Source organism: Caulobacter sp. GW821-FHT09B11 (assembly GCF_059418205.1).
This window is the reverse complement of record NZ_JBWKPK010000004.1, coordinates 113,519-171,189: the sequence shown is the minus strand read 5'-3', so window position 1 is coordinate 171,189 and position 57,671 is coordinate 113,519. Positions and strand designations below refer to the sequence as shown.

The 57,671-nt window shown below is 69.5% G+C and carries 40 protein-coding genes (2 of these 40 running past the window's edge); 30 read left to right on the top strand and 10 right to left on the bottom strand.

Annotation, left to right across the window (positions count from 1 at the left end; genetic code table 11):
- From AC07N1_RS04290 to AC07N1_RS04265, 6 genes are all read left to right on the top strand, one after another.
- Nucleotides 1-154, top strand: partial view of an RsmB/NOP family class I SAM-dependent RNA methyltransferase gene (locus tag AC07N1_RS04290; RefSeq protein ID WP_494670681.1) — the 3' portion only. 1,124 nt of this gene lie to the left of the window's left edge; the window shows 154 of its 1,278 coding nt (coding positions 1,125-1,278); its start codon lies beyond the left edge, outside the window; the stop codon is at nt 152-154.
- A 31-nt stretch (nt 155-185) separates the two neighbouring features.
- A complete protein-coding gene (gene guaA, locus AC07N1_RS04285) occupies nt 186-1,745 on the top strand; it encodes a glutamine-hydrolyzing GMP synthase (protein WP_494670680.1) in 1,560 nt (519 codons plus the stop codon).
- Nucleotides 1,746-2,297: 552 nt separating this feature from the next.
- Nucleotides 2,298-4,094 carry a non-ribosomal peptide synthetase gene (locus AC07N1_RS04280; RefSeq protein WP_494670679.1) on the top strand — a complete coding sequence of 599 codons (1,797 nt, stop codon included), beginning with the start codon at nt 2,298-2,300 and terminating at the stop codon, nt 4,092-4,094.
- Between the two features lie 43 nt (nt 4,095-4,137).
- Nucleotides 4,138-7,287, top strand: coding sequence for a non-ribosomal peptide synthetase (locus tag AC07N1_RS04275; protein WP_494670678.1), 3,150 nt, complete (start codon nt 4,138-4,140; stop codon nt 7,285-7,287).
- 7 nt (nt 7,288-7,294) lie between these two features.
- Complete coding sequence (locus AC07N1_RS04270; RefSeq protein ID WP_494670677.1) at nt 7,295-12,649, top strand: amino acid adenylation domain-containing protein; 5,355 nt, start codon at nt 7,295-7,297, stop codon at nt 12,647-12,649.
- A gap of 33 nt (nt 12,650-12,682) precedes the next feature.
- On the top strand, nt 12,683-13,354 hold the full coding sequence (locus tag AC07N1_RS04265; RefSeq protein ID WP_494670676.1) for a DUF6875 domain-containing protein: 672 nt from the start codon (nt 12,683-12,685) through the stop codon (nt 13,352-13,354).
- Nucleotides 13,355-13,360: 6 nt separating this feature from the next.
- On the opposite strand, the gene AC07N1_RS04260 is transcribed toward AC07N1_RS04265, so the two are convergent.
- Nucleotides 13,361-14,017 (bottom strand): 4'-phosphopantetheinyl transferase family protein, encoded by a 657-nt coding sequence (locus AC07N1_RS04260; protein WP_494670675.1) that lies wholly within the window; start codon nt 14,015-14,017, stop codon nt 13,361-13,363.
- A gap of 150 nt (nt 14,018-14,167) precedes the next feature.
- Nucleotides 14,168-15,850 (bottom strand): thiamine pyrophosphate-binding protein, encoded by a 1,683-nt coding sequence (locus tag AC07N1_RS04255; RefSeq protein WP_494670674.1) that lies wholly within the window; start codon nt 15,848-15,850, stop codon nt 14,168-14,170.
- Nucleotides 15,851-15,994: 144 nt separating this feature from the next.
- On the opposite strand from AC07N1_RS04255, the gene AC07N1_RS04250 reads away from it, so the two are divergent.
- The 3 genes from AC07N1_RS04250 to AC07N1_RS04240 all read left to right on the top strand — a co-directional run bounded on the left by AC07N1_RS04250 (nt 15,995) and on the right by AC07N1_RS04240 (nt 21,724).
- A complete protein-coding gene (locus AC07N1_RS04250; RefSeq protein WP_494670673.1) occupies nt 15,995-17,278 on the top strand; it encodes an MFS transporter in 1,284 nt (427 codons plus the stop codon).
- 114 nt (nt 17,279-17,392) lie between these two features.
- A complete protein-coding gene (locus AC07N1_RS04245; RefSeq protein ID WP_494670672.1) occupies nt 17,393-19,252 on the top strand; it encodes a hypothetical protein in 1,860 nt (619 codons plus the stop codon).
- A gap of 351 nt (nt 19,253-19,603) precedes the next feature.
- Nucleotides 19,604-21,724 carry a TonB-dependent receptor gene (locus AC07N1_RS04240; RefSeq protein ID WP_494670671.1) on the top strand — a complete coding sequence of 707 codons (2,121 nt, stop codon included), beginning with the start codon at nt 19,604-19,606 and terminating at the stop codon, nt 21,722-21,724.
- A gap of 264 nt (nt 21,725-21,988) precedes the next feature.
- Here AC07N1_RS04240 and AC07N1_RS04235 read toward each other — a convergent pair whose 3' ends face one another.
- From AC07N1_RS04235 to AC07N1_RS04220, 4 genes are all read right to left on the bottom strand, one after another.
- Nucleotides 21,989-22,999 (bottom strand): aldo/keto reductase, encoded by a 1,011-nt coding sequence (locus AC07N1_RS04235; protein ID WP_494670670.1) that lies wholly within the window; start codon nt 22,997-22,999, stop codon nt 21,989-21,991.
- A gap of 26 nt (nt 23,000-23,025) precedes the next feature.
- On the bottom strand, nt 23,026-24,183 hold the full coding sequence (locus AC07N1_RS04230; protein ID WP_494670669.1) for a lactonase family protein: 1,158 nt from the start codon (nt 24,181-24,183) through the stop codon (nt 23,026-23,028).
- A 40-nt stretch (nt 24,184-24,223) separates the two neighbouring features.
- Complete coding sequence (locus AC07N1_RS04225) at nt 24,224-24,673, bottom strand: hypothetical protein (protein WP_494670668.1); 450 nt, start codon at nt 24,671-24,673, stop codon at nt 24,224-24,226.
- Between the two features lie 67 nt (nt 24,674-24,740).
- On the bottom strand, nt 24,741-25,973 hold the full coding sequence (locus AC07N1_RS04220; RefSeq protein ID WP_494670667.1) for a LysR family transcriptional regulator: 1,233 nt from the start codon (nt 25,971-25,973) through the stop codon (nt 24,741-24,743).
- A 480-nt stretch (nt 25,974-26,453) separates the two neighbouring features.
- Here AC07N1_RS04220 and AC07N1_RS04215 point away from each other — a divergent pair, with 480 nt between their 5' ends.
- The 10 genes from AC07N1_RS04215 to AC07N1_RS04170 all read left to right on the top strand — a co-directional run bounded on the left by AC07N1_RS04215 (nt 26,454) and on the right by AC07N1_RS04170 (nt 39,263).
- Nucleotides 26,454-27,425 carry an ABC transporter substrate-binding protein gene (locus AC07N1_RS04215; protein ID WP_494670666.1) on the top strand — a complete coding sequence of 324 codons (972 nt, stop codon included), beginning with the start codon at nt 26,454-26,456 and terminating at the stop codon, nt 27,423-27,425.
- 2 nt (nt 27,426-27,427) lie between these two features.
- Nucleotides 27,428-28,468, top strand: coding sequence for an amidohydrolase family protein (locus AC07N1_RS04210; protein WP_494670665.1), 1,041 nt, complete (start codon nt 27,428-27,430; stop codon nt 28,466-28,468).
- A gap of 189 nt (nt 28,469-28,657) precedes the next feature.
- Complete coding sequence (locus AC07N1_RS04205; RefSeq protein ID WP_494670664.1) at nt 28,658-29,509, top strand: amidohydrolase family protein; 852 nt, start codon at nt 28,658-28,660, stop codon at nt 29,507-29,509.
- A gap of 60 nt (nt 29,510-29,569) precedes the next feature.
- Nucleotides 29,570-30,880: an MFS transporter gene (locus tag AC07N1_RS04200; RefSeq protein WP_494670663.1), complete on the top strand. Its 1,311-nt coding sequence runs from the start codon at nt 29,570-29,572 to the stop codon at nt 30,878-30,880.
- A gap of 39 nt (nt 30,881-30,919) precedes the next feature.
- Nucleotides 30,920-31,918, top strand: a complete 999-nt coding sequence (locus AC07N1_RS04195; RefSeq protein ID WP_494670662.1) for a DODA-type extradiol aromatic ring-opening family dioxygenase — start codon at nt 30,920-30,922, stop codon at nt 31,916-31,918.
- A gap of 337 nt (nt 31,919-32,255) precedes the next feature.
- The gene (locus tag AC07N1_RS04190) at nt 32,256-33,113 is read left to right on the top strand and encodes an HpcH/HpaI aldolase family protein (protein ID WP_494670661.1); all 858 of its coding nucleotides are present in this window, start codon (nt 32,256-32,258) and stop codon (nt 33,111-33,113) included.
- Nucleotides 33,114-33,435: 322 nt separating this feature from the next.
- Nucleotides 33,436-34,977, top strand: a complete 1,542-nt coding sequence (locus AC07N1_RS04185; RefSeq protein ID WP_494670660.1) for an acetolactate synthase large subunit — start codon at nt 33,436-33,438, stop codon at nt 34,975-34,977.
- A gap of 23 nt (nt 34,978-35,000) precedes the next feature.
- Entirely contained in the window at nt 35,001-35,900 is a 900-nt protein-coding gene (locus tag AC07N1_RS04180; protein ID WP_494670659.1) for a substrate-binding domain-containing protein, read from the top strand.
- A gap of 259 nt (nt 35,901-36,159) precedes the next feature.
- Nucleotides 36,160-39,003, top strand: a complete 2,844-nt coding sequence (locus AC07N1_RS04175) for a TonB-dependent receptor domain-containing protein (protein WP_494670658.1) — start codon at nt 36,160-36,162, stop codon at nt 39,001-39,003.
- Nucleotides 39,004-39,113: 110 nt separating this feature from the next.
- A complete protein-coding gene (locus AC07N1_RS04170) occupies nt 39,114-39,263 on the top strand; it encodes a hypothetical protein (RefSeq protein WP_494670657.1) in 150 nt (49 codons plus the stop codon).
- 188 nt (nt 39,264-39,451) lie between these two features.
- On the opposite strand, the gene AC07N1_RS04165 is transcribed toward AC07N1_RS04170, so the two are convergent.
- Nucleotides 39,452-42,340, bottom strand: coding sequence for a TonB-dependent receptor domain-containing protein (locus tag AC07N1_RS04165; protein WP_494670726.1), 2,889 nt, complete (start codon nt 42,338-42,340; stop codon nt 39,452-39,454).
- 139 nt (nt 42,341-42,479) lie between these two features.
- The gene (locus AC07N1_RS04160) at nt 42,480-43,574 is read right to left on the bottom strand and encodes a citrate synthase/methylcitrate synthase (RefSeq protein WP_494670656.1); all 1,095 of its coding nucleotides are present in this window, start codon (nt 43,572-43,574) and stop codon (nt 42,480-42,482) included.
- Between the two features lie 75 nt (nt 43,575-43,649).
- Between AC07N1_RS04160 and AC07N1_RS04155 the strand changes: the two genes are divergently transcribed.
- The gene (locus AC07N1_RS04155) at nt 43,650-44,789 is read left to right on the top strand and encodes a citrate/2-methylcitrate synthase (RefSeq protein ID WP_494670655.1); all 1,140 of its coding nucleotides are present in this window, start codon (nt 43,650-43,652) and stop codon (nt 44,787-44,789) included.
- 53 nt (nt 44,790-44,842) lie between these two features.
- Here the strand turns inward: AC07N1_RS04155 and AC07N1_RS04150 are convergent, their stop codons facing one another.
- Complete coding sequence (locus tag AC07N1_RS04150) at nt 44,843-45,478, bottom strand: glutathione S-transferase family protein (RefSeq protein ID WP_494670654.1); 636 nt, start codon at nt 45,476-45,478, stop codon at nt 44,843-44,845.
- A gap of 357 nt (nt 45,479-45,835) precedes the next feature.
- Between AC07N1_RS04150 and AC07N1_RS04145 the strand changes: the two genes are divergently transcribed.
- A complete protein-coding gene (locus AC07N1_RS04145; protein ID WP_494670653.1) occupies nt 45,836-48,148 on the top strand; it encodes a TonB-dependent receptor in 2,313 nt (770 codons plus the stop codon).
- 69 nt (nt 48,149-48,217) lie between these two features.
- Entirely contained in the window at nt 48,218-48,967 is a 750-nt protein-coding gene (locus tag AC07N1_RS04140) for a tetratricopeptide repeat protein (RefSeq protein WP_494670652.1), read from the top strand.
- An 11-nt stretch (nt 48,968-48,978) separates the two neighbouring features.
- On the opposite strand, the gene AC07N1_RS04135 is transcribed toward AC07N1_RS04140, so the two are convergent.
- The gene (locus tag AC07N1_RS04135) at nt 48,979-49,335 is read right to left on the bottom strand and encodes a hypothetical protein (protein ID WP_494670651.1); all 357 of its coding nucleotides are present in this window, start codon (nt 49,333-49,335) and stop codon (nt 48,979-48,981) included.
- A gap of 323 nt (nt 49,336-49,658) precedes the next feature.
- Here AC07N1_RS04135 and AC07N1_RS04130 point away from each other — a divergent pair, with 323 nt between their 5' ends.
- The 8 genes from AC07N1_RS04130 to AC07N1_RS04095 all read left to right on the top strand — a co-directional run.
- The gene (locus tag AC07N1_RS04130; protein WP_494670650.1) at nt 49,659-50,336 is read left to right on the top strand and encodes a response regulator transcription factor; all 678 of its coding nucleotides are present in this window, start codon (nt 49,659-49,661) and stop codon (nt 50,334-50,336) included.
- Nucleotides 50,329-51,726, top strand: coding sequence for an ATP-binding protein (locus AC07N1_RS04125; RefSeq protein WP_494670649.1), 1,398 nt, complete (start codon nt 50,329-50,331; stop codon nt 51,724-51,726). Before AC07N1_RS04130 ends, AC07N1_RS04125 begins: the two co-directional genes overlap by 8 nt.
- Before the next feature lie 165 nt (nt 51,727-51,891).
- On the top strand, nt 51,892-53,217 hold the full coding sequence (hisD, locus tag AC07N1_RS04120) for a histidinol dehydrogenase (protein ID WP_494670648.1): 1,326 nt from the start codon (nt 51,892-51,894) through the stop codon (nt 53,215-53,217).
- A gap of 9 nt (nt 53,218-53,226) precedes the next feature.
- The gene (locus tag AC07N1_RS04115) at nt 53,227-53,991 is read left to right on the top strand and encodes an SDR family NAD(P)-dependent oxidoreductase (protein WP_494670647.1); all 765 of its coding nucleotides are present in this window, start codon (nt 53,227-53,229) and stop codon (nt 53,989-53,991) included.
- Nucleotides 53,992-54,007: 16 nt separating this feature from the next.
- Nucleotides 54,008-54,991: a fumarylacetoacetate hydrolase family protein gene (locus AC07N1_RS04110; RefSeq protein ID WP_494670646.1), complete on the top strand. Its 984-nt coding sequence runs from the start codon at nt 54,008-54,010 to the stop codon at nt 54,989-54,991.
- A gap of 53 nt (nt 54,992-55,044) precedes the next feature.
- Nucleotides 55,045-56,160 (top strand): FAD-dependent oxidoreductase, encoded by a 1,116-nt coding sequence (locus AC07N1_RS04105; RefSeq protein ID WP_494670645.1) that lies wholly within the window; start codon nt 55,045-55,047, stop codon nt 56,158-56,160.
- Between the two features lie 147 nt (nt 56,161-56,307).
- A complete protein-coding gene (locus AC07N1_RS04100; RefSeq protein WP_494670644.1) occupies nt 56,308-57,366 on the top strand; it encodes a VOC family protein in 1,059 nt (352 codons plus the stop codon).
- A 78-nt stretch (nt 57,367-57,444) separates the two neighbouring features.
- Nucleotides 57,445-57,671: the beginning of an SDR family NAD(P)-dependent oxidoreductase gene (locus tag AC07N1_RS04095; protein WP_494670643.1), read on the top strand. The gene runs 550 nt beyond the window's last position; the window shows 227 of its 777 coding nt (coding positions 1-227); it begins with the start codon at nt 57,445-57,447; its stop codon lies beyond the right edge, outside the window.

Sequence of the window (57,671 nt, the reverse complement as noted above, 5' to 3'; positions counted from 1 at the left end):
CCTCGAGCGCCACCCCGAATTCACCGTCAAGCCGATCGCCCTCGACGGCGTCACCCACGTGACCCCGGAAGGCTATCTGCGCCTGACCCCGCACCGCGCCGGTACGGACGGCTTCTTCGCCGCCGTGCTGCAGCGCTCCACCTACGCCCCCTGATCTGCCGAACGACACGCTGGAGACCCGCCCGATGACCACCGAAACCCACCACCAGCGCGTCCTGATCGTCGACTTCGGCAGCCAGGTGACCCAGCTGATCGCGCGCCGGGTGCGCGAGGCCGGCGTCTATTGCGAGATCCATCCGTTCGACAAGGCCGAAGCGCTGGTCGACGATTACAAGCCTTCGGCGATCATCCTGTCGGGCGGCCCGGCCAGCGTGCTGGAGGCCGACAGCCCCCGCATCGGCCGCAAGCTGTTTGATCTGGGCCTGCCGCTGCTGGCCATCTGCTACGGCCAGCAACTGCTGTGCGACGTTCTGGGCGGCAAGGTCGAGGGCGGCCACGCCGGCGAGTTCGGCCGCGCCGAACTGACCATCGGCAAGACCAGCCCGCTGTTCCAGGGCCTGGCCGGGGTGGGCGAGCTGGAAACCGTCTGGATGAGCCATGGCGACCGCGTCACCGCCATCCCCGAAGGCTTCGAAGTCGTGGGCACTTCGAACGGCGCGCCCTTCGCCGCCATCGCCAACGACGACAAGAAGATCTACGCGCTGCAGTTCCATCCCGAGGTCTACCACACCGTCAACGGTCCCCAGATCTACAAGAACTTCCTGGCCCTGGCCGGCCTGAAGGGCGACTGGACCATGGCGGCCTTCCGCCAAGAGATGGTCCAGAAGATCCGCGACCAGGTCGGCGACGGCAAGGTGATCTGCGGCCTGTCGGGCGGCGTCGACAGCTCGGTGGCCGCCGTGCTGATCCACGAAGCGATCGGCGACCAGCTGACCTGCGTCTTCGTCGACACGGGTCTTCTTCGTAAGAACGAGGCCGACCAGGTCGTCACCCTGTTCCGTGACCACTACAACATCCCGCTGGTCCACGTGGACGCCGGCGACCTGTTCCTGGGCGAACTGGCCGGCGTTTCCGACCCCGAGACCAAGCGCAAGACCATCGGCCGCCTGTTCATCGAGGTCTTCGACAGGGAAGCCGCCAAGATCGACGGCGCTGCGTTCCTGGCCCAGGGCACGCTCTACCCTGACGTCGTCGAGAGCGTTTCGGCCCGCGGCGGCCCGTCGGCCGTGATCAAGAGCCACCACAACGTCGGCGGCCTGCCCGACTACATGAAGCTGAAGCTGGTCGAGCCGCTGCGCGAGCTCTTCAAGGACGAGGTCCGCGCCCTGGGCGTCGAGCTGGGCCTGGCCCCCGCCTTCGTCGGCCGCCACCCGTTCCCGGGCCCGGGCCTGGCCATCCGCATCCCCGGCGAGATTACGCCCGAGAAGGTCAAGGTCCTGCAGGACGCCGACGCCATCTACCTCGAAGAGATCCGCAACGCCGGCCTCTACGACAAGATCTGGCAGGCCTTCGCCGTGCTGCTTCCGGTGAAGACCGTCGGCGTCATGGGCGACGCCCGCACCTACGAGAACGTCCTGGCCCTGCGCGCGGTCACCTCGACCGACGGCATGACCGCCGACTTCTTCGAATTCCCCTGGGAAATCCTCGGCAAGACCGCCACCCGGATCATCAACGAGGTCCGAGGCGTCAACCGCGTCGTCTACGACGTGACCAGCAAGCCCCCCGGCACGATCGAGTGGGAGTGACGGAAGGTCGTTCAGCGACATTCCGAGGTGATTGGGATTTCGCTGTAAGGCTCTGAAATAAAAGTAGTTTCGTTCAACAAAGAGCGCTGGCGATCGCCGGCGCTCTTTTCGTTTGGCGGTGCGGCTGACGGGAAGCTTAAAGGCCTGAAACCAAGGGCAAAAATCTACGAGGCCGCTGACCGTGACGGCATATACGTCAGAGTATCTCGGGCCGGCGGGATTTCCTTCCGTCACGACCCACTGAGCCCAGGAACCTGACCGAGGAGACCACGACGATACCCGAGAGGCTGCGCCAGGGGGCAGCACTTGGCTTGTAGGGGCTCGCCCGCTTCATGGGCGCAGTAGCACGGAGTTTCGTCGTTACGCATGTAGCTTGGAATAGAATCTCAAGAAATACACTTGTCAGTGGTTAAATCTTGGGTTTAGCGTTGACCAGCTTCTAGTTTCCGATCCCGAGAAATGCTGGCCGAAAGGCCCGGTCGCAGCGCCAAGCAGCGCTGCGACGACGATGACGCATGCGTTTCGGGAGCGGGCCGGTGGGTGGCGGTTCGAATGGGCGACAGTGTTCCTGGGCGGTCTTTGGTCGATGCGTATCGTGAAGCGGCGTCCAGGAGCGCCGACAGCCTGGCGATCGTCGATGGCGACCGGGGGCTGACCTATTCGGAGCTCGACCGGCTGTCGGATCTCCATGCCGCGCGACTGGTCGGCGAGGGCGTCGCGCTGGGCGCGCGCGTCGGGGTTCTGATGGATCGCTCGATCGAGGCCGTCGTGGCCATGCTGTCGGTCGTCAAGGCCGGCGCTGCCTATCTGCCGTTCGATCCCTCGGCGCCTCCGTCGCGACGGGAAGCCCAGGCGCGCCACGCCGGCATCGAGATTCTGCTGACTTGTCCCGGGGCCAAGGCCGAGGCGACGCTGGCGCGCGCGACCATCACGGTTGATCTGGAAGCGGCGGGCGAAGCCCAATTCGAACCGGTCTCCGTCGCGCCGGAGGCGGTCGCGATGGTGATCTACACCTCAGGGTCGACCGGCGAACCCAAGGGGGTCGAGATCACACACGCCGGGGTGCTGAACCTGATAGAGGGCGCCGACTATAGCGGCCTTGAGCCTGACGACGTCATCGCACACACCATGTCGATCGCCTTCGACGGCGCGACCTTCGAGATCTGGGGCGCGCTGCTGAACCGGGCCCGGCTGGTCGTCGCGCCGCCGGGCTGGTCGATCGGGCAACTCTGCGACCTTGTGGAAGCGCGGGACGTCACCGTGATGCTGGTCACCACGGGCGTCTTCAACGCCTTTGGCCGCTCGGAACTGGCGCGGCTGGCCGCGCGGCTGCGCGTGCTGCTGGCCGGTGGAGACGTCATTTCGCCCCGGTCGGCGAAGCTCTATCTCGACCTTGGCGGGCGGCGGCTGGTCAACGGCTACGGACCGACCGAGGCCACCACCTTTTCCCACTGCCACGTGATGACCCGACCCCAGGAGGTCGAGGATCCCGTCCCGATCGGCGCGCTGGTGCGGGGCGCCACGGCGCTGATCGTGGACGCCGAGTGGCGTCCCGTGGCCGACGGCGAGGAGGGCGAGATCCTGATCGGCGGCATCGGCCTGGCCCGGTCCTATCTGCACGATCCGTTGCGTACGGCCGATCGCTTCGTCTCGAACCCCGCCGCGCCGGGTGAGCGGTTCTACCGGTCCGGCGACTTCGGCCGGCGCGACGCGGCGGGGGTGTTCCGGTTCGGGGGGCGCATCGACGGCCAGGTCAAGATCAACGGCTTCCGCGTCGAACTGACGGAAATCGAGACCTGCCTTCGCCAGGACGATGCGATCGCCGACGCCTGCGTCGTCTGCGTCCGCACCCCGGAAGCGTCCTATCTCGCCGCCTTCTGCGCCATCGACGCCGACGAGAGCGCCGTGCGCATCGAGGAGGCCGCCAGGCGGCGTCTCGGCCAGGCGCTGCCGGCCTACATGGTCCCGCGCCGACTGGCCTTCCTGCCGATCCTGCCCCTGACCCTCAACGGCAAGGTGGACCGCCGGGCGCTCGAGGCCCTCGCCCTGGCCCAGGCCGGTTCGGGCGCGGCGGACGACGCGGGGACGGATCCGCTGGCGGCCGGGGTGCTGGCGCTGCTTGGGGCCCTGCTGCCGGACGCCGTGCTTTCTTCGACGGCCAACCTCTTCGACCAGGGCGCCGATTCCCTGGTCGCCATGAAGCTGTGCGTCCGGGTGCGCGAGGCCTTCGGCGTCGACCTGCCGCTGGGCGTGGTGTTTCACGCGGAAACGATCGCCGACCTGATCGAGGCCATTCGCAGACTGGCCGCGGGGCATGCGCCCGCCACCGTCCAGGCCGTGAGCCTGTGATCCCGCCATCGCCGCGCCAACCGTTCCGGAGATCGCCGGTCAGATGAGTTCCTCGTCACCGCTTCAACGACCGCTCTCCTTCGCCGAGGAGCGGCTCTGGTTCATCGAGCAACTGGGCGGACCGCCGACGCTGTACAACACGGCCTTGAGGTTTCGTCTCGACGGTCCCGTCGATGAGGCGGTCCTGCGGCGGGCCGTCGCCGAGATCGCGCGGCGCCATGAGGCGTTTCGCACCCGCTACGTCGAGATCGACGATCGGCCGGTCGCCCTGGTCCAGCCGGACGGCGGGCCGGAACTGGTCGTCGAGAGCGTCGAGACAGCCGCCGATCCGGAGGCCGCGGCCCGCGCCCGGCAGCAGGCCTTCGCCGAGGCGCCGTTCGACCTGGCCGTCGCGCCGCTGGCGCGGCTGCTTCTGCTGCGGCTCTCGCCGGTCCGGCGCCAACTGCTGGTCGTCGCCCATCACATCGTCTTCGACGGCGCCTCGATCGACATCCTGACGGCGGATCTGGCGGCGGCGTACGCCGGCCTCGAGCTCGCGCCCGTCGGGCGGATCGCCGATGCGGTCGACGCCGAACGCCGCGCGCTCGCCGATCATCGGCGGGCGGCCATGCTGGACTGGTGGCGCGAGCACCTGGGCGACGCGCCGCCGACCCTGACCCTGCCGTCCGACCGGCCGCGTCCCCTGCGATCGGCCCGTCGCGGCCGAACCCTGGTCCGCCCCGCGCCCGTCGCGGTGCTCGATGGTCTGTCGGCGCTCTGTCGCGGTCGCCGCGCGACCCTGTTCATGGGGTTGCTGGCCGCCTGGAGCGGATGGCTGGGCCGCTATGCCGGCCAGTCGGAGGTGGTGGTCGGCTCGCCGTTCGCGCTGCGCGCCACGGCCGAGGCGCAGGGCCTGATCGGCTATTTCGTCAATACGCTGCCGCTGCATATGGACCTTTCGGGACGTCCTTGCCTGAGCACGCTGCTCGACCGGGCCAAGGCCCTAAGCCTGGCGGCCTATCCCAACGCCGAGCTGCCCTTCGGCGACATCGCCGCGGGAGCAGGCGCCAGCCGGAGCCTGGCCGCCGCGCCGCTGTTCCAGACCATGCTGGCGGCGCAACCGAAGGCGCAGGCGCGTACGCTGGGCCGCGACCAGACGCTGACCTTCGACGGCGAGCTGCCGATTGACCGGGCCCGCTTCGACCTCACCCTGGTGCTTGACCATCCCGCCGTCGGGCCGCGGCTGTCGCTGGAATACGATCTCGAACTGTTCGAGCCGTCCACGGCCGAGCGGATGATGGACCACTTCCTGGCGTTCCTGGCCTCGGCCGCAGCCGCGCCGGAGACGGCGATCGCCGACCTGCCGATGCTGGCGGCGGACGAGGCGGCGGCGTTGCTCGATCAGGGTAGGGGCGCGGTCCGGCCGATCGGCGCCGAGCCCTGCCACGCGCTGGTCTCGGCCCGGGCCGCCCTTGCGCCCGACGCCCCGGCGGTCGCCTGGACGGGCGGGGAGGTCAGCTATGGCGCACTGGAGGCGCGGGCCAACCGGATCGCCCATGGCCTGCGACGGCTGGGCGTCGGGCGCGAGACGCCGGTCGGCCTGCTGATGGCGCGGGGGCCCGATCTCGTGTGCGGCCTGCTGGCGGTGATGAAGGCGGGGGGGACCTATCTGCCGCTGGACCCGACGCTGCCGGACGCACGGCTGGACTACATGATCGGCGACGCCAGGCCCGCGGTGCTGGTCGGCGACGGCGCCCAGGCCGGGCGGCTGGACGCCCTGGCCGAGCCCATCGGCGCCCGAGCCTTCGCCTGGGACGCCCTCGAAGCCGAGACCGCGGACTTTCCGGCGACGCCGCCCGAAGGCGTCTCCGGCCCCGACGATCGGGCCTATGTGATCTACACCTCCGGCTCGACCGGACGGCCCAAGGGCGTCGAGGTCGGCCATCGCGCCCTGCGCAACCTGGTCGACGCCAAGATCGCGGGCTTCGAGGTTCGGCCTGACAGCCGTGTGCTGCAGTTCGTCTCCTTCGGTTTCGACGTCTCGATTTCCGACGTGCTGATGACCTTGGCCACGGGGGCGACGCTGGTGCTGCGGCCGGAAGAGGCGGTCGGCGGCGAGGTCCTGACGAGATTCCTGCGCGACCAGGCGGTCAGCGTGATCGTGCTGCCCGCCTCCGTGCTGGCCGGCATGCCCGCCGAGGACCTGCCGGCCCTGCGCTCGGTGATCGCCGGCGGCGAGGCGTGCTCGGCCGAACTTGTGGACCGCTGGGCCGGGCCCGGCCGGCGCTTCGTCAACGCCTATGGACCGACCGAGGCGACGATCTGCGCGACCATGGCCGTCTGCGCGGCGGGGGGCGGCGCGCCGCCGCTCGGAGACGCGATCGACAATGTCGAGGTCCACGTGCTCGACGCGGCCCTGCGGCCGGTTCCGCCCGGCGTGCTGGGCGAGCTGTGCATCGGCGGCGCCGGGCTCGCCCGCGGCTATCTGGGACGGCCGGACCTGACGGCCGAGCGCTTCGTCCTGAGCCCGTTCGGGCCGCCCGGGGCGCGGCTCTATCGCACCGGCGACCTGGGCCTCCGGCGAGCCGACGGCGCGTTGGCCTATGTGGCCCGCACCGACGACCAGGTGAAGGTGCGCGGCGTGCGCATCGAACTGGGCGAGATCGAGACGGTCCTGCGCGCCCACCCGGCGGTGCGGGACGCGCTGGTCCTGATCGACGGGGAGGGGGCCGCCGGCCGGATCCTTGCCTATGTGCTCTGGGCGCCCGAACAGGCGCCCCCGGACCTTCGCGCCCATCTGCGCGAGCGTCTTTCCGAGGCGATGGTCCCCTCGGCGATCCTGGCGCTGCCGGACTTTCCCCGCACGCCGAACGGCAAGATCGACCGCAAGGCCCTGCCGCGCCCCGACGGCGGGTCCGCCGAGCCGGTCGCGCCGCGCACCCTGACCGAGGAGATCCTGGCCGAAATCTGGACCGAGGTGCTCGGACGCGGCGTGGGGGTGGAGGACGACTTCTTCGCCCTGGGCGGCCAGTCGATCCTCGCCGCCCAGGTCGTCGCCCGCGCCCGCCGCCGGTTCGAGATCGAGCTTTCGGTGCGGGCGCTGTTCGAGGCTCCGACCATCGCCGGCCTCGCCCTGCGGGTCGAGGACGCCATCCTGGCGCAGATCGACGCCGAACTGACCGCCGCGCCGCAACTGGCCCCGACCCCCGCGTGATCCCCGCATGACAGACGCCCTCAGCCCCGCCGACGCCCGCCAGGAGCTGCTGCGCCAGCGCCTCGAACAGGCGCGCGCCGCCCCGACCGCGCCGCCGTCCGCTATTCCCGTCCGTCCCGAGGGCGCGCCGACGCTCCTGACCTCGGCCCAGCGGCGGCTCTGGTTCCTGGACCAGTGGGAGCCGGGCGGCGCGGCCTACAACATTCCCGTGGCCTTCCGCCTGTCTGGACCCCTGTCGGCGGAGACGCTCGACCGGGCGCTGGCGGCGGTCGCCGCGCGGCACGAGATCCTGCGCACGGTCTATGCCGACGACGACGGCGCTCCTCGCGCGATCGTGCAGCCGCCGCCAGCGGCCGTGCTGAAGGTCGAGGCCTGCAGCGAGGCGCAAGCCGAGGCGCGTCTGGCGGAGGAAGCGCGCCGCCCGTTCCATCTCGCCGCCGATCCGCCGCTGCGCGCGCGGCTGTGGCGCGTCGGCGACGACGAGGCCATGCTGCTGCTGACGCTTCACCACATCGCCGCCGACGGCTGGTCGATGGGCGTGCTGCTGAACGAGCTGTCCGCGCTCTATGCCGGCCGCACGCTCCCTGCGCCGCCGATCCAGTTCGCCGACTACGCCGCCTGGCGCGAGGCCGGGGCGGATGCGCCGCACGTGCTGCGAGCGCTGGAAGCCAGGCGGGCGCGACTGGCCGGGGCGCCGGGGCTGCTGGAGCTGCCCACCGAGGCGCTGCGTCCGGCGGTGCGGGGCTCGCGCGGGGCGACCTCGCCATTCGCCTTTTCGGCTGCCGCTTCGGAGGCGGTGCGACGGTTGAGCCGCGAGGCCGGCGTCACGGTGGCGACGACGCTGGTCGCCGCGCTTGCGGCGCTGTGCCAGCGCTATGCGGGCCAGGACGACGTGGTGCTGGGCGCGCCGGTCGCCGGCCGTGATCGTCCGGAGCTCGAGGGCCTGATCGGCTGCTTCGTCAACACCGTCGCCCTGCGCCTGACCGCCGGCCCGGGCATGACCGTGCGCCAGTTTCTGGCCCAGGCCCGCGAGGAGATGCTGGCCGGCGCCGAGCACCAGGACGCGCCGTTCGAGCGACTGGTCGAGGCCCTGGCCCCGGAGCGGCGACCTGATCACTCGCCGATCTTCCAGGTCATGCTGACGGTCAACAACGCCCCGCGCGCCGCGCTCGCGTTTCCGGGCGTGAGCGTCGTCGAGACCTTCGTCGATCCCGGCGCCAGCAAGTTCGATCTCAGCCTGTCGATCGACGAACTCGGGGAGGGAGCGCCGATCGCCGGCGCCCTGACCTATGACGCCGAACTTTTCGACAAGGCCGCCGCCGAGCGGATTCTCGCCCACTTTGAGCGGCTGGTGATCGGCATGGCGTCGGCGCCGGACGCGCCGCTGGCCGCGATTTCGCTGCTGACCCCCGTCGACGAGGCGGCCCGGGCGGCTTTGCGCGCGCCGCCGCGCATCGAACCGGGCGTCGATGTGCTGACCTTGTTCGAGGCTTGGGCCGACCGCGCGCCGGGGGCGCTGGCGGCGGTGTTCGAGGCCGACCGCCTGACCTATGGCGCGCTTGAGGCCCGCGCCAACCGTCTGGCCCACGCCCTGATCGAGCGCGGCATAGGACCGGAAGCCCGCGTCGGCGTCTTCCTGGAGCGCGGACTCGGGCCGCTGGTCGCCATGCTGGCCGTGCTGAAGGCCGGCGCGGCCTATGCGCCGATCGATCCGGCCTATCCGCCGGACCGGGTGCGCTTCATGCTCGAGGACGCCCAGGCCGACGTCCTGATCACCGAGCACGCCCTGGCCGCCGATCTTTCCGCCGACCTGGCCTGCGGCCTGGTCCTCCTGGACGACGAAGAGGCCTTGGCCAGGCGGCCGGCGACGCCGGCGCGGCATCCGCGCCGGCTGATGTATCTGCTCTACACGTCCGGCTCGACCGGGCGGCCCAAGGCCGTTGCCGTCGAGCACGGCGGCTACGCCAACTATCTCGCCGAGATCCTGGCGCGGATGGCGCCGGGCGAGCGGGCGAGCTTCGGCCTGGCGACCACCTTCGCCGCCGACCTCGGCAGCACCATGGTCTATGGGGCGCTGTGCACGGGCGGGACGCTGCACGTGCTGTCGCGCGAGCGCGCCGCCGACCCGATCGCCTTCGCCGACTATGTGCGCCGCCACCGCCTCGACGTGCTCAAGCTGGTGCCCAGCCACGTCGAGAGCCTGGCCTCGATGGGCGACCTGGCCGGGGTCCTGCCCGAGCGGCTGCTGGTCTTCGCCGGCGAGGCGCTGCCCTGGCCGCTGGTCGAGGCCGTGCGCACGGCTCGGCCGGACCTGCGCATCCAGAACCACTATGGCCCGACCGAGACCAGTGTCGCGGCCCTGGCCTGCGAAATCCCGTCCGATCGATGCGGTCGCGTGGTCGCGCTGGGGCGGCCGCTGGCGGGCGTGCAGGCCCACGTGTTGGACGCGTCGGGCCGACCCGCGCCGGTCGGCGTTCCGGGCGAGCTCCATATCGGGGGCGTCGGCGTGGCGCGGGGCTATCACGGCCGTCCCGACCTGACGGCCGAGCGCTTCATCCCCGATCCGTTCGGCGCGCCGGGCGGGCGGCTCTACCGCACTGGCGACCGCGTGCGCCTGGCCGCCGACGGGAGCCTGGAGTTCCTCGGCCGCCTGGACCACCAGGTGAAGATCCGCGGCTACCGCATCGAGACCGGCGAGATCGAAGCCTTGCTGGCGTCGGTGGCCGGCATCCGCGAGGCCCGGGCCGTGGTTCGTGAGGACGCGCCCGGCGATCGCCGGATCGTGGCCTATCTGGTCCTGGAGGCGGGCGGGGACGCCGCGATGGCCATCGCCGAGGGGAGAGAGCTGCTGAAGGCGGCGCTGCCCGACTACATGGCGCCGGCCACCTACGTCGTACTTGAGCGCCTACCGCTGAACGCCAACGGCAAGCTCGACCGCCAGGCCCTGCCGCCGCCGGCCGCCACGGCGATGATTACTCCTTCCGAGGGAGACGCTATCGGCCCGCGCGATGAGATCGAAACCGCCGTGGCGTCCGTCTGGCGCGACGTGCTGGGCTTGGCGGCTTTCGGCGTCACCGACAATTTCTTCGACCTTGGCGGCGACTCCTTCAAGGCCGTGCGCGTGGTCCGGGCCCTGGGCGCCGGGGTCAGCGTCATGGACCTCTTCCAGCATCCGACGGTCGAGGGGCTGGCGGGCCTGCTGCGCGGCGCGCGCGCTCAGGCCGGGACGACGCGCAACCTGCTGCATCGGCTGACGCCGCACGCGGCGAGCGCGGGCGGCGTCTCCTGGGTCTGCGCGCCGTTCGGCGGCGGCGGGGCGATTTCGTACTTGGCCCTGGCCGAGCAGGTTCCGACGGGTCACGCGCTCTACGCCGTGGACCTGCCGGGCCACGACTATGCGCGCCCCGACGAGCCGCTGGAGCCGTTCGACCGGGTGGTCCAGCGCTGCGCCGACGAGGTGCTGGACCGGATCGAGGGGCCGATCCTGCTTTATGGCCACTGCCTGGGCGCGGCCATGGCCGTCGCCATCGGCCAGGAACTTGAGCGGCGCGGCGCCGACCTGGTCGGCGTGATGGTCGGCGGGGCGTTCCCGATGCCCCGGTTGAAGGGCGCTCTGTTCGACCTCCTGGGCAAGGTCATGCCGACCGATACGCTGATGTCGACCCGCTCGATCCTCGACGGCCTGGTGCTGACCGGCGGCGCCCAGGGCGACGAGGACGAGGCGGAGCTGCGCTTCCTGGTCCGCAACATGCGCCACGACGGGCGCGAGGCCGAACGCTTCTACACCAGCGTCTATCGCGATCCGGCCGCCTACCGGCTGGCCGCGCCGCTGGCTTGCGTGGTCGGCGAGAAGGACCGCGCCACGGAATTCCACGCCGAGACCGTCGGCGAGTGGCGGCGCTTCGCGTCGTCGGTCGAGCTGCGCACGATCCCCGGCGCCGGCCACTTCTTCCAGAAGCACCAGGCCAGGGAACTGGCCGCCATCGGGGCCGACCAGATGGCCCGCTGGCGCGCCGCCGAACCCGGGACGCAGGGACGGCCGACCGCCGCCGCGCCCGCCGCCGCCGCCCCCGCCGAGCGCAGCCTGACGACCTTCCTCGTGGTCTCGCTGGGCCAGATCGTCTCCCTGATCGGTTCGGGCCTGACGACCTTCGCGCTGGGGGTCTGGCTCTACCAGCAGACCCATCACGCCGGACAGTTCTCGACCATGGTGGCCGTGGGGCTGGCGCCGGGCATCCTGATGCTGCCCCTGGCCGGGGCGGCGGCCGACCGCTGGGACCGCCGGCGGATCATGATGGCCTGCGACCTCCTGGCCCTGGCCACGGCGGCGGGCGCGGCCATCCTGGCCTGGACCGGACGCCTCGGCGTCGAGGCGATGTACGGCGTGGCGGCGCTCGGCTCGGTGGCGGCGGCGTTCCGGCAGCCGGCCTATGCGGCGGCGATCGCCCAGCTGACGCCCAAACACCACCTGGGTCGCGCCAACGGCTTCGCCCAGCTGGGCGGCGCCTCGGGCCTGATCCTGGCCCAGGTCTGCGGCGGCCTGCTGCTGGCGATGCTGGGCCTGCGGACGATCCTGGTGATCGACGTCGCGACCTACGCCCTGGCCCTGGCGGCGCTCGCCCTGGTGCGCTTCCCCAACGGTCTCTTCAAGCGTCGCGAGGAGCCTTTCGTGCGCGAGGTGACGGAGGGGTGGCGGTACGTGCTGCGGCGACCGGGCATGGTGGGCCTGATGCTCTTCTTCGCGGCCGGAAACGGCCTGGCCAGCGTCGTCAACGTGCTGGTGACGCCTATGGTCACCGGGTTCGCCGGCCCGGCCAAGCTCGGCCTGGTGCTGGCGATGAACGGGCTGGGCCTGCTGGTCGGATCGCTGGTCATGAGCCTTTGGGGCGGAGCGCGCCGACGGGCGCCGGCGATGATCGGCTTCGTGGCGTTGTTCGGGGTGTCGGCGGTGATCATGGGCCTGCGTCCCAGCCTGCCGCTGGCCGCGGCCGGCATGCTGGGCGTCGGCTTCTGCACCGCCCTGATCAACGCCCACTGGCTGTCGCTGATCCAGCTGAAGGTCGGGCTGGAGTTGCAGGGGCGGGTGCTGGCCGCCAACCAGATGCTGGCGCGCTGCCTGATGCCCCTGGGCGCCTTGGCCGCCGGCCTGCTGGTCGACCACTGGCTGACGCCACTGTTCGGCGTCGGACGCGGGGAGGGGCCGCTCATGGTGCTGGCGGGCCTGGCCTCGCTGCTCCTGACGGGCGCGGCCCTGGCCTACCGCCCGTTGCGCCGGCTCGAGACCGAGCTGCCCGACGCGATCCCCGAACCGGTGATCCTCGACAAGGACGCGCTGCAGAGGCGCGCCGATCTCGCCGCCTGACCCATCCGCCTCACCGTCTTTAGGGAGTAAGCCATGCATGTCTTCGACGCCGATCCCGCCTGCTGGCTGCTGGACGTCGATGATCTGGGGCGCGAGGCCGTCGAGGGCGTCGCCGCCTCGGACCTCGACGCGGCCAGGTCGGCCGTCGCCTGGGCCAAGGGTTATCTGGCCCAGCCCCATCCGGAACTTGGCCGGGCGGGCCTGGTCTGCCCGTTCGTGCCGCGCGCGCTGGCGGCCTCGACGTTCTTCTGCACGGTCCGGCGCGGCGACGCGCTTTCCCCCGACGAGATCGCCGACCTGGTCGCGCGCTACCGCGACTGGTTCACGTCCATGGAGCCGCGCGAGGGGCCGCTGGCGCAGTACAAGACCTTCCTGATCCTGTTCCCGGACATCGCCGACGACGATCTGGCGCGGCTGATCGACGGACCGCAGGCGGCGCTGAAGCCGTCCTTCGTCGAGCAGGGGATGATGATCGGCCAGTTCCACAATCGGCCGCCTGACAGTCCTGGTCTCTGGAACCCGGCGTTCCGGCCGCTGGTCAGCGACATTCCCATGCTGGTGATCCGCAACATGGTCTCCAGCGACCTGCCGTTCCTGACCTCGGCCCCGGCCTTCGTCGCGGCCTATCAGCAGCGCTTCGGCGAGCGCATGACGACCCGCCACAGGGAGATGATCGCGGAGCTGTCGGAAGGCTCCGGCGACTAAACACGGCTAGTCGGGCGTGGCGGCCGTGAAGATCCAGCGATCGGCCACGAGCCGGCGCACCGGGATCTCGGCGCCGGCCGGCCACCGAGCGCTCCAGTCCAGGGTGAGACGAAGGATAAGCCGCCGATTGTCCGCCGCCACCAGTTCTGCCGCCTCGAACCCCAGCACGCGGCCCGGCAGCAGCGCCTTGAACAGCGCTTCCTTGGCCGAGAACAGCGCCAGCATGTCCTGGGCGCTCCGCAGCCTGGCGCGCTCGGCGGCCGTGGCCACCAGCGGGCCGATCTCATCCAGATGCGGCATCGCCGCGAGCGCCTCGACGTCGAGCCCCAGCCAGGGATGGCGGTCCGCGCGGCCGGCGACGGCGGCGGCGATCCCGTCGGCATGGGTGATCGATCCGGCCCAGCCTTCGGGCCATCGCGGCCGGCGATCCGGTTCCACCGACAGCTGCGCCTGGCCGTCGCCGCCGGCGGCGACCAGCGAACGCCGCGCACAATGCCGGCCCCACAGGAATTCGCGCCGCCGGGCCTTCACCGCCGATCTCATGGTCGGCCAGTCGTCGATCGTGAGATCGGCTGGATCATCATCCGCATGGATCATGACCGTCAGGCCGATCGTCGCGGAAAGGTCCAGGCCTTGGCGGACTGCGTCGGTCAGGTCGTGCATGGCCACATCGTGTGGATGTCGGGAAGCACAGGCTATTCAAGCCCGCGGCGGATCGCCAGGGCGTAGCCTTTGCCTGGCCGTAGCCGGCGGCGTTCTTGCATGGACTGGCCTGACCTGGGTCCAGCGCGGCGCGGACCGGCCGTGTTTCCGTCAGCCCATCCAGCGGCTGACAGGAACGGCGGACTCTTCCAACGGCTGGGAGATCACGTCGATCAGAGTGGGGCCGTCGCAGGCCAGGGCGGCGCGGACCACGCCGTCCAGTTCGGCCGGATCCGAGACCGACCAGGCCTTCAACCCGAAGGCCTTGGCGATGCGGGCGTGGTCGGAGCGGCCGAAATCGACCGAGAAGTAGCGCTCGCTATAGCCGCTCTTCTGGCTGGCCTTGATCCAGCCGTACGAGGAATTGGAGAACACGATCAGGGTGATCGGCAGCCGCTTGCGGACGATGGTCTCCAGCTCGCCGACCGCGAAGCCGAAGCTGCCGTCGCCCATCACCGCCACCACCTTGGAAAGGGGCGCGCCGTAGGCCGCGCCGATCGAGGCGGGCAGCGAAAAGCCAAGCGCGCCGTGGGCCCGGTTGGTGATGAACCGCCGACCCGTGACGTTGAAATCGAAATAGCCGGAGAAATAGGGGCAGGGCGTGCCGGGGTCGGCGACGATGATCCCGTCGCGGGGCAGGGCGGCCTGCAATGCGGCCAGCACGCGCTCAGGGCGGATCGGGCGGTCGTTGGAGCGGGCCAGGGCTTCGAACCGGGCGCGTTTGGCCCGGCGCATGGCTTTCAGCCGCTCTGCCGCGCCGGTGTCGCGCGCATGGCCGTCCAGCCGGCGGGCGACCTCGGCGCCCAGCGCGGCCAGGCACAGGCGCGCGTCGCCGACCAGCCCGGCCTCGACGCGATAGTTGGCGCCGACCACCATCGGGTCGACGTCGATATGGACGATCGGCACGTCGCGGCCCGGGACCTCGCCGTGCTCTGTGGTGGTCGAGCCGGCGCGGCAGCCGACAAAAATCACCGTGTCGGCGCCGGCCACCACCTCCCGCGTCTGGTCGACGCCGCCATTGGCCCCGACCACGCCGACGGCCAGCGGATGGTCGTCGGCGATCGCGCCGTGGCCGCTGACGGTCGAGGCGATAGGCGCGTCGAGCAAGGTCGCCAGGGCCGCCAGTTCGGCGCCGGCGCCCGAGATGATCACGCCGCCGCCGACCCCGAACACCGGCCGCTTCGCCGCCAGCATCACCTCGGCGGCGGCCGTCACCAGGTCGGGCGAAGGTCCGGTCCTGAAGGCGGGGAAGGATCCGTGTTCGGCCTGGGCCCAGAGATCGAAGTCGCAGCTCTGCTTCTGCAGGTCGTAGGGCAGGCCGATGTGGGTCGCGCCCGGACGGCCGGTGGTCGCCGCGCGGAAGGCGGTGCGGAAGACGTGCGGGATCTGGCCGACGTGATCGACCACGGTGTTCCACTTGGTCAGCGGCCGAAACAAGGCCTTCTGGTCGAGCTCGGTCAGCGGATAGCGGCCGCGCGCGGTCACCGGCACGTCGGAAGTGATCGACAGCAGGGCGATCGACGACTCGTTGGCCTCGACCACGCCGGGCAGGATGTAGGTCGCCCCGCCGCCGCTGGGGCCTTCGCAGACCCCGACCTTGCCGGTCACCCGGGCATAGGCGTCGGCCATGTAGGCGGCGCTGCGCTCGTCGCGGGTCAGCACGTGCTCCATGCCGTGATCCAGCCGCGCCAGGGCGTCATAGAACGGCAGGCTGGTGTCGCCGCACAGGCCGAAGATGTGCTTGACGCCGTGGTGCTGCAGCATCCGCACGGCGGCTTCCGCGCCCGTGGTCATGGTCCTGGCTCCTCCCGTAGCCGTCCTTGGTACGGGGCGCCGGTTATCGGTTCTGTGTGCAAGGACGCTCCTGGCGTGACCGCGCGGGCCAAGCGGCGCTAAAGGTGCGCGACGTCGCCGTCCGTTCGCGGCGAGGAGTATCCGATGGCCCAGCCGCGCCACCCCTTCGCGTTCGCCAGCTTCCGCTATTTCTGGACGGCGCGGATGTGTTCGGTCCTGGCCCAGAACATCCTGGTCATCGTCGTCGGCTGGCAGGTCTACGACCTGGCGCGCGCCACCATGGACACCAAGGACGCCGCGCTTCAGCTGGGCTTCGTGGGCCTGGCCCAGTTCGCGCCGCTGTTCGTCCTGACCCTGGTCACGGGCTGGGCGGCCGACCGCTACGATCGCCGGCTGATCGTCTGCCTCACCACCTCGCTGCAATTGCTGTGCGCCGTCGCCCTGGGCTGGCTGACCTGGTCGGGCGGTGCGACGATTCCGGCCCTGCTCGTGGTGGCGGCGTTCCTGGGCGTGGCGCGGGCGTTCTCCACGCCGGCGCTCAACGCCCTGGGCCCCAACATCGTGCCGCCCGAGGTGCTGCCCCTGGCCATCGCCACCAACGCGATCGCGGGCCGGGTCGGTTCGATCCTCGGTCCGGCCGCCGGCGGTTATCTCTACGCCTGGTCGCCGCCCGTTCCCTATGTCGCCAGCGCGCTGCTGTTCGCCCTGTCGCTGGCCTGCATGCTGCTGGTGCGCCCCGCCGCCCGCACGATCGGCCCGCCGCGAAAGCCCTGGAAGCTGATGATCGAGGGCCTGTCCTACGTGCGCGCCAACAAGCTGGTGCTGGGGGCGATCTCGCTGGACCTGTTCGCCGTGCTGCTGGGCGGGGCCACGGCCATGCTGCCGATCTTCGCCCGCGACATCCTGCATGTGGGGCCGGAGGGGCTGGGCCACCTGCGCGCCGCCCCGGCGGCCGGGGCCATGGCCACGGCGCTACTGTTTTCGTGGCGGCCGCTGAAGAACGACGTCGGGGTCAAGATGCTGGTCTCCGTCGCGGTCTTCGGCGTCGCCACCGTGGTCTTCGGCCTGTCGCGCTGGCTGCCGCTGTCGCTGGCCTGCCTGGCGGTGCTGGGCGCGGCCGACATGCTGTCGGTCTATGTCCGCCAGTCGCTGATCCAGCTGTCGACGCCCGACGCGATGCGGGGACGGGTGGCGGCGGTGTCGTCGCTGTTCATCTCGGCCTCCAACGAACTGGGCGAGGCGGAGTCGGGGTTCCTCGCCGCCGCCGTTGGGCCGGTCCCGGCCGTGGTGTTCGGTGGCGTGGGGGCGATCATCGTCACCGGCCTCTGGGCCTGGTGGTTCCCGGCCCTTCGCCGGGCGCGGACCTTCGAATCCGCCCAGGTAGAGGACGTCTCGCGCCGAAATGGATCGGGGCGGACGCAAATCTGATCGACACGCCGGGCCTTTCTCCGGCTTAGCCTGGAAGAACAAGAAGACGGAGCCGACGCCGTCCAACCAAGACCAAGCCGCCGCGTGACAGGCGGCGCGCACCAGGAGGAAACCATGGATCGCCGACACTTCCTCGCCGCTGTTCCGGCCGCGTTGATGGCGGGCAAGGCGATGGCCGCGGCGGCCAGGCCCGCGTCGTCGAAGGGCGTGATGCTGATGAACCGCATCGGGCCTTCGTCGTCCGAGCTCTACATCGCCGACGCCGACGGCTCCAACGAGCGCAAGCTGCTGTCCAGCTCGGTGTTCGACTATCACGCCAGCTTCAGCGCCGACGGCAGGTCGGTGGTCTTCACGTCCGAGCGCAACGGCGACGGCCAGTCGGACCTCTTCCGCGCCAATCTCGACGGCTCGAACATTCAGCCGCTGGTCGTCGGCTCGGCGGTAGACGACTCCGGCGAACTGTCGCCGGACGGTACGCGCCTGGCCTTCGTCTCGACCCGTCAGGGCTACGTCGCCAACGTCTGGATCCTGGACCTGAAGACCAGGCGTCTGACCAACCTGACCGGCGCGCCCGAGGTGCAGGGCGATCCCAGTCTGCCCAACGGCTTCTTCCGCCCTTCCTGGTCGCCGGACGGCAAATGGATCGCCTTCTCGTCCGACCGCAACACCGACTGGCGCGGCCATCACGAGGGCAAGGGCTGGGAGCACACCCAGGAACTGTCAATCTACGTCATCGGCGTCGACGGCAAGGGCTTCCGCCGCATCGCCTCCAGGCCCGGCTACTGCCTGGGCTCTCCCAAGTGGTCGCCGGACGGCAAGCGGGTAGCCTTCTACGAACTGACCACCGAGGATACCTGGTTCACCCGCCGCCCCGACACCGTCGGCGGCGTCACCTCCCAGATCGTCTCGGTCGATGTGGTCACCGGCGCGCGCGTCGAGCTGACCTCGGGTCCGGGCTTCAAGCTCTTCCCGCAGTTCCTGGCCAACGACGTCGTCGCCTATCAGCGCAAGGGCGGGCCGGAAGAGGGGCTCTACACCACCGACGGCGAGGCTCCGGTCAAGCGCGTGGTGCGCTCGCCCGTCTGGTCGCCCGACGGCAAAAGCGTCATCTACGAGAAGGTCGGTTTCAAGGCCCGGGGCCAGTTCAAGCCGCTCTACAGCTGGGACCCGAAGTTCGACTACCTGCACACCGACGTCTTCCCGGTCGTCTCCAAGGACGGCGTCCTGGCGATCACCGAAAAGCAGCAGGGCAATTCCTCGCTGGTGACGATGAACCGCGACGGTTCGAACCGCCGCGTGGTGTTCGACGTCGCGGGCAAGGGGCTGGACCCGGTGCTGCTGAAGAAGGGCCTGGCCGGCGCCTTCATGCCGGGCTGGTCGCCCGACGGCCAGTGGCTGACCTTCGGCATGGGCGTCTGGTTCCAGGAACGCGCCAAGGGCAAGGCCACCCTGATGCGGGTGCGCGCCGATGGGGCCGACTACGAGCCCCTGACCGACGGCGCGATCCATTCGGGCTTCCCCAGCTACTCGGCCGACGGCAAGGAGATCGTCTTCCGGGTCTGGGGCGAGAGCGAGAAGGGCCTGCGGATCATCAATCTCGACACCCGCCAGATCCGGGTGCTGACCACCGGCTACGACAACCTTCCGTTCTGGTCGCCGGACGGCAAGCGCATCGTCTTCACGCGAAAAGTCGATGCGGTGAACTTCGACGTCTTCACGATCCGGCCCGACGGCTCGGACCTGCAGCGCCTGACCACCAACCGCGGCAACGACGGCCACGCCGTCTGGAGCGCCGACGGCTGCATCCTGTTCAGCACCGGCATGTACGGCTTCCGCGAGGAGGCCGCGCTCTATGACAACACGTTCCAGCCCTACGGCCAGATCATGGTCATGAACGCCGACGGCACGGGCAAGCGCCTGCTGACCGACAGTCTTTGGGAAGACTCCATGCCCATGTACCTGCCAGCCGGATAAGGCAAACGGCGTTCGGTAAAGCTATCGGGCGCTGCGGGTTTTCGATCCCTCTCTTCCGTCTTCCGCCTGATCTACTTCAACTCGGAGATCAGCGGGGGCGGGAGAGACCTCAGAGGATCGTCAGCATGACATCGAGAGCGCGTCTCGGCGCAGGGCTCCGCCGCTTGTCGCGGCGGGCGTGCGAGACTTCGCGCCTCGATCGCTGGCGATCCTCCAAGGCTCGGCCCCCGCGAATTTCAGGTCGGCGACCGGTCGTGTGCGGGGCCGTCGATCCAAGAACCAATCAACGACCCCAGTCCAAAGAGGCGGGGCGATGAAATATGAGGGAGGTTACGAATGAGGGGTCAAACCATGCCCGGACGTCGCCCGCTGAAGGCCGCGCTGCTCGCCGGCGCCGGCATCGCGATCGGCTGGAGCGCCGTCGCCAACGCCCAGGCCGCCGGCCAGGCGCCGGTCGAGCCCGCCGCGCTGGAGGAGGTGGTCGTCACCGCCCAGAAGCGCAGCGAAAACGTCCAGAACATTCCCGTGGCCGTTACGGCCATCAGCGCCGACAGCCTGGAGAAGCAGGCCGCGCCGAACCTGCAGGCCCTGCAAGGCTCGGCGCCCAACGTCGAGATCAATTCCAGCAACGCCGCCACCGGCGTCGCCATCCGCGGCATCTTCAGCACCAATGACGGCCCGCAGGGCGACCCGGCCGTCGCCTACCACATCGACGGCGTCTATCTGGGCCGGCCGCAGTCGACCGGCGGGCTGATCTACGACATCCAGCAGGTCGAGGTGCTGCGCGGACCGCAGGGCACGCTCTACGGCCGTAACGCCACCGCCGGCGCCATCAACGTCATCTCGGCCCGCCCGCGCTTCGACTTCGAGGCCGCCCTGGGCGCCGAATACGGCTCCTACGACCAGGTCGGCGTCAGCGGCATGGTCAACCTGCCGCTCAGCGACAAGATCGCCGCCCGGGTCGCCATGCGCACCCTCAAGCGCGACGGCTACGCCGCCGACGGCAAGAGCGAGGACCAGGATTCCCGGGCCTTCCGCGGCCAGCTGCTGATCAAGCCGACCGACGACCTGTCGATCCTGCTGGGCGCCGACTACGACCTGCGCAAGGGCGTGGGTCCGGCGGCCTACAAGCTGAACGTGGCCGGCGTTGATCCGCGCTCGACCAACACCGTCAACCCCGGCGCCCATATCGACAACCGCAACTGGGGCGTCCACAGCGAGATCACCTGGGACCTGGGTGCCGTCACCCTGACGGTGCTGCCGGCCTATCACGAGATGAGGCTGGAAAACCTCTACGCCAGCGACCGCCGCATCCAGCTGAACCAGGAAGCCAAGCAGCAGTCGGTGGAAGTGCGCCTGGCCTCGCCCGGCGACCAGACCGTGTCGTGGATCCTCGGCGCCTACTACTGGGGCGAGGCCCAGAGTTCGTACCAGGTGCTGCTGGCGCCGCCGACCCAGGTCACCTTCGGCTATCCGGACATCGACGCCTTCTCGCGCGCCCTGTTCGGCCAGGCCACCTGGCATGTCACCGACAAGCTGCGCCTGACCGGCGGCCTGCGCTACACCAACGACCAGAAGAAGCAGAACGGCAGCACCCAGGTGCGCAACGCCGCGGGCGTGCTGCTGTCCAACATCAACAACGTCGCCAACGCCGAGTGGAAGGCGACCAACTGGAAGGCCTCGGCCGAGTACCAGCTGGCCGAGCGCTCGCTGATCTATTTCACCGCCGCGACCGGCTACAAGGCCGGCGGCAACTACGACGGCCTGCCGCCCAACTCCTACGAGCCCGAGAAGGTGCTGTCGTTCGAGGCGGGGTCGAAGAACCGCCTGTTCAGCAATGCGCTGCAGCTGAACCTCACGGCCTTCCACTACGGCTACAAGGACTACCAGGCCAGCCAGCTGGGCTGTCTGAACCTGCCGTCGAACCTGGCGGCCTGCACCGCCTCGGGCCGGATCACCTACAACGCCGACAAGGCGACTGTGTACGGCCTGGAGCTGGAATCGCAGTGGGCCATCAGCTCCGCCGACCGCCTCGGCGTGGTCGCGGCCCTGACGCACTCGGAGTTCAACGACTTCGTGCTGCCGGTCACACCCTATTCGTCGGGCGGGAACTTCTCGGGCAATCCGCTGCCCAAGTCGCCGAAGTCGACGGTGACGGTAGACTACTCGCACCGCTTCGACCTGCCCAACGGCGGCAGCCTGACGGCGGCGGCCCGGGCTCGTTTCGTCAGCAAGCAGTACCTGCTGTTCGACATCCGCAGTCCTATCATCCGCCAGGACGCCTACACGACGGGCGATCTGAACCTGAGCTACGACTCGCCGGAAGGCGTGTGGTCGGTGACGGCCTACGCCAACAACATCACCGACGAACTGGTGAAGTCCTACGCCTTCGCCACCTCGACGGCCGGCGTCTACTACGGCTCATACCTGCCGCCCCGCACCTACGGCCTGCGGGTGGGCGCGAAGTTCTAGCGCGAGGCCTGGCCGGAGGCGCTGGGGCGCTTCTGGCCGCTTTTTCGGGAATGCGAAGAAGGGGCGAGGCCGGCATGGCTTCGCCCATCCTTGTTTGCCTCTCAACCGCCTCCCTCGCCCTTGTGGCGAGGGCCCATGCCGGCGACCGCTCAGACCCGAGCAGGTTCTCCAAGGTCTGAGAAGCTGCACGATGGATCCTGGGCACGAGGCCCAGGAAGGCGTTCTGGAGGGACGTTTTTTGGGGGAGGAGGCGTCCCGAACGTCCTACGCCAGCACCTCGTCCGGCAGCAATTCGGTGTCGATCTGCGCCTGGGCCTCGGCCGGGTAGCGCGGGCCATGCACGGCGTCGCCGGCGAACAGGACGTCGATGCGGGCGACCACATCGACCGAAAGCTCGACCCCGGCCGCGCCGAGGTTCTCCTCCAGGTGCGCCAGGCTCGTGGTCCCCGGGATCGGCACGACGTGCTCGCCGCGCGCCAGGGTCCAGGCCAGCGACAGCTGGGCCGGCGTCAGGCCAAGCTCGCCGGCCAGAGCGTCGAAGGCCCTCACGGCGACCAGGTTGTGGGCCAGGTTCGGCTCGACGAAGCGCGGCATCCAGGCGCGGATGTCGCCCTTGGCGTAGGCCGCGCTGGTGACGCCGCCGGCCAGCAGGCCCCGCGCCACCGGCGAGAAGGCCACGAAGGCGACGCCCAGCCGCTTGCAGGCCTCCAGAACCGCCACCTCCGGATTGCGCACCATCGGCGAGTACTCGCTCTGCATGGCGGCGACCGGGTGGACGGCGTGGGCGCGCTCCAGCGTGGCGGCCGACATTTCCGAGAGACCGATCGTCCGGATCTTGCCGGCCTCGACCGCGCGGGCCAGAGCGCCGACCGAGTCCTCGATCGGCACTTTGCGGTCCAGGCGATGCAGGTAGAAGAGGTCGATGTGATCGACGCCCATCCGTTGCAGCGAGCGGTCGAGGCTGGCCGTGATCGCCTCGGGCGAGCCGTCCAGCACGCGCCGGGCTCCGTCCATGTCGAGCACGCATTTGCTGGCCAGCACGTACTCGTCGCGGCGATGGCCGACCGCGCGGCCGACCAGAGTCTCGTTGTTCCCGCCGCCATAGAGGGCGGCGGTGTCCAGCAGGTTGACGCCCAGGTCCAGCGCCCGGTTCAATAACCGCTCGCCGTCCTGCGCCGGCGGCGGCGCGCCGTAGGCGTGGCTGAGGTTCATGCAGCCGAGGCCGATCGGGGCCACCTCGAACGGGCCGAGCTTGCGGGGAGGGGAAGCTTTCACGCGGGATCCGATGGTTGCGGCGGCGCCTAGCGGGCGGCCAGGAACGCGAGGCTGGTGGGCTTGCCGACCGGCAGGGCCTGGTCGGTGACGGCGAGACGGCCGGTGGCCGGATCACGCGCCAGGACGGTCACCGTATTCGAGCCCTGGTTGGCCGCCAACAGCCAGCGGCCCGTTTGATCGATCGCGAAGCTCCACGGCGTCTGGCCGCCGCTGGCGATGCGCTGGATCTCGGTCAGGGCGCCCGTGCGCGGATCGACGGCGAAGGCGACGATGACGTTCTCCACCCGCACCGAGGCGTAGACGAACCGGCCGTCGCGGCTGACGGCGATCTCGGCGCCGCTGGCCTTCAGGGTCTCGGAAAGCGGCGGCGTCGCATGCGCCGGCGTCAGGCGTCCCTGACGGGCGTCCCAGGCATAGGCGCGAATTTGCGGGACCAGCTCGGTGATCAGGAAGACGAAACGGCCGCCCGGATGGAAGGCCAGGTGACGCGGTCCCGAGCCCGGCGGCAGGGCGAGGCTGTCGGTCGTCGCCGGTCCCAGTCGTCGCGCGCGGCGGTCGTAGGGATAGACGAACACCCGGTCGGCGCCGAGGTCGGCGACCAGCACGAAGCGGCCCGATGGATCCACGACCGAGCCGTGGGCGTGCGGACCCTTCTGGCGCGGCGAGGGGCCTGAGCCCTGGTCGGCCTGCACCGAGGCTGGCGGTTCCAGCCCGCCGTCGGCGCGGACGGGCAGGGCGGCGACATGGCCCGAGCCGTAGTTGGCGACCAGCAGGCCCTTGGCCGCCGCATCGAGCGCCAGGTGGGTCGGCCCGCCGCCGCCCGAGTCCACCGCCGAGATCGGGTTCAGCCGGCCGGTGGCGAGGTCTGCGCGCAGGGCGTGGACCTTGCCCTGCACGCCATCGGCGCCGGTCTCACTGACGACGTACAGCACCGTGCGAGAGGGATGGGCCAGCACCCAGGTCGGGCGGGCGATCTCGGCCACGACGCCGAGCGGCGTCAGCCGGCCGGTCTTGGCGTCCAGCCGCGCGGCGACCACGCCCTGTCCGGCTTCGTTGGCCTGGGTCCCGACATAGACCAGCGTCTGGGTCGGCGGCGCGGCGCGCGCGGCCCCGGTCGCCAGCAGCGACAGGGCGCCGGCGCCGACCGCTCGGCGGGTCGGCGTGCGATGTGGGGACCCGGTCATGCTTTTCCTTCGTCCGGCTTCAACGGCGCGCTTTTCTGGATCAGGGATCGACCCGCAGCTCGACGCCGGCTTCCACCAGAGCCTGTTGCAGGCGGGCCGTCTGGTCGCCCGCGCCATGGACGGCGGCCTTGCCGTCCTTCAGGTGCAGGAAGGGAACTTCCCCGGTAGACGGATGCAAGACGTTGTCGATAAGCCCGACGCCGATCATCGCCGCATTGTAAATCTGGCCAAGCCAGGCGGCACCTTGGCCTTGCAAGGCGGTGGGGGTCGACCAGGCGAACGGTTGGGCGGCGTTCGTCGCCGGTTCCGGCGTCAGCACCGCATAGCCGGACGACGCCAGCCGTTCGGCGATCTCCTGCGCTCGGGGCGCGCCGTCCGGCTCGTCCACGTGGAGGAACACCCCGGGCCAAGGGCCTTCGCCGGCGGGCGTGTGGAGGAAGGCCGGGTGCGGGCCGTCGGCGGTTTCGAGTTCCACGGTCTGGATAGGCATGTTCGAAGTGTCCCGGATTGCCTGTGCAGGCGTCGATGCTAGCCGCCTTCGGTCAAGCTGGCGACGATCAGCCGGCGCGCCGCATCAGGGTCGGCGTCGTGGTGTCGGCGGTGTGACGGCGCAGCAGGTCGATGAACGCCTGGTGCAGGCCCGTGGGCAGCCAGCCGGCCCGGCTGGTCACGCCGATGGCGGGCGCGGGTCCCACCGGGCCGAAGGGCAGGGCGGTCAGGTCGCTCTCGTGCATCAGTTCGTACGAGGTCATCAGCGCCAGGCGGTCGCTGCGCAGCAGCAGGTGGCGGACGATCGGAAGGGCGCTGGTGGCGATCGAGGTCTTGGGGCCGGGGCCGCCCTCGAACATTCGCTCGAAACAGGCCCGGCGGCTGGCGCCTGGCGTGCCCACCACCCAGTCGTATTGCAGCAGGTCCTCGAGCTTGACCTCGCCCTGCCGCGCCAGCTTGTGGCCGCGTCGGGCGACGACGGTGTAGGGCGTGCGGGCCAGGGCCTCGTTGACCAGGTCGTCGGCCGTGGTCTCCTGCACCAGGCCGATGACGAAATCGACCTCGCCGTCCCTCAGGCGCTTGAGCATCTCCGAGGCGCTCTCGTTGACGATCTTGACGTCGACCTTGGGGTTGGCCTGGACGAAGGCGTCGAGCACCGAGGCCAGCAGCATGCTGCCGCCGAACGGCATGGCCCCGATGGCGATCTGGCTGGCGACGCTGCCGCGCGCGGCCTCGATCTCCTGGATGCCCCACTCGATCTCCTGGGTGGCCAGCTTGATCCGGCGGCCGAACTCGACCCCGGCCGGCGTCACCATCACCCCGGCGGCGGTGCGGTAGTAGATCGACTTCTTGAGGTTGCCCTCCAGGTCGCGGGCGGCGCGCTGCAGCGAGGCCTGCGACAGCTCCAGAGACTGCGCCGCCTGGCCGAACGAGCCGCTCTCCACGATGGCGATCAGGCTGCGGGCCTGGGAGCGGGAGATGCGCTTGGCGATCACCGGCGCGGTCTCTTCGGGCACGCCCAGGATCGTCAGGGCCTGCTCGAACTGCTCGAACAGGCGGGTGGTGCGGCGGTGGAAGATCTCGCCCAGCTCGTTGAGATAGCTGCCGCTGGCGCGGCGCTCCAAGAGGACGGCGCCGATCTGCTGCTCCAGCTTGGCCAGGGCCTGGGTCACGGCGGGCTGGGAGAGATTGCACTCCTCCGACGCCCTGCGGACGCTGCAAAGCCGCCCGACGCTTTCGAACAGCTTCAGCTGGCGAAAGCTCAGCGACGCGGCCCTGTGTTCAGGATCCATGTCGATCATTTTTCTTCCTCCGATCGCCAAGCGGTAACAGGAATCAATCGGGGTGCAAGTCGGGGCGGGAGCGGCGTGGACGGGGCTGGTCGAGGGCGGGGGCAATGCGTCCATGCGGCGATCGCGGCGCGTCCGATGATCAAGAAGCCCGAGAAAACTCGGGAATTCCGCAATCATTCCCAGGCGTTGTCGTTGATTCTAGTTGCCGTAGAAACGCGTGCGATTGCGCCTATGTGGTGCGGCGGGGTGATAAGAAACCTGTCCGGCAGCGCGTGATCTATGACGCCTTTAGACGCAAAACTTATCACCCTTCGCATCGAACCTATCGCCGCCTTCGCGCTGCGCCGATAGGAAATGGCGCGCGCCCTCAAGGTTTCGCGGAGCGGCCGTTGCGGTTGCGCCGCGTCGCCAGCCTTTGTGCGGTCGAACCGGGGCGGAAACCGTCGCATGACCGCAACCCGGATGCTGATGCGTGCAAGGAGAGGAATTGTGGCCGGGAACAAGGTGCCCCTTAAGATCGCCGTGGCGGAACATCCGCACACGTCGGCCATCCGCGACGGCTCGATCCCCATTGAGGGCGTCGAGGCCGAGATCATCACCGTCAAGCCGCAGATCGGCGCCTTCCGCCGGATGGTGCGCGACGTCGAGTTCGACGTCTGCGAGATCGCGCCCACGACCTACATCATCGCCCGGGCCTATAGCGCGCCGTTCAAGGCGCTGCCGATCTTCGTGGTCCGCCGCTTCCACCATTCGGGCATGCTGATCCGCCCCGACGCCGGCATCGTCACGGCCAAGGACCTGGAGGGCAAGAAGGTCGGCGTGCGCGCTTATACGGTGACCACCGGCGTCTGGCTGCGCCAGGCTTTGATGGACGACTGCGGCCTGGACCCGTCGAAGGTCACCTGGGTGGTCGACGACGAGGAGCATGTCCGCGAGCTGAAGCTGCCGGGCAACGTCATCCACGCCACCCGTCCGCTGGCCGACATGATGGCCGATGGCGAGCTGTCGGCGGGAGTCGAGGGCGCGGCCGGCATCGGTCGCACCGGCGCCCCGACGGGCGGCTGGCAGGAGGTCGAGGCCGACTATCCAGACCTCTTGCCCAACGCCGCCGAGCTGGAGGCCGACTACTTCCGCCGCACCGGCGTCTATCCGATGCACGGCACGATCGTGGTCAAGGACCAGGTGCTGGAAGAGCATCCGTGGATCGCCAAGTCGCTCTACGACGCCTTCAAGCGCGCCAAGGACGAGTGGCTGGCTAAGGTGCGCGCCGAAGGCCCGCAGAACGCCACCGAGAAGAAGTACGTCAAGCTGACGCAGATCGTCGGTCCCGACCCGCTGCCCTACGGCATCGAGGCCAACCGCCCGACCATCGAGGCGCTGGAGCGCACCGCTTTCGCCCAGGGGCTGACCCCCAAGCGGATGAGCATCGACGACCTGTTCGTCGATACCGACAAGCTGTGAGCGTGAAGGACCAGACCATGATCATCGATTGCCACGGCCACTTCACCACCGTTCCGAAGTCGTTCCGCGACTGGCGCCAGCGCCAGGTCGACGCCGCCGACAGCCCGTCGAGCGCGCCGCCCGTCTCGGAAGCTCACGTCAGCGACGACGAGATCCGCGAAGGCGTCGGCAACGGTCAGCTGAAGCTCCAGCAGGAGCGGGGCAGCGACCTGACCCTGTTCTCGCCGATCGCCGGCCTGATGAGCCACCACCTGGGCAACGAGCGCACCAGCCTGCAGTGGGCGGAGGTCTCCAACAACCTGGTGAAGCGGGTGACCGAGATCTATCCGGACAACTTCGTGCCGGTCTGCCAGCTGCCGCAGTCGCCCGGCGCGCCGCCGGCCAACTCGATCCCCGAACTGCGCCGCTGCGTCGAGGAACTGGGCTTCGTCGGCGCCAACCTCAACCCCGACCCGACCGGCGGCTACTGGACCGGCAAGCCGCTGACCGATCGCGAGTGGTATCCGCTGTTCGAGGCCCTGTGCGACCTCGATGTGCCGGCCATGGTGCACGTGGCGGCCTCTTGCAATCCGAACTTCCACGGCACAGGCGCCCACTACCTGAACGCCGACACCTCGGTGTTCATGCAGATCCTGCAGAGCGACCTGTTCAAGGATTTCCCGACCCTGCGCCTGGTGATCCCGCACGGCGGCGGCGCGGTGCCCTATCACTGGGGCCGCTATCGCGGCATGTCGCTGGAGATGGCCAACCGGCCGCTGGAAGGCCTGCTGGACAACATCTTCTTCGACAGCTGCGTCTATCACCACCCGGGCGTCGATTTGCTGACCAAGGTCATCCCGTCGAAGAACGTGCTGTTCGGCTCGGAGATGATCGGCGCCGTGCGGGGCAAGGATCCCGACACCGGCTACTATTTCGACGACACCAAGCGTTACGTGGACGCGTGCGTCAGCCTCACCGAGGAAGACCGCTACAACATCTACGAAGGCAACGCCCGACGGGTCTATCCGCGCCTCGACGCGCTTCTGAAGTCGCAGGGCAAATAGGCTAGAATATCAAGGCTCTAGGATGGCGTGGTGCGGGAGGTCCGCGCCGCGCCCTTCGTCTTTCGCGACGGCCCGAAACTTATACCTCACCGCATAGCTTCGACTGCTCCCGAAGCCCGATCTCGCGTTCCATGGCCCTCGAAACAACGGCGGCGACCAGCCCGCCGGAGGCCAGTCCAGGGAGCGCTTATGTCTTCGGTGATCGACATCCATCCGCACGTGATCTCGGATGACGAGGGTCGCTATCCGCCGGCGCCGCTGTTCGGCAAGCGCTCGGACTGGTCGCAGGAGCGGCCCTGCGTGGTCGAGACCCTGATCGCGGCCATGGACGAGGCGGGCGTGGCCAAGGCGGCCGTGGTCCATTCCTCCACCACCTACGGCTTCGACAACAGCTACGTCGTCGATGCCTGCAACGCTCACGCCGACCGTCTGATCGCCGTGGGTTCGGTGGACGTGCGCGCGCTCGATGCGGTCGAGACGATCAAGGCCTGGACCGACAAGGGCCTGGCCGGCCTGCGCATCTTCACCGGCGGCAGCACCAAGGATTTCGACCCCACCGAGCTGGAGGATGAAAGCGCCTATCCTGCCTGGGAACTGCTGGGCGAGCTGGGCCTGACCATGTGCATCCAGACCGGCCCCGTGGGCCTGCCGCAGGTGCGGGCTTTGGCCGAGCGCTTCGCGAACGTGCCGATCATCCTCGACCACCTGGCCCGTCCGGAGGTCGCCGACGGCCCTCCCTATGCGGCCGCCCAGAGCCTGTTCGACATCGCCGACCTGCCGTCGATCCATCTGAAGCTGACCCCCCGGATCATGGGCGACAGCACCAAGGGCGCGGCCACGCCGGAGACCTGGTTCCCCAAGGTGGTCGAGGCGTTCGGCGCCGACCGGCTGGCCTGGGGCTCGAACTTCCCGACCTCGCCGGGAACCCTGTCGGAGATCCTGGCCACGGCCCGGCAGCGGCTCTCGTCGCTTTCGCAGGCCGACCAGGCCTGGATCTTCGGAAACACCGCCAGGAAGCTCTACCCGAGCCTGGCGGACTGAAGTCTAAGAACAACAGCGACGGCGCAAGACCGACAGCAGGGGATGGAGCAGGTGCAAGTGGTGACGACAACCGAAGACGCCGTCGCAGCGTCGCAGCCGACGGTGGCGGCTAAACCCTCCAAGGCCTGGGCGCGCTGGGGCGTTCTGGCCCTGCTGGCGGTGGGGGCGCTGATCGCCTTCGTCGACCGCATCAACATCTCGGCGGCCCTGACGACCGGACCGTTCAAGGAACACTTCGCCCTGACGAACGTGGACCGTGGCTGGATCAACTCGGCGTTCTTCTGGTCCTACGCCCTGTTCCAGGTGCCGATGGGCTGGGCGGTCGACCGCTTCGGCGTCAAGCGGCCCTACGCCATCTGCTTCGTGATCTGGTGCCTGGCCTCGGCGGCCATCGGACTGATGCCGGCCCTGTGGGGCCTGATCCTGATGCGCCTGCTGGTCGGTGCGGCCGAAGCCGTCGTGGTGCCGGCCAGCTATCGCTGGATCCGCAACAACTTCCACCCCGACAACAGCGGCGCGGCCGTCGGCGTCTATATGCTCGGCGCCAAGTTCGGACCGGCCGTCGGCGCGCCCCTGGCGGCCTGGCTGATCGTCCACCTGAACTGGCAGCTGATGTTCCTGATCACCGGTCTCGCGGGCCTGGTCTGGCTGGTGCCGTGGATGCTGGCGGTGAAGAGCGACCTGCCGACCCGAGCCGCGGCGACGGTGGCGGCCGCCAAGAAGAAGGTCGACGTCTCGATCCTGACCATCCTGTCCAGTCCGCTGGTCTGGGGCACGCTGGTGGTCAACTTCTGCTACAACTACTTCACCTTCTTCTGCATGACCTGGATGCCGGCCTATCTGGTCGAGCAGCGCGGCCTGTCGCTGGAGCAGATGGGCCTCTACACCTTCTACAGCTTCATGGGCATCGCCCTGGTCGCTCTGGCCTCGGGCTATGCGGCCGACAAGCTGATCCAGCGCTACGGCCGCCCGGTGCTGATCCGCAAGATCTTCGTCGTCGCCGGCTTCGCCATCGCCTGCACGGTGCTGCTGGGCGCCCGCGCCACCGACGTCAACACCGCGCTGTTCTGGAATGTCGCCTCTCTGTCGGGCCTGGGTTTGACCACCGCCAACAACCTGGCGCTCTGCAGCCTGACCCTGATCCCGGCCCCGATCGTCGGGCGGGTGAAGGGCGTTCAGAACGTCGCCACGGCCCTGGCGGGCGGCGTCGCGCCGTTGATCACCGGCTGGCTGCTGCACGCCACCGGCTCGTTCGTGGCTCCGATGACCCTGATCTTCGCCTTCCTGGTGCTGGGCGCCCTGACGGTGATCGTGATGCTGCGGCCCGAGTGGGCGCCGAAGGTTCCCGAGGACGCCGAGGCGAAAGCCTGAGCGCCCGGACCTGTCTGAGAATTTTGGGAGACGCGTAAGATGGCCAAGATCGTGTTCGGGATGGCGGCGCCCCACAGCGGCATGCTGGGGCAGGCGCCCGAAGACTGGCTGACCAACGGCGAGCGGGACCGCAAGAACCCCGAGCTGTGGTTCCGGAACCGCACCTGGACCTATCCGGAGCTGGAGGCCCATCGCAGCGCGGCCTTCGAGCCGTTCCTGACCATTGAGGAGCGCACCGAGCGCGCCGGCCGCTGCCGCGCAGCCCTCGACAAGATGGCCGACGCCTATGGCCGCGCGAAGATCGACGTCGCCATCGTGCTGGGCAAGGACCAGAAGGAGATCTGGCCCGACCAGTCGCCGTCGATCACCATCTATACCGGCGAGGAGGTCCACAACGGCCCGCCGCAGCGCCCCGTCTACGCGCCCGACCACCACGTCGTGCACAAGGCCTATCCGGAGCTGGCGACCTATCTGATCAAGGCCTTCCAGAAGGAGGGCTTCGACCTAAACGACCTTCAGGCCTGGCCCGACAACGTCTGGATGGAGCAGCGCCAGGGCAGCAAGCCGGACTATCCGGTGGTGCCGCACGCCTACAGCTTCGTCTATCACCAGATCATGGGCGACCAGCCGCCGCCGCACGTGCCGGTGCTGTTCAACCTGTTCTATCCGCCGACCCAGCCGTCGATGAGCCGCTGCATCGAGTTCGGCCGCGTGCTGCGCGAGGCGATCGAGGCCTGGCCGGCCGACGTGCGCGTGGCGATCATCGCCTCGGGCGGGCTGTCGCACTTCGTCAACGACGAGGACTTCGACCGCGACGTCATGGGAAAGCTGGCGGCCTACGACTACGACGGCCTCGCCGCGATCCCCGACGGCTACTACCAGTCGGGCACCTCCGAGGTGAAGATCTACAGCATCGTCATGATGGCCCTGCAGCACACCGGCGCGCAGATGACCCTGGTCGACTACGTGCCCTGCTGGCGCACCGCCGCCGGCACCGGCGAGGGCATGGGCTTCATGTACTGGAATCCCGAGGAGTAGGGAGCTCGCTTCCACTTCAGACCAAACACCGCCTCCCTGGGCCTTGTGCCCAGGGCCCATCGTTCCGCCGCTCAGATCGTTGGAAGCCCGCCAAGGTCTGAGCGGTCGCCGGCATGGGCCCTCGCCACGAGGGCGAGGGAGGCGAACTTTGGTGGGTCCATGAGGGTCTGATCCGACGTCCTTCCCGATCCCCGTCCTGAAAGCGCATGGGACTACTGGCGCGCGGGGGCTTGACCGGCTCCCGCGCGCTTTTTCTATCGGTGGGGAAGGTTCATCGATCAGGGCGGGACGGCCGCGCGGGTCTAGCTCAGTCGGACAGAAACCACGGGGAAGAACCATGACCGACACCCGCCTGAACGGCGTCATCCGCGCCTGGGAAGCCGGCAAGCCCGCCTTCACCTGCTTCGCCAAGGCCGACAAGCAGAGCGCCATCGACCTCTCGGACTCGCCCTATGACGGCCTGGTGTTCGAGATGGAGCACAATCCCTGGGACATGGCCGCCCTCGGCGATTCCCTGCAGTACCTGCTGAACCGCAAGCAGATCCATTCGGCGCCCACCCTCGCGCCGCAGGTCACCCCGATCGTCCGCGTGCCGGCCAACGGCGTCGAGATGAACCAGGCCTACGCCAAGCAGGCCCTGGACCGCGGCGTCTACGGCGTGATCTGGCCGCACATCAACGACGTGGCCCAGGCCTATAACGCCGTCGCCTCGTGCCGCTACGCCCGCCCCAGGAACGCCCCGCTGTACGAGCCGCGCGGCGTGCGCGGCGATGGTCCCGCCACCGCCGCCCGCTACTGGGGCCTGTCGATGGCCGACTACTACGCCAAGGCCGACGTCTGGCCGCTGGCCCCGCACGGCGAACTGCTGGTCGGGCTGATGATCGAGAGCGTCAAGGGCGTCGAGACCCTCGACGAGATCCTGAAAGAGGTGCCCGGCGTCGGCTTCGTGCTGATCGGGGAGGGCGACCTTTCCCAGGAGATGGGCTTCCCGCGCCAGTACGACCATCCGGATGTGCGCGACGCCATGAAGAAGGTCGCCGAGACCTGCGTGCGCCACGGCGTGCCGGTGGGCAACCCGCACACCAACGCCGGCAATCTCGAGCGCCTGCTGGCCGAGGGCTACCGCTGGCTGATGGCCGCCCCGCAGCGCTCCTACGGCGTGGTCGGCAAGGGCAAGGAACTGGCGGGGTATTGAGACCCGGTGGAGGTGGCACTCTCCCCTTCGCCAAACAAACTCCCGTCATTCCCGCCCTTGTGGCGGGAACCCCTGGTTCAGCTGACACGTGAGGCGCAAGCGACGTGCTTCAGCACGTCGCCCCTTCCACCTTTGCGGCGGCGCGAGGGGTTCCCGCCACAAGGGCGGGAATGACGGCGGAGGTGGAGGCTGGTTCAGAGAACACCCGGAAATCTATCGCTTTCCGGCCCGTTTGGATTGGAGCGCCAATCCTGGAAATGGTCTCCCTTCTCCCCAAGGCGAACGGTCATTTGAAGCCGTTCGCTCGTGTGGAGGAGTTGAGATGAACGGCGCCGAAAGCCTTGTGAACACGCTGGCCGACCAGGGCGTCGAGGTCTGCTTCGCCAATCCCGGCACCTCGGAAATGCACTTCCTGGCGGCGCTGGAAAATCCCCGCATCCGCAGCGTCCTGTGCCTGTTCGAGGGCGTGGCCACCGGCGCCGCCGACGGCTGGGGTCGGATGAAGGACAAGCCGGCCTCCACCCTGCTGCACCTGGGACCGGGCCTCGCCAACGGCCTTGCCAACATCCACAACGCCAAACGCGCCGGCGTCGGCATGGTCAACATCATCGGCGAGCACGCCGCCTCGCACCTGAAGTACGACGCGCCGCTGACCTCCGACATCCAGGGCCTGGCCCGCCCGCTGTGCCACTGGGTGCGCACGACCGACGGCGCCGAATCCATCGCCACCGACACCGCCGCCGCCGTCGCCAAGGCCAACGAAGGCCTGGTCTCGGCCCTGATCCTGCCCGGCGACGCCAGCTGGGGCGAGGCGGGCGAGGTTTCGCAGCTCCCCAAGTGCGAGCCGACCCGCCGCGCGCCGCCGTCCGACAAGGTCGAGCACATCGCCAAGGTGCTGCGGTCAGGCGAGCCGACCCTGATCATCTTCGGGGGCAAATCCATGCGGGGCCGCTCGCTGGACCTGGCCGGCCGCGTCGCCGCCACCACCGGCTGCCGCATCGCCACCCAGTTCTTCAGCGTCCGCATCGAGCGGGGCGCCGGCCGCACGCCGTTGGAGCGCATTCCCTACGCCGTGAGCCAGGCCGTGGCCTTCCTCAGCGCCTTCAAGCACATCGTCACGGTCGAGACCGGCGAGCCGATCGCCTTCTTCAGCTATCCCGACAAGCCCAGCGTGCTGAAGCCCGCCGGCTGCCAGGTGCACGAGCTGGTCGCCAAGGACGAGGACAGCGTCCTCGGGCTCGAAATGCTGGCGCAGGCCCTGGGCGCGCTGAAGACCCAGCCGGTCCTCCAGGCACGCTCGGAGCAGGCGGCCCCGCAGGGCGCGCTGAACCCGGTCAGCATCGCCCATGCGCTCAGCTACGCCATGCCCGAGAACTGCATCCTGGTGGACGAGTCCCTGACCACCGGCCGGGAGTCGATGGGCCTCACCGCCGGGGCGCGTCCGCACGACACCATCCAGAACATGGGCGGTTCGATCGGCTACGGTACGCCGGTGGCGACGGGGGCGGCCATGGCCTGCCCGGAGCGCCGGACCTTCTGCATGGTGGGCGACGGCAGCGCCATGTACACGATCCAGTCGCTGTGGACCCAGGCCCGCGAAGGCCTGCCGGTCACGACGATCATCTTCGCCAACAACAGCTACGCCATCCTCAAGGCCGAATATTCGAACATGGGCGCGGGCGCCGCGCCGGGGCCGCGCGCCCTGTCGATGATCGACATCGGCAACCCCACGATCGACTGGGTCGCCATGGCCAAGAGCATGGGCGTGCCGGCGGTCAGCGTCGAGACGGCGGAAGACTTCACCCAGGCCATGATCGACTCCACCCGCGAGGCGGGCCCGGTGCTGATCGAAGTCAAACTCTGAAGAAAACCGGGAGGGACCGCGTCATGAGCGACGTTGCGGCCGAAGTGCTGACTCTGAAGACCAACCTGGCCGACTATCCGGTGACCAAGGCCATGAAGGACGGCCGGGTGACGTCCGACATCGTCACCCTGGACTTCTGCGGCCCCGAACAGGCCCACAACGGCTTCAAGGACATGGTCCGCCGCAACCAGTACGACGCCGGCGAACTGGCGATCGTCACCTACCTGCAGGCCAAGTGCTACGGAAAGCCCTACGTGCTGCTGCCGGCCCCGATCTCCGGCCGCTTCCAGCACCATTGCGCCGGCTTCAACAAGGACCTCGGCCACCTCGACCCCAAGGACATCGAGGGCAGGGAGGTGGGCGTGCGCACCTACGCCCAGACCACCGGCCTGTGGATCCGCGGCGTGCTCCAGCACGAGTACGGCGTCGACCTCGACAAGGTCACCTGGCGCACCACCGGCGACGGCCACCTGGAGGAATACAGCGACCCGGCCAACTGCGTGCGCCTTCCCAAGGGCTCCGACATCGGCCAGATGATGCTGGACGGGCAGCTGGCCGCCACCCTGCAGGGCGTCGACCTGCCCAAGGATCCGCGCGTCCAGTACCTGGTGCCCGACCCGTTCAACGCCGCCAAGGCCTGGTTCGAGCGCGAGCAGGTCGTGCCGATCAACCACATCTTCGTCGTCCACGAGGATGTCGCCAGGCAGCGCCCCGACGTGGTCCGCGAGATCTACCGGATGATCGTCGAGAGCCGCGCCCTGACCGAGGGCGGCCCGCCGGCCGTCTATCCGCCGTTCGGCCTGGAGGCCAACCGCAAGGGTCTGCAGCTCGCCATCGACTGGGCGTTCGACCAGAAGATCATTCCGCGCAAGCTGTCGGTCGACGAGCTCTTCGACGACCTCACGGCCAGCCTCGGCGCCTGATCCAGATCATCTCGGCTTCTTCGACGCCGGCGCGCCTGGACCTCGCGGTCCGGACGCGTCGGCGTTCGTCGTTGTGAAGTCGTCACAGAATATTTCTTGAGATTCCGGCCGGTCGCGGCGGCGAAAAATGAATAGGCCTGTCCGGTAAAGCAATCATCGGGCGAGGCGAAGGCGCGTCATCCTCCTGACGCTGCGTCAATGAACGCGGCGAACCATAAGAACAGGCCGGCCGGGCAGCGGATACGGCGTGGAGGGAACGATGAAGAACCTCGGAAGGACAGCCGTCTTTCTGGCCGGGGCCAGCGCGCTCGCGCTCACCACGTCGGCCTTCGCCCAGACCGCTCCGGAGCCCGCCGGCGACACGGTCGAGACCACCGTCGACACCGTGGTCGTCACCGGCTCGCGCGTCATCCGCAACGGCGACGCCAGCCCGTCGCCGGTCACCGTCGTCCAGACCGACGACGTCCTGCGCGCAGTCCCCGGCAACCTGGCCGAGGCCCTCAACGTCCTGCCGGTGTTCGCCGGCTCGCGCGGGGCGGGGGTCAACCCCACCTCGACCGGCAGCGTCGGGGCCGGCAACGCCTCGGCCAACCAGCTGAACCTGCGCAACATCGGCGCCAACCGCACCCTGATCCTGCTGGACGGCCTGCGCGTGCCGCCCACCTTGCTGAACGGCGTCGTCGACGTCGACCTGATCCCGCAGATGCTGGTCCAGCGGGTCGACACCGTCACCGGCGGCGTCTCGGCCGTCTATGGCTCCGACGCCGTTACCGGCGTCGTGAACTACATCGTCGACAAGAAGTTCAACGGCCTGAAGATGCTGGCCCAGACCGGTGTCTCCCAGCAGGGCGACGGCGAGAAGATCGACGTCGGCCTCGCCGCCGGGACCCGCTTTGCGAACGGCCGCGGCCATGTCGAGGCCAGCTATGAATATCGCGACGAGAAGGGCGTCGCCTATCGCTCCGACCGCGACTGGATGGACGTCTGGGGCGTGGCCGGGGCCGGCACGGCGGCCAACCCGTATGTGCTCTACAGCGACCTGCGCCAGGCCGGCTTCCCATTCGGCGGCCTGATCACCAGCGGCGTGCTGTCGGGCCAGACCTTCGCGAGCAACGGAACGCTGCGGGCCTTCGCGCCCGGAACCGCCACCGGCTCGTCCGCCCTCCAGGTCGGCGGCGACGGCGGCTACTACGACTCCTCGCTGCTGGCCCCGATGAAGGGCCACCAGTTGTTCGGCCGCGTCGACTACGACCTGACCGACAACGTCCACGGCTACCTGCAGGTCGGCGGCAACCTCAAGACCAACGCCAACTATTCCGACTATGTCCGGCTGACCAATGTCACGCTCAGCTCGACCAACGCCTTCCTGTCGCCGACCTACCAGGCGCAGCTGGCCGGGGCGAACCAGTCCACCTTCCGTCTCAGCGAACTGATGAGCAGCGGCGGCCGGCTGGAGGCGCGGTCGAAGTCGCGGCAGTGGATCTATATGGGCGGGCTGAACGGTTCGCTCGGCGACTACAAGTGGGGCCTGGACTTCACCCACGGCCAGACGCGCCTGGGCACGACCCTGGCCAACAACCTCAACAACCAGCGTCTGGCCGCCGCCCTCGACGCCGTCGTCGATCCGTCCAGCGGCAAGATCGTCTGCAATATCGCCCTGACCAATCCGAACCTGGCCCAGGGCTGCGCGCCGCTGAACGTCTTCGGCCCGACCGCCGGCAGCGCCGAGGCCATCGACTACGTCTTCCAGGAGACCCACTACACGGCGCGCACGGTGATGGACTCGGTGTCGGGCCACATCGACGGCTCGCCGTTCAGCACCTGGGCCGGCCCGGTGAGGCTGGCGCTGTCGGGCGAGTGGCGCAAGCTGAGCTTCGAATCCGCCAGCGACGCTGGTCCGTCCGACGTCGTCAACTGCACGGGTATCCGCTACAACTGCACCGCCGGTTCGGCCCTGTGGACCCAGACCTTCGCCGGCAGCCCCAAGGTCAGCCAGACCGTCCGCGAGGCCGCCCTCGAAGCCGACGTCCCGCTCGTCAAGGACCTGCCGCTGATGCGCGCGCTCAGCGTCAACGGCGCGGCCCGCTTCACCAGCTACGACACCAGCGGCGACTACTCGACCTGGAAGCTGGGCCTCGATTGGCGCCTGAACGACGCGGTGCGCCTGCGCGCCACCCGCTCGCGCGACATTCGCGCGCCGACGCTCTACGAGCTGTTCGCGCCGGTCAATTCGGTGCCGGTCAGCACCCAGGACCTGTTGACGACCCTCAGCCCGACGGTGGCCTCGGTCGATCTGTCCAACCCCGACCTCAAGGCCGAGATCGGCGACACCGCCACGCTCGGCGTGGTCTGGAGCCCGATTTCGCGTTTCTCGGTGGCGCTGGACGCCTACCACATCACCGTCAAGGACGCGGTCACCCAGGTGAACGGCGCAACGGCCGCCTATCAGCGGGCCTGCTACGACAGCGGCGGGACCTCGCCGTTCTGCGCCTTGCAGGACCGCCTCAACGGCTATGCCGACAAGAGCGCCTCCAACGTCGTGCAGCGCTGGTACACGAAGTACTACAACATCGCCCAGGTGGAGACCTGGGGCGCGGACCTGGAGGTCAACTACGCCACGACGGCCTTCCATCGGCCCGCGTCGCTGCGGTTCCTGGCCGCCTTCCAGCCACACGTCTACTACCGCCAGCCGGGGGTCACGACCACCGACCAGGGCGGGGTGGCCTTCGGTCCGCTGGGGGCTGCCGCCGGTCCGTCACTGCGCCTGACGGCGCTGGCCCGCTTCCAGCCGATCGAGAACCTGACGGTCGACGTCATGCAGCGCTGGCGCGACGACATGAAGCTGGGCGGCGACCCGTCGCAGATCTGGGCGAACAACAAGATCGCGTCCTTCGCCACCACCAGCCTGACCCTGACCTATGCGGCCGACACCCGGGCCGGGCGGACGGACTTCTTCGTCAACGTCCAGAACCTGTTCGACGCCGATCCGCCGCCCGGGGCCTACGCCCTAAACGGCACGCGGGCTGGCCTGCGCGACGGCTACGCCATCGGCGACGACGTCATGGGCCGCTACTTCACGATCGGCGCGCGGCTGAAGATGTAGCGGGAAACACAAGCGGCCGGAGGAGGCGCTCCGGTCGCTTCAAGCCATGGGCGATGGGAAAGCGTCAGCCAATCGGATGGCCCTCGAACCAGAAGGCGGCGGAGACCAGCATGAGCATCCAGGCGGACCTGGCCTCGGCCGGGCGAGGCGCCTGCGGGCGAGGGGGCCTGTCCGCCGACGAACGCGGGGAAAGCGAGGCGCGCGGCGCCATCGCGGCAATTGACCTGGACACTTCCAACCCTCGTATTTTCGACGAGTAGGTCGGGAAGGCGCGGGCGAAGCAACCGGCCTGGCCGGCGAGAGCCCCGATCGTGCGCGAAACTTATCGCCGGAGACGACAAACTAATATGCCGGGGTCCCAAGGCTCCAGGTCGCGGAGACGCGTTGGAGGCAGGGAAAGGGGGCGCGGTCATGGCCCGAGGGCTACGAACCGCGCCCGGTGAAGGTCCTACTGGCGGTAGGTCAGGCGGAAGTAGAAGTAGCGGCCCGGCGCGTCATAGGCGTTGGGGTCGTAGTTGTTGAGGCCGCAGCTGATGCAGCCCGGCGGGTCCTTGTCGAATAGGTTGTTGACCCCGAAGGCGACCGCCGTGGTCTCGCCCAGGAAGGCGGGCTTCCAGCGCAGCTGGGCGTCGATATAGGTCCGCGAGGCCAGTTTGTTGTCGGCCGCCGCCGTCTCCTTGACCGACGACAGGTAGCGGGCCGAGGCGCTGGCGCCCCAGGCCTTGTGGTCCCAGTCGACGGTCAGGGTGGTCTTGGTCTTGGGATAGGCCTGGTCGGGACTGCCGCGCTCGGTGCCCTCGCGCGGGATCTCGGTGAAGCCGGTCGCGGTGGGCACGATCTCGGTATATTCGAGCAGGAAGGTCGAATAGGAGCGCAGCGACAGGCGCCCGAAGTCGTAGGTCGGCGAGGACCACAGGACGTTCAGGTCGATGGCCCGGGTCTGGATGCCGCCGATATTGATCAGCGGGTTGGTGATCGCCGCCACCTGGCCCGAAGCCGTGCGGGTGATGGTCGAGCAGGCCAGGCTGTCGGCCAGTTCGGCGCAGCGGGCCAGCAGGCTTTCGCCCGAGAGCGCCTGGATCGCCGAGTCGAGCTCGATGTCGGAATAGGCCAGTTCGATCGAGCCGTTACTGGCCCAGCTGGCGTCCTTCAGCGCCTTGGGCTCCCAGACGATGCTGACGTTCTTGCTCTCGCTGGTCTCGGGCTTGAGCGCGTCGTTGCCGCTGGTGATCACCGACAGCTGCGGATTGAGCTGCACGTAGCTGCCGCCGGCCGGCACGCCGGCGGCGATGCAGTTGGCGCGGACGGTGGCGCTGGCGGGCGTGCCGCCTGACAGGCCCAGCATGTCGGAGCAGGGATCGGTGATCTCCTGGTCGAAGCGCGAGGCCGCGCCGAACAGTTCGCCGATCGACGGCGCCCGGAAGCCCTGGCCCCAGGAGGCGCGGACCAGCAGGTCTTCGGCCGGCCGCCAGTTGACGCCGGCCTTGTAGATCGAGTCCCGGCCCGAGGTGGAATAGTCGAACCAGCGGCCGGCGGCCGAGACCTCCAGCCGGTGGATCAGCGGCAGGTCGGCCAGCAGCGGGGCGCGCAGTTCGAGATAGGCCTCGTCGACCTTGATCTCGCCCTTGGCGGGCTGGGCCGGGATGTCGGCCGACAGGCCGGCGGCGACCACGGCGTCGGGCTGGAAATAGCCCTTGGTCTCGCGGTGCTCGTAGCCGGCGGCGAAGGCCAGCGGCCCGGCGGGCAGGGCAAAGAGGTCGCCGGTCAGGTTGGCGGTGAAGTCGTGCAGCTCCTGCTGCGAGACGTCCTGCTGGGTGAAGCCGATGAAGCCCAGCATCTCGGGCGTGATCGAGCCGACCCCGCCGAAGATGTTCAGCGGCACGCACGAGCCGGTGCAGCCCGACAACGGGCCCAGCGCCTGCTGCACGCGGGCGGCGTTGACGTTGCCGGTGAAGCTCTGTTCGGCGTGGTTGCGCGAGGCCGTCGCGTTGACGTCCCAGTACCAGGTCTTGTCGGCCAGCTTCAGGTCGCCCGACAGGCTGGCGTTGACGTTCCAGGTGTCGACCGTCTGGGCGTAGTGGCGGGGACCCGCCTCGATCAGCCGGCGACCGACGAAGGCGTAGGTGCCGGTGGTCAGGGTGAAGCCGAAAGGATTGTAGGGGTTGGTGGCGTCGACCGAAACGGTGTCGAGCAGGTTGCCGTTGCCGGCGTCGGGGCCGACGAACAGCGGCAGGGGCGCGGCCTGGTTGGCCGACTTGCGCTGCACGTAGCTGGCGCGGACCTTCAGCTTGACGCTGTCGGTGAAGTCGTGGGTCACGGTCCCGAACAGGCTGACCCGTTCCGACGGCGTGACGATGTAGTTGTAGGGCTGGAAGTTGAAGCGGTCGGCCGTGGTGAAGTTCTTGAAGCTGCTCGACGCGCCGGTCGGATCCAGCGGATTGTAGGTGGGGCGCACCCCGACGGCGAGGGCGGTCTTCAGCGTCACGTCGAGGTCGTTGCCGGTATTGGGGTCGCTGACGATGAAGCGGCCGAGCGGCGTGCCCGACGAGCAGCCGCCGTCGAGGCAAGAGGTCGAGAAGGGGCTGGGGAACAGCGAGATGTCGCGGTCGGCCGACATGACGCTCTTCTGCTTGAAGTAGCCGCCGCCGACCACGATGCTGGTCTTTTCCTCGGTGGCCCCCCACGAGAGGTTGTAGTCCTGGGCGAAGCCGTCGCCCTCGCCGTAGCCGCCGACCTGGGCCGACAGCTCCAGGCCCTGCTGACGCTCGCGGGTCAGGATGTTGACCACCCCGGCGATGGCGTCGGAGCCATAGATCGGCGAGGCGCCTTCCTGCAGGATCTCGACATTGCGGATCATGGCGTTGGGGATGGTGTTGAGGTCCACCACGCCGGGCACGCCCGAGGCCGCGGCCCCGCCGACCCAGCGCTGGCCGTCGACCAGCACCAGCACCCGGCGCGAGCCCAGATAGCGCAGGTCGAGTTCGGCCGAGCCCGCGCCCACGCCGCCGCCGTCGGGCGGATTGCCGAAGTTGCCGGAGTTGTTGAACTTCGAATTGAGACCACCGCCGGCCGAGGGCACGCGCTGCAACACGTCGACGATCGAGGTAAGGCCGGTCTTGGCGATGTCGTCCTGGCCGATCTGGAAGACGGTCTGGCTCTTGTCGAGCGGACTGACCCGGATGCGCGAGCCGGTGACGACCACCGCCTCGACGCTGTTGTCGTCCGGGGTTTGGGCCGCGGGCGCCATCGGGGCGGCCGCGACGGTTGTCAGAAATAGCGAGAGAAGTCCTTGGCCGATGCGGTTCATGCCGTGCCCTTCCAGCTGCGATATCCCCACGGTCAAGGTTGAGTCGTGGATTCGCTCGCGCAGAAGGTGAATTGGCGGTCAAAAATGTGTCAAGTTCGCCGAACCGCGATATGTCGTTTCGCGGCTTTGTGTGTCTTTCGCAACAATCGTGCGCGGTTCGGCTGCACCCTCAAGCCGCCGCTTTGGGCCTAGGCCCGACATAGACCGACTGTGGGCGGATCAGTTTGCCGCCGGCCTGCTGCTCGCGGGCGTGGGCCAGCCAGCCCACGGTGCGGCCGGCGGCGAACACGCAGGTGAAGGCCAGCGGCGGGAAGCCCAGCGCTTCGAGCAGGAGGGCGGTGTAGAACTCGACATTGGTCTCCAGCGGCCGGTCGGGCTTGCGGCGGCGCAGGATGTCGAGGGCCGCCCGCTCCACCGCCTCGGCCAGGGCCAGGCGGCCGGGCAGGGCGCCGGCGGTGCGCGACAGTCGGGCCAGCGCCGCCTTCAGGGCGTCGGCGCGGGGATCGCGGACGCGATAGATCCGATGGCCGAAACCCATCAGCCGCTCGCCGGCGTCCAGCGCGTCCTCCAGCCAGGATATGGCGTTGTCGGCCGTTCCGATGGCGTCGAGCATGTCGATCACCGGCCCCGGCGCGCCGCCGTGCAGCGGTCCTTTCAGGGTCGAGAGCCCCGCCAGCACCGCCGAGCCCAGGCCCGCGCGGGTCGAGGCCGCCACCCGGGCGGCGAAGGTCGAGGCGTTGAGGCCGTGGTCGCAGACTGTGACCAGATAGGCGTCCAGCGCCCGGGCCTCGCCCTCGGTGGCGGGTGTTCCCCGGATCATCCGAAGGAAGTCCGCCGCGTGGGGCAGGGCGGGATCGGGCGCGACGGGCGCCTGTCCGGCCCGCGCGCGCAGGGTCGCTGCGGTGAACACGGCGGGAGCGGCCGTCAGCACCAGGGCGTCGTGCAGCGTGTCGCCGTCGGGCAGGCGGGCCAGCAGGGCGCGCATGGCGTCGTAGGGATCGCGGGCGGCCAGGGCTTCGTCCAGGGCGGCGACCTCGGCGAAGGCCCGCACGCGGGCCGCGCCCAGGGCGGGGGCCAGATCGGTCGGCAGGTCGTCGAAGAAGCCGTCGAACAGTAGGTGGGCGGAGTCCTCGAAGCGGGCGCGGCCGGCCAGATCCTCGACGGCCCAGCCGCGAATGGTCAGGCGGCCGGCCTGGCCGTCGACGTCGGAAAGCACGGTGGCCGCGGCGATGACGCCTTCGAGGCCGGCGGAAACTTGGACCATGGGAAGGTCTCCTTTCACCGCCGATTTTCGTCCGAGCCGATTGATCGTCAATCTTGATCAATATAATCAATATCCATGGCGGACGATTGGCTCGATGCGGACCAGGCGATGGCGCGGCTCGGCGTGCGGGCTCAGACGCTCTACGCCTATGTCAGCCGTGGCCGGATCGAGGCTCACGCTCATCCCGGCGACCCGCGCCGCAGCCTTTATCGGGCTTCCGACGTCGCTAACTTGGCCAAGCGAAAGGCGCGGGGCCGCAAGGCCGCCGACGTCGCCGCCGAGGCCATCGCCTGGGGCGAGCCGGTCCTGGAGTCGGCCATCACCGCCGTGCGCGGCGGGCGCCTGTGGTATCGCGGCCGCGACGCCGCCGAACTGGCCAGGACGGAAAGCTTCGAAGCGGTCGGCCGGCTGCTGCGCGACGACGTGGCCGAGGCGGCCGTCTCCACCCACGAACCCAGCCCTGCGCCGACCATTCGCGCCCGCCTGTTCGCCGATCTGGCCGCCCGTGCGGGCGAGGACCGTCCGGCCCGCGGCCGCGCGCCGCTGATGCTGGCCCAGGAAGCGGCGGGTCTGCTCGACCTCGTCGCCGACGCGGCCGCTGGCCGCGCGGGCGACGGCCTGATCCATCAGCGGCTGGCGGCCGCCTGGAGCCTCGACGCGGCCGGCGGCGACCTCGTGCGCCGGGCCCTGGTGCTGCTGGCCGACCACGAGCTCAACGCCTCGACCTTCGCCGCCCGGGTGGCGGCCTCGACCGGAGCCTCGCTGGCGGCTTCGATCCTGGCGGGGCTCTCGGCCCTGTCCGGACCCCTGCACGGCGGCATGGCCGCCCGCGTCGAGGCCCTGGCCCGCGAGGCCTGGCGCGACGGGGCGGACCACGCCGTGGCCGTCCGCCTCGACCAGGGCGCGCCCCTGCCGGGCTTCGGGCATCCGCTCTATCCCGACGGCGACCCGCGCGCGGCGGCCCTGCTGGCGGCCTTCGATCTGGCGCCGGACATGGCGGCGCTGCACGAGGCGGTTGTCGGGGCGACCGGCCAGGCCCCGAACATCGATTTCGCCCTGGTGGCGCTTGCGCGGACGCTCGGCCTGCCCGACGACGCCCCCTTCGCCCTGTTCGCCGTCGGCCGCACGGCGGGGTGGCTGGCCCATGCGCTGGAGCAACTGAAGGCGGGGCGTCTGATCCGGCCCAGGGCGCGATATGTGGGACCCGACCTCTAGCCGATCCGGCCTCGTTCTCACCCCATAGGGATTTCCTGATCCAAACGGGCTCGCTAGGTGACCTGCACCAAGAGGCGCAGGCCCTGCTCCATCTCTTCGAGCACACGCGCCACGTAGGGGTCTCGCCGCACGGATCGGGCATAGACGTCGGTGATCGAGGCGGGCTCGATCAGGTCCATGCCGAGGCGATCGGCCGTCACGCCGATGGCGAAGAGGGCGGGCGCCAGGGCGCAGTCGGCGATCGTCAGGTGATCGCACAGGGCGTACCGCGGCCCCTTGAGAAGCTCCTCGAGCATCGCGATCCCGTTCAGGAGTTCCTCGACCGCCCGGCGGGAGGCCGCGGCGTCGGTGCGAGGCTGCGCGAGAACGACCATCGACGGCATCAGGTACAGGTCGACGTGCTGCACCAGAAGCCTCGCCATCGCCCGGTCGAAGACATCGACGGGCATCAGGGACGGCGCCTGCGGAAACCGCTCCTCCAGATATTCGAGCAGGACCGCGGACTCCCAGATCGGTCCGCGTTCGTCGAGCAGCACCGGGATGCGGCCGGTCGGGCTGAGGTCGCGGAAGTGGCGATTTTCGCGCCAGCCCGGGGGCGGCGGGATCAGGTCAATGGGCAGGTCCTTGGCGTAGATCGCGATACGGACGCGCGCCGCGAAGGGGGATACGGGAAGACTGATCAGGTCCATTTCCGGGCTCCGGCGATCCCCCAAAAAAGGATGGGGCGATGTTTCTATCCGGATCGCCGCGTGCTTGGCGAGGTTTCGATTGCGCGCCGCCGGCAACCCTCGCTGGACGTGAAGTGGATGGCGAGAGGCGCTCCAGACTTCCTTGAGTTCTCGAAGATGCTGTTCGCCTGGAGGAACAGTGATCGGTGATGCCGGCCCGAAACATTGCGAACCGATGTGGCAACATTGGGAATAATCAATGTTTGTTGCGAACGCTTCTCATTGCTGTCGATCGACGCGCCAGATAAGAGCGCCTCGCATTGTCAGTAATGGAGGCGCTCGCGCGGTGCGCGTGGGCCGGGCATCGGGGATAAGAACATGAGGACGATTTCGACGTCGGGCGTGCGTAGCGCCAGCCGACGCGCACTCAGCGCCGCCGCGGTCGCGGGTGTCGCGGGCCTTGGCCTCTCCGCCGCCGCCAATGCGGCGCCGGCCGCCGACGAGGCGGTCGCCACCGCCACTCCGGACAACGGCGACACCAACGAAGTCTCAGGCGTCCAGGTCGACAGCAAGAAGGCCCAGGCCGCTTCGCCGAAGATCACCGCGCCGCTGCGCGACACCCCCAAGTCCATCACCGTCATCCCGCGCGAGCTGATCGACCAGACCGGTTCGGTCAGTCTGGTCGAGGCGCTGCGCACCGTGCCCGGCATCACCTTCGGCGCGGGCGAGGGCGGCAACCCGGTCGGCGACCGTCCGTTCCTGCGCGGCTACGACGCCCAGTCGGCCACCTATGTCGACGGCCTGCGCGACATCGGCTCCCAGTCGCGCGAAGTGTTCAACGTCGAGAACGTCGAGGTCGTGAAGGGCGCGACCGGCAGCTACGGCGGCCGCGGCGGCGCCGGCGGCGGCGTCTTCATCAACAACAAGGCCCCGACCCTGAAGGACTCGATCGGCGGGCAGGTCGCGGTCGGCACCACCGACTACAAGCGCGCCACGCTAGACGTGAACCATGTGGTCGCCGAAGGCGTGGCCGTGCGCCTGAACCTCATGGCCCACGACGCCGGCGTCGACGGCCGCGACGAGGTCCATTACAGCCGCTGGGGCGTGGCGCCGTCGATCGCCTTCGGCCTGGATACGGACACCCGCATCGTCGTCAGCTACTACCACATGCAGAGCGACGACATCCCCGACAGCGGGATCCCGTACAACAACCCGACCTTCGTGGCCCGCACCGACGGCCGCGCGCGCGTCTACCAGACCGGCGACGGCCAGCCGCTGCTCGCCGATCGCAGCGCCTGGTACGGCGTGAAGGGGCGCGACTTCCGCCGCGAGCGGGTGGACATGGGCACGGTCCGCTTCGAGCACGACTTCGGCGACAACCTGCACCTGCGCAACACCGTGCGCTATGCCGAGACCGGCCAGGACTACATCTGGACCCAGCCCGACGACAGCAAGGGCAACATCTATTACGGCCTGGTCTGGCGCCGTCCCAACAGCCGCGTCAGCGAGGTCAGCTACCTGACCAACCAGACCGACTTCTACGGCAAGTTCCAGACCGGCTCGATCCAGCACAACTTCGCCACGGGCCTGGAGCTGTCGCGCGAGGAAGGCGAGAACGACAGCTACAACGTCTATTACAACGGCGCCCTGGCCTCGACGTTCAGCGGCTGCTCGGCCGCGGCCATCGCCGCCTATGTCTGCACCACCCTGGCCAACCCTAGCACCAGCGATCCGTTCACCGGCACGATCTCGCGGGTCAACAACCCCAACAACTCGCGCACGGTCACCAAGTCGATCTACGGCTTCGACACCATCGAGTTCGACGAGCGCTGGCAGGTGAATCTGGGCCTGCGCTACGACAGCTACGACGCCCGCTATGTCAGCGCCCGGGCGACGACCACGCCGTTCGCCCGCTCGACCTTCGAGCGCAAGGACGACCTGCTGAACTACCAGGCCGCCGTGGTCTACAAGCCCACGACCGCCGCCGCGATCTACCTGTCCTACGCCACCGCCTCGACCCCGGCCGGCAACGCCCTGAACCAGGGCAGCGACGGCAACGCCCTGTCGAGCACCGTCAACGCCAACCTCGATCCCGAGGAAAACGCCACCCTCGAGGGAGGCGCCAAGTGGGACGTGTTCGGCGGCAAGCTCAGCCTGACCGGCGCGGCGTTCGAGGTGAAGACCACCAACGCCCGCATCACCCAGACCGACGGCACGGTGGCCATGGCCGGCGAAAAGCGCGTCCGGGGCTACGAGCTGGGCGCGTCCGGCTCCGTCACCGACAAGTGGGACGTCTTCGGCGGCTACACCTATCTCGACGCCATCCTGGTCAAGAACGGCGGTTCGGGCGCGGCGGCCGGCCTGACCGACGGCATGCAGTTCCCCAACACGCCCAAGCACAGCTTCGCGGTGCAGACGACGTACGAGGTGCTGCCGAAGCTGAAGGTCGGCCTGGGCGCCAACTACCAGGCCAAGGTCATGGGCAACGCCAGCGCCACCACGCCCAAGTGGGTTCCCGACTACTGGCGGTTCGACGCCAACGTCACCTACACCATCAACCCGAACCTCTCGGCCCGGCTCAACATCCAGAACCTGACCGACGAGGTCTACTACACCCAGGCCTACGCCTCGCACTACGCGACGATCGCGCCGGGGCGCTCGGCCGTCCTGTCGTTGAACGCCAAGTTCTAGGCCCGGCGACATCCCTGAACCGGCCGCGTCCGCCTTTCGGCGGGCGCGGCCTTTCGCTTTGGCGAGGCCATGGACACCGCACACGACCACCTCTCTCCGGGCGATATCGCCGCCGCCGTCGCCAAGGTCCTTTCGGGGCCGCCGGAGATCGCGCGGGCCTGGCTCGCCCAGCAGGCGGCCGCCGGCGTGGCCGAGGCCCAGGCCATGCTGGGCCAGATGCTGCTTGACGGCGCAGGCGGTCCCGCCGATCCGGCCGGGGCCCTGGCGCTGTTCCTGCGGGCCGCAGGGGCGGAGCATCCGATGGCGCTGAACATGGTCGGTCGCTGCTACGAGAACGGCTGGGGCGTGGCGGCCAACCTCGCGGTGGCGGCGCAATGGTATGTGCAGGCCGCCCAGGCCGGCTCCGACTGGGGGATGTACAACCTCGCCACCCGGTTGATGCTGGGCGAAGGCGTGGAGGCCGATCGCAAGGCCGCCCTGGCCTGGTTCCAGCGGGCGGCCGCGCTGGGCCACGCCAAGTCGATCAACGTGGTGGGCGGCTTCTACGAGGACGGCTGGGAGGTCGAGCAGGACCTCGCCAAGGCCCGCGACTGCTACGCGATGGCGGCGGCCGGCGGTGATTTCCGCGGCCATTTCAATCTCGGCCGGGTCCTGGCCTCCGAAGGCGCGGTCGGCCAGGCTGTCGACTGCTTCGAGAAGGCCGCCCAGGGCGCCACGCCCGCCTTCATCGAGAAGATGCGGGCTTTCCTCATGGCCGCGCCGGTGCCCGCCTATCGGGCGCTGGCCGAACGTCTCGGCGCCGGCGGCTCAAGCGCGTGAGCGGGCGGGCCCTAGTCCTTCACGCTGATGGCGATGGTGCGGCCCTTCAGGTCGTGGCCCTGCCGGCTGAGGATCTCGACCAGCGCCTCGGCCAGGGTCGGATTGTCAACGGCCACGACCGCCGCGTCGGCGCTCGTGGCTTCGATGGCGACATCAAGCGGGGTGGCGTAGCGCACCCGGCGATCGGCGCGGCCGATCTCGCAAAGGATTCCCGCCGCCGTCAGGTCCCAGGCCAGGCGGTGCATCGAGGAGCGGTTCATCGCGTTTCCCAGCGCCCGCGACTTGAGCCATACCTCTTCCAGGTCGATCGGAAACCCGACCTGGTCGAACACCGCGATCATCTCGCGACGCCGCTGCGTCAACCGCACCCCGCGCTCCTCGCACAGGTCCGCTATGCCCCGTCGAAGGGCGGATGGGGCCCGGGGCGCCTCCGCGACGACCATAAGCAACGGGGCGGAGGCGGGCGCCTCGACGCGGATGACGGGGCGGCGCCGGGAGCTGTATTTCGCGAAGGAGTGGGTCATGGCGGCGCGAACGGGGCTATGATAGTGCGAGCGAGTTGCGTGGCCGACAGGCAATACCTTCGCGGCGCGCCCTGTCGACGGCCCATTGGAAACATTGGGAAATTGTATAGCTCGGCCAATCCCGCCGTGAGGTTCGGCCCGGGCGTCCGCATGGCGATGAGCGCCCCGTGAACGTATTCCTGCTCGAGGACGACCTCGAAACCTCAGCCTTCATCGCTCGCGGCCTGTCCGAGCGCGGCCATGTCGTCGAGACGGTGCGCGACGGCGTCAGCGCGCTCCAGAACCTGGTCGAGCGCCAGTACGACGTGCTCATCCTGGATCGGATGCTGCCGGGGCTGGACGGCCTTTCGGTGCTGAAGCTCGCCAGGGCCGCCGGCCAGAAGGCTCCGGTCCTGATGCTGACGGCCATGTCCGGCGTCGCCGATCGCGTGGCGGGGCTGGAGGAGGGGGCCGACGACTACCTGGTCAAGCCGTTCGCCTTCGCCGAGCTGGCCGCCCGGGTGACCGCGCTGGGGCGTCGTCCGGCCCAGGTCGAGATCGCGTCGACTCTGCGGATCGCCGATGTCGAGATGAACCTCATGCGGCGCGAAGTGCGCCGCGGCGGCCGGGTGGTCGCCTTGCAGCCGCGCGAGTTCATGCTGCTGGAGCAGCTGATGCGCAACGCCGGCCGCGTGGTGACCCGCACCATGCTGCTGGAGAAGGTCTGGAACTTCGGCTTCGATCCCAAGACCAATATCGTCGAGACGCACATGTCCCGGCTGCGCGGCAAGCTCACGGAAGGCGGGGAGGTCAACCTGATCCGCACGGTGCGCGGCGCGGGCTACTTGATGGCCGACGATGTTTAGGCGCGCGCCGCGCACGGTGCGGGGCCTGACCTTCGTGGTGGCGGGTCTGTCCTGCCTGCTCACCCTGGCCGTGGGCATGGTCACCTTCAGCATGGTGCACCACGAGATCGAGCGTCAGCTCGACCATCGCATCGAGCTGGAGATGCAGTCCCTGCAGGCCACCTACGAGCGGGCCGGCTTCGAGGTGCTGCTGCGGGCCGTGCGCGATCGCGACCGGCGGCCCGAGCGCGGCACGGTGGGATACCTGGCGGGACGGTCCGAGGCCGACAGCGGCATGGGCTACATCGTGCTCGACGCGGCCGGGCGCCGGCGCGCGGGCGAGCTTCGGGCGGAGATCCCGCCGCCCGGCTGGAGCGAGTTCCTGCGCATCCGGCGCAAGAACGGCGTGGCCGGGGTCGCCCAGGCGATGAACGCGCCGCTGTCGGGAGGCGGCCGCCTGATCGTGGCGGCCGACCGCGCCTCGCTGATCGAGATCGACACCGCTCTGCTGCGCGCGTTCCTGACCGGCGCCGGGCTGATCGCCGCCGTCTGCGTCATCGCCGCCCTGAGCTTCGGGCGGGTCGTCCGTCGCCGGCTGAACGCGATGCAGGTCGCGGCCGAGGGCATCATGGCCGGCGACCTGCGGCGACGCATGCCCATCGACGGCTCGGGCGGCGAGTTCGACCAGCAGGCCGGCGTGCTCAACCGGATGCTCGACCGCATCGAGGATCTGATGGGCAACCTGCGCCAGGTGTCCGGCGACATCGCCCATGACCTGCGCACGCCCCTGACGCGGCTGCGCGTGCGGCTGGAGGACCTGGCGGCCGACGCTTCCGGCGAGGCGCAGAGGACCGCCGTCGATACCGCGATCGCCGAGATCGACGATCTGCAGGCCCTGCTGTCGGGTCTGCTGGCCTTGTCCGAGATCGCGGGGCGATCGGTCCAGGAGCGGTTCGTTCGCGTGGACCTGAAGGCGGGGATCGAGGAGCTGGTCGAGGCCTATCGGCCGGCCTTCGAGGCCCGGGACATGAGCCTCGACCTGATGCTGGACGGGGCGCCGGATGGGGTCTGGGTGCGCGGCGACAAGCGCCTGATGCTGCTGGCCGTCTCCAACCTGATGGACAACAGCCTGGCCCACGCCGGCGCCGGAACCCGGGCCTTCGTCTCGCTTCGCGCGGCGGGCGATCGGGTCGTCCTGACGTTCGGCGACGATGGCCGCGGCGTGCCGCCGGGCGAGCGCGAGCGCATCTTCCGTCGCTTCGTGCGGCTGGACCCGTCGCGTTCGGCGCCCGGGCACGGGCTGGGACTGGCCACGGTCTCGGCGATCGTGGCGGCGCACGACGGAACCATAGCCATCAGGCCCAGCCAGGTCGGCCTGGTGCTGGAGCTGGGTTTCCGCTCGGCCGTCTGAGGCGACGGGCCTCGCGGCCCCAGCGACCTCGTCGATGCCCTCGGGGCTATGCAGCGGTGAAGGCGATACCTGCCCACCGAAAACACGTTTTGTGCTCTTCGCGCGTCGGTTCTACCAGCAAGGCAAGGCCCCCGGCCAATAACCGACTAGGACGAGGAACACGCCATGGCGAAGTGGTTGAAGAGCGGGGCGGATGCGGGGGTTGTTGCGGCGGCCGACCGTGCGGTGCGCGAGGCGGTGGAGGTGATCCTCGCCGACGTGGCGGCGCGGGGCGATGCGGCGGTGCGCGAGCTGTCGACGAAGTTCGACGGCTGGGACCGCGAGAGCTACCGCCTGTCGCCGGCCGAGATCCAGGGCTGCCTCGACCAACTGAGCGACCGCGACCTCAAGGACATCGAGTTCGCCCAGACCCAGGTGCGCAACTTCGCCCGGATTCAGCGCGACAGCCTGAAGGACGTCGAGGTCGAGACCCTGCCCGGCGTGATCCTGGGCCACAGGAACCTGCCGGTGAACGCCGCCGGTTGTTACGTGCCGGGCGGCAAGTATCCGCTGCTGGCCTCGGCCCACATGTCGGTGCTGACGGCCAAGGTGGCCGGCGTGCCGCGGGTGGTCACCTGCGCCCCGCCGTTCGGCGGCAAGCCCGCCCCCGCCATCGTCGCCGCGCAGGCCATGGCCGGCGCCGACGAGATCTACTGCCTGGGCGGGGTGCAGGCCGTGGCCGCCATGGCCCTGGGCACCCAGACCATCGCGCCGGTCGACATGCTGGTCGGTCCCGGCAACGCCTATGTCGCCGAGGCCAAGCGCCAGCTGTTCGGCCGGGTCGGCATCGACCTCTTCGCCGGCCCCACCGAGACCCTGGTCATCGCCGACGATACGGTGGACGGCGAGCTTTGCGCCACCGACCTGCTGGGCCAGGCCGAGCACGGCCCCGACAGCCCGGCCATCCTGCTGACCACCTCGCGCAAGCTGGCCGAGGACACCATCGCCTGGGTCGAGAAGCTGCTCGAGATCCTGCCGACCGCCGCCATCGCCCGCCGGGCCTGGGAGAGCTTCGGCCAGGTGATCCTCGCCGACAGCGACGAGGAGATGGTCGAGATCGCCGACCGCATCGCTTCCGAGCACGTGCAGGTGATGACCCGCGACCCGGACTATTTCCTCACGCACATGACCAATTACGGGGCGCTGTTCCTGGGTCCGCGCACCAATGTGTCCTTCGGCGACAAGGTGATCGGCACCAACCACACCCTGCCCACCAAGCTGGCGGCCCGCTACACCGGCGGCCTGTGGGTGGGCAAGTTCATCAAGACCTGCACCTACCAGAAGGTGCTGACCGACGAGGCCTCGGCGCTGGTGGGCGAATACTGCTCGCGGCTGTGCGCCCTCGAAGGCTTCGCCGGCCACGGCGAGCAGGCCAACATCCGCGTGCGCCGCTACGGCCGGCGCGAGGTGCCCTATGCCGGGGCGGCCTCGCCCGTGCTGGCGGCGGAATAGGCCGGCCCCATGGAGCTGCCGCGCACGCCGTCGTTCCGGCTGGACGGTCGCCGGGCCCTGGTCACAGGGGCGGGGCGGGGCATTGGTCTGGCCGCCGCCGCGGCCCTGGCCGACGCCGGCGCGGCCGTCACCCTGGTCGCCCGCTCGGCCGGCGAGATCGAGGCGGCGGCGCTGGCCATCCGCGAGCAGGGCGGGGCGGCCGAGGCGCTTGTGCTCGACGTCGGCGACGTCGCAGCGGTCAAGGCCGCCATCGCCGGCCGCCCGGCCTTCGACATCCTGGTCAACAACGCCGGAACCAACCGCCCCAAGCCGTTCGGCGAGGTCGGCGTCGAGGACTACGACGCCGTGCTCGACCTCAATCTCAAGGCCGCCTTCTTCGTCGCCCAGGCCGTGGCGCAAGGGATGGTGGAGGCGGGCGCCAAGGGCTCGATCATCCACATGACCTCGCAGATGGGCCATGTCGGCGGTCCCAACCGCACGCTCTACTGCGCATCGAAATGGGCGCTGGAGGGCCTGTCCAAGGCCATGGCGCTGGACCTGGCCCCGCACGGGATCAGGGTCAACACCATCGCCCCGACCTTCATCGAGACCCCGCTGACCCGGCCGTTCTTCGAGGACCCGGCCTTCCTGCAAAGCGTGCTCGCCAAGATCAAGCTCGGGCGCCTGGGCCAGGTCGAGGACCTGATGGGCGCCATCGTCTTCCTCGCCTCCGACGCCAGCGCCCTGATGACCGGGAGTTCCCTCGTCATCGACGGCGGCTGGACGGCCGATTGAGTTCAAGGATCTCCGCATGAAGCTCGCGACCCTGAAGTCCGAAACCTTCGACGGCCGCCTGGTCGTCGTCTCCCGCGACCTGAAGACCGCCGTCTTCGCCCAGGCCGCCCAGACCCTGCAGGCGGCGATGGATCGCTGGGACGCGCTGGCGCCGGTCCTCCAGGCCCAGTCCGACGCCCTCAACGCCGGGATCGCGCAGGACGCCTTCGCCTTCGATCCTGCGCAGGCCCTGTCGCCACTGCCGCGCGCCTACCAGTGGCTGGACGGCTCGTCGTTCCTCGCCCACGGCCGGCTGCTGGACAAGGCGTTCGGCATTCCGCCGATCCCCCAGGCCGACGTTGTGCCGATCATGTACCAGGGCGGTTCCGACGCCTTCCTGGCGCCCACTGAGGACGCGCCCTTCGTCGACGAGGCCGACGGTATCGACTTCGAGGCCGAGTACGCGGTCGTCACCGGCGACGTGCCGATCGGCGCGACCGAGGCCGAAGCGCAAGGGGCGGTGCGCCTGGTGCTGCTGGCCAACGACTGGAGCCTGCGGGCGCTGCAGCGCTTCGAGATGATGCGCGGCTTCGGTCCCATCCACGCCAAGCCCGCCACCGCCTTCGCGCCGGTCGCCGTCACCCCCGACGAGCTCGGCCCGGCCTGGGCCAACGGCCGCGTGGAGCTGCCGGTGCAGGTGGCCTGGAACGGCCAGCCGTTCGGCCGGCCCAGCGGCGCGGCCATGGACTTCACCTACGCCAGGCTCATCGTCCACGCCGCCCGCACCCGCGCCCTGAAGGCCGGGACCATCGTCGGCTTCGGCACCGTCTCGGAAGGGGCGCCCGACAAGGTCGGTTCGGCCTGCATCGCCGAGCGGCGCGGCTGGGAGGTGATCCAGCACGGCGAGCCGAGGACCGGCTTCATGCGCTTCGGCGACACCGTCCGCATCGAGGTGCTGGACGAGGGCGGCGCCTCGGTGTTCGGAGCGATCCAGCAGAAGGCGGTCCAGGCCAGAGCCTGAGAGCGTCCCCAACAACGATAAGAGCGACAAGAAGCGTAAAAAGGGTCGAGGAAATGGTCGGCAAGGTTCTGGTGATCGGCGGCGGCATCGCCGGCATGTCGGCGGCGATCCTGCTGCGGCGGAGCGGGGCGGCGGTCGATCTGGTCGAGATGGATCCGGCCTGGCGCGTCTACGGCGCCGGCATCACCATCACCGGCCCGACCTTGCGGGCCCTGCGCGCGGTGGGCGTGCTCGACGCGGTGCTGGCCCAGGGCGCGTCGTGGAGCGGCGGCACGGTCTTTTCCAAGACCGGCGAGTTCATCGCCGACCTCTCGACCACCCCGGTCGAGGAGGGGATCCCGGCCACCGGCGGCGTCATGCGGCCGGTGCTGCACGCGGTGCTGTCGGGGACGACCCGCGCGGTCGGGGTCGATGTCCGGCTCGGGGTCACGGTCGAGGCCCTGCACCAGGCGGGAAACGCCGTCGAGGTCGCCATCAGCGACGGCGGGAAGCGGTCCTACGACCTCGTCATCGGGGCCGACGGAGTCTTCTCGACCACCCGCAGGGCGATCTTCCCCGACGCTCCCGAGCCGCGCTTCACCGGCCAAGCCTGCTGGCGGCTGCTGGCCGAGCGGCCGCCGGGCTTCGACCGTTCGCATTTCTACATGGGCGGCGACCGCAAGATCGGCTTCAACCCGGTCTCGCCGACCCACATGTACATGTTCCTGCTGGAGCATACGCCCGACGATCCGTGGATCGAGCTGGCCGACCAGCCGGCGCGGCTGCACGCCCTGATGGACGGCTTCGGCGGCATCGTGCCGGGGATCCGGGAAGGCGTGCTGGCCAATCCGACCATCAACTACCGGCCCCTGAAGATCCTGCTGCAGCCCTTGCCCTGGCACGCCGGGCGGGTGGTGCTGATCGGCGACGCCGTCCACGCCACCACACCGCATCTGGCTTCCGGCGCGGGGATGGCGGTGGAGGACGCCGTGGTGCTGGCCGACGAACTGGCGCGCGACGGAGAGGTCGAGGACGCCCTGGCGCGGTTTGGCCGGCGGCGCTTCGAGCGCTGCCGCATGGTGGTGGAGAACTCCGTGCGCCTTGGCGAACTGGAGATGACCGGGGGCTCGCCCCAGGAGCACAACACCCTTATGGCCGCCTCGATCACGGCCCTGCGCCAGGCCGTCTGAGGCCCCGACGCGCGCGATACCTCCAATCCGAACAATGGATTTCTCGGCGTTGTTCGCGGGTGGTCTGCTGGCGGGGATGACGAGAACCAGCGGGGAGGGCGGCAGGGCGCGGGAGCGCCGCGCCCGGAGCCGTTCACGGAGTAGGGCATGGCGATTCTGGGTGTCGAGAGCGCGATCTTCGGCGTGGACGATCTTGAGCTCTGTACGCGGTTCTGGACCGATTTCGGCCTGACGCCAGTGTCGCTGAGCCAGGACCAGAGCGTGTTCGAGGTGGCCAGCGGCTCGAAGATCGTGGTGCGCCGCCGCGGCGATCCGCGCTCGCCGGCGACCTATGCCGGCAAGGTCGGCATGCAGGAGACCATCTGGGGCGTCGACACCCAGGAGTCCTTCGACGCCCTGGTCGCCGACCTGTCGCGCGACCGCGAGATCAGCTTCGACGCCGACGGCGCGGCCCACCTCTTCTGCGACGACGGCATGCCGATCGGCCTGAAGGTCTGGAACAAGCGCCAGGTCGTCTCGCAGCCCGACCCGGTCAACGCGCCTGGAAACATCCAGCGCCTCAATCTGCACCGCAAATGGCGCCGGCGCTGCCTGCCCAAGACCATCAACCACGTGGTCTTCTTCGTGCACGACTACGTCGCCAGCCTGGAGTTCTTCATCGAGCGGCTGGGCTTTCGCTACACCGACCACTCGCGCGGCGCCGGGGCCTTCGCCCGCGCCGACGGGACCCACGAGCACCACAGCATCTTCTTCGTCTCGACGGCCCTGCCGGTGGCCCCCGACGATCCGGGCTTCATGCACATCGCCTTCGGCATCGAGGACATCGACGAGCTGATGCTGGGCGTCAACCAGATGCAGCAGAAGGGCTGGACCAACACCAGCCAGAACAGTTCCGGCGGCCTGTCGCGCCACCGCATCTCGTCGGCCATCTACTACTACTTCGACAATCCCGGCGGCGGCGAGGCCGAGTACCACGTCGACACCGACTATCTCGACGACAACTGGGTTCCGCGCGTCTGGGACTGGAAGTTCGGCTCGCTGCTGTGGGCCACCCGCACCCCCAGCTTCTGGGAGGGCGAGGTCGCCTGGGACATGCAGTTCGACCCCGACCGTCGATCGCTGGAGCCGTTCCGGCGCGCGCTGATCGACGCGCCTTTGCCGGACGACCTGCACGCCCTGACGCCGGAAGACGAACATGCGATCTGAGGCGAACCTGTCCTTCGGTGATGTCGAGTTTCGCGCCGGCCCGGGTCTCGCCCAGCTGCGCAGGGAGCGTGTGAAGAGATGAGCGGTCTGCTTTCCAACCGCCTTGCCGGCAAGGTGGCGATCGTCACCGGCACGGGCGCGGGCATCGGCAAGGGCGTGGGGCTGATGTTCGCCCACCACGGCGCGCGCGTCGTCGGCTGCGACATAGACGCGGCGTCGGCCCAGGCCACGGCGGACGAGGCGCAGGGCGAGGGCCTGGACTTCGACAGTCTCCATCCCTGCGACCTGACCACCGAGGCCGGCGC

Bases quoted from the DNA above. Each gene is read 5' to 3' on its own strand.
- guaA (WP_494670680.1), top strand. From the start codon at position 186: ATGACCACCGAAACCCACCACCAGCGCGTCCTGATCGTCGACTTCGGC.
- AC07N1_RS04280 (WP_494670679.1), top strand. From the start codon at position 2,298: ATGGGCGACAGTGTTCCTGGGCGGTCTTTGGTCGATGCGTATCGTGAA.
- AC07N1_RS04275 (WP_494670678.1), top strand. From the start codon at position 4,138: ATGAGTTCCTCGTCACCGCTTCAACGACCGCTCTCCTTCGCCGAGGAG.
- AC07N1_RS04270 (WP_494670677.1), top strand. From the start codon at position 7,295: ATGACAGACGCCCTCAGCCCCGCCGACGCCCGCCAGGAGCTGCTGCGC.
- AC07N1_RS04265 (WP_494670676.1), top strand. From the start codon at position 12,683: ATGCATGTCTTCGACGCCGATCCCGCCTGCTGGCTGCTGGACGTCGAT.
- AC07N1_RS04260 (WP_494670675.1), bottom strand. From the start codon at position 14,017: ATGCACGACCTGACCGACGCAGTCCGCCAAGGCCTGGACCTTTCCGCG.
- AC07N1_RS04255 (WP_494670674.1), bottom strand. From the start codon at position 15,850: ATGACCACGGGCGCGGAAGCCGCCGTGCGGATGCTGCAGCACCACGGC.
- AC07N1_RS04250 (WP_494670673.1), top strand. From the start codon at position 15,995: ATGGCCCAGCCGCGCCACCCCTTCGCGTTCGCCAGCTTCCGCTATTTC.
- AC07N1_RS04245 (WP_494670672.1), top strand. From the start codon at position 17,393: ATGGATCGCCGACACTTCCTCGCCGCTGTTCCGGCCGCGTTGATGGCG.
- AC07N1_RS04240 (WP_494670671.1), top strand. From the start codon at position 19,604: ATGCCCGGACGTCGCCCGCTGAAGGCCGCGCTGCTCGCCGGCGCCGGC.
- AC07N1_RS04230 (WP_494670669.1), bottom strand. From the start codon at position 24,183: ATGACCGGGTCCCCACATCGCACGCCGACCCGCCGAGCGGTCGGCGCC.
- AC07N1_RS04225 (WP_494670668.1), bottom strand. From the start codon at position 24,673: ATGCCTATCCAGACCGTGGAACTCGAAACCGCCGACGGCCCGCACCCG.
- AC07N1_RS04220 (WP_494670667.1), bottom strand. From the start codon at position 25,973: ATGATCGACATGGATCCTGAACACAGGGCCGCGTCGCTGAGCTTTCGC.
- AC07N1_RS04205 (WP_494670664.1), top strand. From the start codon at position 28,658: ATGTCTTCGGTGATCGACATCCATCCGCACGTGATCTCGGATGACGAG.
- AC07N1_RS04195 (WP_494670662.1), top strand. From the start codon at position 30,920: ATGGCCAAGATCGTGTTCGGGATGGCGGCGCCCCACAGCGGCATGCTG.
- AC07N1_RS04190 (WP_494670661.1), top strand. From the start codon at position 32,256: ATGACCGACACCCGCCTGAACGGCGTCATCCGCGCCTGGGAAGCCGGC.
- AC07N1_RS04185 (WP_494670660.1), top strand. From the start codon at position 33,436: ATGAACGGCGCCGAAAGCCTTGTGAACACGCTGGCCGACCAGGGCGTC.
- AC07N1_RS04180 (WP_494670659.1), top strand. From the start codon at position 35,001: ATGAGCGACGTTGCGGCCGAAGTGCTGACTCTGAAGACCAACCTGGCC.
- AC07N1_RS04175 (WP_494670658.1), top strand. From the start codon at position 36,160: ATGAAGAACCTCGGAAGGACAGCCGTCTTTCTGGCCGGGGCCAGCGCG.
- AC07N1_RS04170 (WP_494670657.1), top strand. From the start codon at position 39,114: ATGAGCATCCAGGCGGACCTGGCCTCGGCCGGGCGAGGCGCCTGCGGG.
- AC07N1_RS04160 (WP_494670656.1), bottom strand. From the start codon at position 43,574: ATGGTCCAAGTTTCCGCCGGCCTCGAAGGCGTCATCGCCGCGGCCACC.
- AC07N1_RS04155 (WP_494670655.1), top strand. From the start codon at position 43,650: ATGGCGGACGATTGGCTCGATGCGGACCAGGCGATGGCGCGGCTCGGC.
- AC07N1_RS04150 (WP_494670654.1), bottom strand. From the start codon at position 45,478: ATGGACCTGATCAGTCTTCCCGTATCCCCCTTCGCGGCGCGCGTCCGT.
- AC07N1_RS04145 (WP_494670653.1), top strand. From the start codon at position 45,836: ATGAGGACGATTTCGACGTCGGGCGTGCGTAGCGCCAGCCGACGCGCA.
- AC07N1_RS04140 (WP_494670652.1), top strand. From the start codon at position 48,218: ATGGACACCGCACACGACCACCTCTCTCCGGGCGATATCGCCGCCGCC.
- AC07N1_RS04125 (WP_494670649.1), top strand. From the start codon at position 50,329: ATGTTTAGGCGCGCGCCGCGCACGGTGCGGGGCCTGACCTTCGTGGTG.
- hisD (WP_494670648.1), top strand. From the start codon at position 51,892: ATGGCGAAGTGGTTGAAGAGCGGGGCGGATGCGGGGGTTGTTGCGGCG.
- AC07N1_RS04115 (WP_494670647.1), top strand. From the start codon at position 53,227: ATGGAGCTGCCGCGCACGCCGTCGTTCCGGCTGGACGGTCGCCGGGCC.
- AC07N1_RS04110 (WP_494670646.1), top strand. From the start codon at position 54,008: ATGAAGCTCGCGACCCTGAAGTCCGAAACCTTCGACGGCCGCCTGGTC.
- AC07N1_RS04105 (WP_494670645.1), top strand. From the start codon at position 55,045: ATGGTCGGCAAGGTTCTGGTGATCGGCGGCGGCATCGCCGGCATGTCG.
- AC07N1_RS04100 (WP_494670644.1), top strand. From the start codon at position 56,308: ATGGCGATTCTGGGTGTCGAGAGCGCGATCTTCGGCGTGGACGATCTT.